Below are 54,794 nucleotides of genomic sequence, written 5' to 3' on the forward strand. Positions count from 1 at the left end.
GCAACCGCTGTACGAGCCTCAAAGCTGATGCGCGGGGCGATGATCACCTCAACAAACTGACGCTCAACGATGGCGGCGGCGGTAGCGCCGTCCAGCTCGCGGTTGAAGGCGATGATGCCGCCAAAGGCGGACTCGCTGTCGGTTGCCCAGGCCAGGTCATAGGCTTTGCGAATACCGCCTTCGTCGTCCGGTACCACGGCGACACCGCAGGGGTTGGCGTGCTTGACGATGACGCAGGCAGGTTTGGTGAAGCTCTTGACGCATTCCAGCGCGGCGTCGGTATCGGCCACGTTGTTGTAGGACAGCTCCTTGCCCTGCAGCTGGATGGCGGTGGCGATGCTGGCCTCGCTCGGCGCGGCTTCCTTGTAGAAGGCGGCTGCCTGGTGCGGGTTCTCGCCGTAGCGCATGTCCTGCACCTTGATGAACTGGCTGTTGAAGGTGCGCGGGAAGGCCGCGCGGTCTTCGGTGCTCAGCGTGTCGCGGGTCTGCTCGATGGTGCCCAGGTAGTTGGCAATCATGCCGTCGTAGGCAGCCGTGTGTTCGAACGCCTTGAGAGCCAGGTCGAAGCGCTGGGCGTAGGTCAGACCGCCGCTCTTGAGGGCTTCGACAATGCTGTCGTAGTCGCTGGCGTTGACCACGATAGCGACGTCCTTGTGGTTTTTGGCGGCACTGCGGACCATGGTCGGGCCGCCGATGTCGATGTTCTCGATGGCATCAGGCAGGGTGCAACCGGGCTTGGCTACGGTGGCGGCGAAGGGGTAGAGGTTGACCACCACCATGTCGATGGGCTGAATGCCATGCTCGGCCATGACGGCGCCGTCGAGGTCACGACGCCCGAGAATGCCACCGTGGATTTTCGGATGCAGTGTTTTCACCCGGCCGTCCATCATTTCCGGGAAGCCGGTGTAATCGGCTACTTCGACAGCCTTGATGCCTTGCTCGCAGAGCAGCTTGTAGGTGCCACCGGTCGAGAGAATTTCAACGCCCTGGGCGCTCAGTTCGCGGGCAAAGTCGACGATACCGGTTTTGTCAGAAACGCTGATCAGCGCACGGCGTACCGGCAGGCGGGTAGTTTGGTCGGTCATCTTGGATCCAGGCTAGGAGGTTGTGGTGTCGAGTCATTCATGATCGGGTTGGGCTGAACGCTTTAGGCTGTAGGCTGGAAGGTCTGGCTCGTTGTGGGAGAAGACGCCGGCTGCCCGGCTCACCTCTGACTGCTTCTAACTTCCAGCTTTCAGCTTCTAGCCTTCAGCCTGCTGTTTCAGAGCAATCCGTACTGTTTGAGCTTTTTGCGCAGGGTGCCGCGGTTCAGTCCAAGCACTTCGGAGGCGCGGGTCTGGTTGCCCTTGACGTAGTTCATCACGCTTTCGAGCAGCGGCGCTTCCACTTCCGACAGCACCATGTTGTAGACGTCGGTCACGTCCTGGCCCTCAAGGTGCTGAAAGTAGTTGTGCAGGGCATCTTCTACGCTGTCACGCAGCGTTCTTTGATCGCGGGTCTCGTTCGTCCCGCTGGCGGGGAGGGTGGATTGACTGCTGTCGCTCACAGTGGGGTTTCCATCAGATAGTGTTGTGTCGAAATTCATGCTGCCAGATCTCCGTCCAACAGTCGGTTGAAATAGCCGGCGACCGCTAGCGTCTGCTGTTCAGCATCGCTGATCCGGTTGAAATCGCGGCGAAATTCGTTGGCGCCGGGTAGCGTTTGCAGATACCAGCCAACGTGCTTGCGGGCGACGCGGGCACCGTGTTCGGCGCCGTAGAACGCGTGCAGCGCCTGCAGGTGCTGCAGCAAGATCTGCTGTTGTTCGGTCAGGGGCGGCTCTGGCAGTTCCTCGCCGGTGCGCAGAAAGTGGTCCACTTCACGGAAGATCCAGGGCCTGCCTTGGGCTGCGCGGCCGATCATCACAGCGTCGGCGCCGGTGTGCCGCAGCACCTGCGCGGCTTTGTGCGGGCTGTCGATGTCGCCGTTGGCAAATACCGGAATCGAGATGCTTTGCTTGACCGCGGCGATGGTGTCGTACTCAGCCTGGCCGGTATACAGCTCCGAGCGGGTGCGGCCGTGGACGGCCAGTGCCTGGATGCCGCTGTCTTCGGCAATACGCGCGACGCGCAGGGCGTTGCGGTTCTCGGGGTCCCAGCCGGTGCGGATCTTCAGGGTTACGGGGATATCAACCGCCTGTACAACGGCTTCGCAAATGGCTGCTACCAGGGGCTCATCGCGCAGCAGGGCAGAGCCAGCGGCCTTGTTGCAGACCTTCTTGGCCGGGCAGCCCATGTTGATGTCGATGATCTGGGCGCCTAGTTGCGCATTCATGCGCGCGGCCTCGGCCATCATCTGCGGGTCGCCACCGGCAATCTGTACCGAGCGGGGCTCCGGCTCGCCGTCGTGTTTGAGGCGCAAGCGGGATTTGCGGCTGTTCCACAGACGGGTATCGCTGGTCACCATCTCGGATACCACCAGTCCGGCACCCAGCCGCCGACATAGTTGTCGGAAGGGTTGATCGGTCACCCCGGCCATGGGGGCCAGGATAAGACGATTGGCTAGCTGGTAAGGTCCGATACTGATCACTGCTGGTCCATCCCTGTAATGCCCGGTTATCAGCGCCGCAACAACGGCACGGCGTCCCGTCCGGATGTGCCCGGTCAGGGTGATGAAGTGCGAAAAGGGCCGCCATGATACCCGCAAAGCATGGCCTGTTAAAGACTGTGCTGGGCGTTTTTTGTACAGCTGATCAGGTAGTGTAGGCCAAGCCTGAGTGAATGTGCTCAGGCTCTCGACGAAAGGATGATTCAAATGTCATGGGGTGATGAAGTCCAGCTGGTAGCTGGTTGCCTGGCTGCCCGGTGCGACCATGCTGAGAGCGATGTGGATTGGCGTCTGCGATGGCATCAAGGTGCTGCCCGCCAGCTCGCCTGCCAGGTACTCTTCGGGGCGAAAGTCCTTGCTGCTGACGGTCTCACCGCGACTGTTGCTGAACAGCATGCGGATGACCGGGAAGGGCTGCGCGTACTCGGCCCGGTTGTAGATGATGACGTTGATATCCAGGCTGTTGGGGAATTCGGGGTGCGGTCTGACCAGCAGGTTGCTGCTGCGGATCTGACTGACGTCCACCCGGGCGGGTAGCTGACAGCCTGCAACCAGGCACAGGTCCTCCATCATCGGACGCAAGCTGGCGTCACGGGCCCAGGCATCGAGGTTGTAATAAAGCGCCTGAGCCGCCAGTGCGAACAGTGCCAGCAGACTCAGGGAGCCCCACAGCAATGTGTGGCGCGCGCGGCGCCGACTTAGCGGCGCGGCCAGCTGTAGCGGCTCGTCTTCGAGTTCTGGCAGCAGTGCCTGACTATCGATGTCGGGCTCGGTGCGGTTCCGCTCGTGCGTCGTGGGCGTTTCCGGCTGCTCGCGTTCTGCCTGCAGCGGTGCTTCTGGTTGGCCGCGGCGGAAGATGGCGCTGTTGTCGGTGTGCTGCAGCGGAACCAGGTGGGCGCGTGGCGGTGCTGCGGGCGCAGGCTCGGGCTCCGCGTCTGGCTGCGCGGGTTCGGCGGTTGTGTCTGGTTGCTCGCTGGTCGGGTCAGGGTCGCTAGCCTGGGGTGTGGCGAGGAAGGCTTCGTTCAGCTCCAGCTCGTCGTGGCTGTCCAGGCTGCTGAAACCGGGCTCGAGGCTGTCCATGTCGCGTCTGGCAGTTTCGGCCAGGGTGAGCGCTGGCTCGTCGTCGTCAAGCAGCTCAAAGCTGGCGCTCGGGTGTCGGGTGTCGGGTTGGCTTGAGGGGGGTGGCTCGGCGCTGTCGCGCGGCGTGATCTCGTCGAGAATTGATTCGTCCAGCCCCAGGGCTTCGAGGTCCAGCTCGTCCAGCTCAAGGTCGTCGTGAATCAGCAGGGTTTGCTGCTTGCCAGGCTCCTTGCGGGCGGCCGGGGCGGCCGGGCTGTCCTGAGCGGCGGGCAGGGCGTTGAACACCTTCAGGCAAGCGCCGCAGCGCACATTGCCGGCAGCGGCCTGCAGCTGCTCCTGTGTGAGGCGAAAATGGGTCTTGCAGAAGGGGCACTGGGTGACCTGCAGTTCGCTCATGTCTGGCCGGCTGTCCTGTTGCGTGGAGTGAGTCGCGAAATCGCTATTCTGCCCGCATTAGCGGGGCGCTGTCATCGCCGCTTGCCGCTCACGCGAATCCAGCCGTCCTGGTCTGCTACCGGGTCCAGCTCGAAGTCATCACGGTAAGCCTGCAGGATCTCCTCGGTCTGCTCCGCCAGGATGCCGGACAGTGCCAGAAGTCCGCCTGGCTTGACCAGGCTGGCGAGCTGCGGCGCAAGGCTGACCAGCGGGCCGGCCAGGATGTTGGCCACCAGCACGTCGGCTTGTGCGGTGGGCATCTGCTCTGGCAGGTACAGATCAAAGCGTTCGTCGGCCAGTTGGTTGCGCCGGGCATTGTCGCGCGAGGCTTCCAGTGCCTGGATGTCGATGTCGGTACCTACCGCATGATCGGCGCCCAGCAGCAGGCCGGCAATGGCGAGAATACCCGAGCCGCAGCCAAAATCGATCAGCGTCTTGCCCTGTAGCTGTTGGGCGTCGAGCCACTGCAGGCACAGGGATGTCGTCGGGTGGGTGCCGGTACCAAACGCCAGGCCCGGGTCCAGCAGCAGGTTGACGGCATCGGGTTCGGGCGCGGCATGCCAGCTGGGTACGATCCACAACCGTTGGCCAAAACGCATGGGATGGAAGTTGTCCATCCAACTGCGCTCCCAGTCCTGATCTTCGATCTGCTCCAGCTCGTGCGCAGGCAGCTCGGCCTGCCAGAGCAGGCGCAGGTGCTGCAATAGCGCCTCGCCGTCGGTGTCGGCCTCGAACAGGGCGAGCAAATGGGTGTTGGACCACAGCGGGGTGGTGCCCAGGTCTGGCTCGAAAATCGGTTGGTCTTCGGCGTCCATAAAGGTAACCGACACAGCGCCCAGCTCCAGCAGCTGGTCTTCCAGTGCGGGGGCCTGTTCGGGGGTGATGGCAAGACGCAGTTGCAGCCAGGACATAGGGGCTCCTTCGGCGCAGCTGCAAGCGACAAGCTTCAAGCTGCAAGATCGGCAGAAAAAGAAAGGGAGCGATAATTCGCTCCCCCGAATGGTGCAGATAATACGCTGTGAGCTGGCAGCTTGCAGCTGGGGCTTACTTCAGCCCCAGCTTGTGCTCCAGATAGTGAATGTTGACGCCACCCTTGCAGAAGCCTGGGTCGCGCACCAGTTCACGGTGCAGCGGGGTGTTGGTCTTGATGCCGTCGACCACCAGCTCGTCGATCGCGTTGCGCATGCGCGCCAGCGCCTCGTCGCGGGTCGCGCCGTAGGTGATCAGCTTGCCGACCAGCGAGTCGTAGTTCGGCGGTACCTTGTAGCCGCTGTACAGATGCGAGTCGACGCGCACACCGTTACCGCCGGGCGCGTGATAGAAGCTCACGGTGCCGGGGCTGGGCATGAAGGTCTTGGGATCTTCGGCGTTGATGCGACACTCGATGGCGTGGCCGCGAATGACGACGTCGTCCTGGCTGATGCTCAGAGGTTGGCCGGAGGCGACCAGCAGTTGTTCCTTGACGATATCGATGCCGGTGACCATTTCGGAGACCGGGTGCTCTACCTGCACGCGGGTGTTCATCTCGATAAAGTAGAACTCGCCGTTTTCGTAGAGAAACTCGAAGGTGCCAGCGCCACGGTAGCCCAGATCGATACAGGCCTGCACGCAGCGGGCCTGAACCTCGGCGCGGGCCTTCTCGTCGATACCGGGAGCGGGTGCTTCTTCGATGATTTTCTGGTGACGGCGCTGCAGCGAGCAGTCGCGATCGCCCAGGTGGATAGCGTTACCCTGGCCGTCAGACAGCACCTGAACTTCAACGTGACGCGGGTTGGTCAGGAACTTCTCCAGATACACCATCGGGTTGCCGAACGCGGCGCCTGCTTCAACCTGGGTCAGCTTGATCGACTTGATCAGCTCGGCCTCTTCATGCACCACGCGCATGCCGCGACCACCGCCGCCGCCTGCCGCCTTGATGATGACCGGATAGCCGACGCGCTGGGCGATTTTCAGGCACTCGGCCTCGTCTTCCGGCAGCGGGCCGTCAGAGCCGGGGACTGTGGGGACGCCGGTTTCCTTCATGGCGGCAATCGCCGAGACCTTGTCACCCATCAGGCGGATAACCGCAGCGCTCGGACCGATAAAGGTGAAGCCGGAGTTTTCGACCTGCTCGGCAAAGTCCGCGTTCTCGGCCAGGAAGCCGTAGCCGGGGTGGATGCCGTCGGCGCCGGTTACTTCGGCCGCGCTGATGATCGCGGGGATGTTCAGGTAGGACTGGGTCGCTGGCGCCGGGCCAATGCAGACGGACTCGTCGGCCATGGCCAGGTGCATGAGTTCACGGTCGGCGGTGGAATGCACCGCCACGGTTTTCAGACCGAGCTCCTTGCACGCGCGGATAACCCGCAGGGCAATTTCACCTCGGTTGGCAATAAGTACTTTTTGCATCGCAGCCTCCAGGTTGGGCTCAGGCGATGCTGAACAGCGGTTGATCGAATTCGACCGGCTGGCCGTTCTCGACCAGAATCGATTGCACTACGCCGCTCTTGTCAGCTTCGATGTGGTTCATCATCTTCATGGCTTCGACGATGCACAGTACGTCGCCGGCCTTGACGGTCTGGCCAACTTCAACGAATACCGCGGCAGTCGGTGAGGGCGAGCGGTAGAAAGTGCCGACCATCGGTGAGCGCACCAGGTGTCCACTTGGCTCGGCCGGTGCAGCCGGTGCGTCGGCGGCTGCCGGGGCTGCTGCTGGTGCGGGAGCGGCGGCAACGGGGGCCGGCGCGACCTGATATTGCGGAGCGGCGACCTGCTTGCTGTGGCGGCTGATGCGCACAGACTCTTCGCCTTCATGAATTTCCAGTTCGTCGATACCGGACTCTTCCAGCAGTTCGATCAGTTTTTTGACTTTACGAATGTCCATTGATGCGTGCACTCCAGATCAGGTTTGCGTAATTCAGTGTTGTTCGATCTTCTCTATGGCTGCCTGCAGGGCCAGCTCGTAGCCCAGGGCGCCCAGACCGCAAATCACCCCTTCGGCAACGTCCGAGAAGTAGGAGTGATGACGGAAAGATTCGCGCTTATACACGTTGGATAAGTGAACTTCGATGAATGGGATGCTCACTGCGAGCAATGCGTCACGTATTGCCACGCTGGTATGGGTAAAAGCAGCGGGATTGATGATGATGAAGTCGATGGCTTCGTCGCCGGCGGCGTGGATGCGTTCAATCAGTTCGTGCTCTGCATTGCTTTGCAGGCTCAGCAGGTGATGGCCGCGCTGGCTGGCCAGCTCACGCAGGTGCTGGTTGATCTGCTCCAGGGTGGTGGCGCCGTAAACGCCGGGCTCGCGGCTACCAAGGCGGTTCAGGTTGGGGCCGTGTAGAACCAGAATGCTGGCCATGTTGCGTCTGTTCCCTTGTGTGACGGGTGACCCGTTGGTCGCGGTTTTTTCGGCAGTTTGCCGCAATCAGTTCGGCCTGTCCAGAAGGGGAATATTGACATCAGATGTCAGCATGATGGCTGCATTATGGCGCAATATTATTTTGGCCGGCGCGTTCTGCAAGTGCGGCGAATTCGTTCTTTGAGACTTCGCCCTGAATGCGCAGGTCACGCAGCTCGGTGCCGTTGGCGGAAAAAAACAGGTAGGCCGGCGGACCAAACAGGTTGTGCTGTGTCAGCCAGGCCCGTTGGGCAGGGGTGTTGTCGGTGACATCCAGTTTGAGGCGCAGGTGGCCGCCCAGCAGTGTCTGAATGTCGGGCTGGTTGAGAATGGTGCGCTCCATGACCTTGCAGCTGATACACCAGTCGGCATAAACGTCGACGATGGCAGGCTGTCCCTGCTCGGCCGCCTGTACCAATGCCTGCTGCAGCTGTGCCGGGTCTTGCAGTGTGGTGAACAAGGACGCTTGGGCGCTGGTGCCCACGCCACCAGTCAGTGGTTGCAGAGGCCGCAGCGGGTCTTCGCCGCCGGCCAGCGCGCCGAACAGCGCCGCTGCGGCGTACAGGCCAAATAGCAGAGCGATGGTCTGGCGCAGATACTGGCCACTTTGCAGGGACGCCAGACGCACAGCCAGGCCGGCGGCCAGCGCCGCCCACAGCGCCAGGCTCAGCGGGCCGGGCAGCACCCGCTCCAGCAGCCAGATGGCGACCGCCAGCAGACCAAAGCCGAACAGATGCTTGACTGTTTCCATCCAGGGGCCGGAGCCGGGCAGCAGGCTTTTGCCAAACAGCGTGACCAGCAGCAGCGGTGTACCCATGCCCAGGCCCAGGGCAAACAGGTTGATGCCGCCGCCGATGGTGTCCCCGGTGCTGCTGATGTAAACCAGTGCGCCGGCCAGCGGCGCGGAAATGCAGGGCGAGACCACCAGTGTGGAGAGAGCGCCCATGGCGGTGGCGCCGGGCAGCGAGCCACCGTGCGCGCGACGATTCAGGCGATCCAGGGGCTCGCGCAGGGCGGCTGGCAGGCGCAGGTCGAACACGCCGAACATGGCCAGAGCAAAAAGCAGGAAGAACAGTGCAAAGGTGCCCAGCACCCAGGGCGACTGCAGGCGTGCCTGCAGGTTGAGAGCCGCGCCGAAGCTGCCAATCAGTGCGCCGACGATGGCCAGGGTAACGGCCATGCCTAGCACGTAGCCCAAGGCCAGGCTCATTGCGCGAGCACGGCCTATCTGACTGCGGCCCAACACCATGCTCGACAAAATCGGCAGCATCGGCAACACGCAGGGGGTAAAGGTCAGACCCAAGCCAGCGGCGAAGAACAGCAGCAGGGTAATCAGCCCGCCGCGCTCGATGGCAGGCGTATTCTGGGCCGCATCAGTAGGGGGGGGAACGGTGGCGGGGGTGGCGCTGCCCAGGGCGGAGGGTAACTCCAGGGCGACGGTTTCGGGTGGGTAGCACAGGCCGGCGTCGGCGCAGCCCTGAAAACCGAGGTTCAGTTGACGTGTGCCGGCTGGCACGGCCGCCGGGTCCAGGGTGATTTGCAGTTGGTTGTAGTACACCTCCACATCGCCGAAGTACTCGTCGGTCTTGTGGATACCGTCCGGCAGCTGCATCTCGAGGGACACTCCCTCGTCGGTGCTGACCTGCAGGCGGTGACGGTAGAGGTAATAGCCCGGCGCAATGTCGACGATCAGGGCCAGTCGTTCGTCGTCGGCGTCCAGTACACCAGGACGGAAAGCCTCATGCACGGGCAGAAAGTCAGCCTGGTTGCTGCTGCCCTGCAGCAAGCTGCCGGCGCTGCGACTATCGGTGAACTGGGCGTGGGCGGCGCTGGCGCAGAGCAGTAGCGCGAGCAGGACGAGACGAAGCGCGGACATGGGATAACCGACCTGAAAAACAGACGGTCATCATACGGTGTGTGCCGTGCCGGCGGAAGGGCGCGGCGGCCCTTGGGTGGTCGCCTAAGTGTTGCCAAATGGGACAAGGAAGCGCTGATTCACTTCGCAGGACGCGGGAAATGGATCACTGCCTGCTCAGATTCGAAACGCCGATACCGCCGACAGCAGCGCTCGGCTGCGCTGGCTGATTTGCTGGGTATGCTGTCGGGTATGGCTGACCATGCCCAGGTTGGCGTCGCTCAACTGGTGAATCTGCTGGCTGTTCTCGCGAATGGTGCGTACCCGCTCAGACTGGGCGTCAGTGTGGGTGGCGATATGTTCGGCCAGCTCGGTAATGCGGTCGATGGCGTTGACGATGCGCCCCAGAGCGGCGTCTGCCAGCTGTCCCTGTTCGGCGGTATGGCGTGCATGCTTGACCTGCTCTTCCATCTGGCCGGCGGATTGGCGGGCCACCTGTTGCAGGCGCTCGATCAACTGGCGAATCTCCTGCGTAGAGCCTGCCGTGCGTTGCGCCAGCCCACGAACTTCATCGGCAACCACGGCAAAACCGCGCCCGGCCTCGCCAGCCCGCGCCGCCTCAATGGCCGCATTCAGGGCCAGCAGGTTGGTCTGTTCAGCAATACCCTGAATGACCTGCAAGACGCCACCGATGGTGTCGGATTCGGCCACCATGCGATCAATGGTGCGGGCACTGCTTTGTACCTCCTGCACCAGCTGTTGCATTTGCGCGATGGTGCCACCGATGACTTTCTGGCCGTCGCGTACTTCGCGGTTGGCGGCGCGCGCCAGTTCTGCGCTTTCGCCGGCGTTGGTGGCGACCAGTCGGATGGCCTCGTCCATGCCGCCGATATCCTGATTGATGGACTGGGTGTCGCGCTGCTGCTGGGCGGCGCGGTCGTGGGTGTCAGCGGACAGTCGCTCCAGGTCGTCACTGGTGCCGCTGAGCGCCTCGGCCTGCTGGTTGATGGTGGTGACCAGTTCAATCAGATACTGGCGCAGCTGATTGGCCGCCAGCTCCAGTTGTTTCAGTTCACTGATGCGCGAGCTGGACTCGAGCGGCTGAGTGAAGTCGCCCTCGGCGTAGGTCGACAGCACCGGAGCGAAGCGGCCGATCGCCTTGGACAAGGCCCGCTGCGAGCGCTCGATCAGGAGCGCGATAAGAATGATCAGACCGATGATGGCCAGCTGTACGTTGCGCACCTGATGGGTGATACCGTCGCGGGCGGCAGTCAGTGCCGGGCGCATCTGCGCGGTGCCCGCTTGCAGGTTGTCGATCCTTTCTCCGGTAATTTGCTGCAGTTGCGCGCGTTCGGCGATCAGCGCGCCGGTGCGCTCAAGCTCGGCAGGATAGCGTTTGAGTAGCGACAGCAGGGTGCGTTTGAAGTCGGCGCCGGGGTCAACGGCGTCAGCGCTGCTGTCGGTATTGATGCCCAGCAAGGATGCGAAGGGGTCGTTGCTGTTTTCTTGCACAGCAATCACCCCCAGCAGCGGCAGCGCATCCAGTGCGGTGGCGCGCTCCTGTGCACCCTGCAGCAGGCGTTGCAGGTTGGTCAGCAATGCCGGGTCGTTCTGGCTGAACAGCTTGGCGCGCGCCAGGCTGATACGCAGCAGGTCTGCCTGCAGCTCGTCGATCAGACGGACATACTCCATCGCCTGGCGGGCGCCCTGTTGCTGACCGTCGCGGGCATAGCCGGCCAGGTGAGCCAGTTCGGCCTGTATTTCCCGTTCAGCCTGGGTCAGCAGCCCCTGCGGGTCGCCGGCGAGCTTGCCTACTGCCAGCAGGTCCGTTTGCATAAAGTCGATAAAGGCCGCCAGTGGCTCAGCTAGTGGCTGGCGGATGTCGTCAGGGAAAGCCTGCAGGTTGTCCTGCAGTGCGCTTGCGGTGTGTTGCGCTTGCTGCAGGCGAACAGCGTCGCCGCTAAGGCGGTAGGCCTCGGTGTCACGCTGCAGGGCCTGGGTTTGGCTGACAATATTCAGGTAGGCGTCCATCAGTGTGTAAGGCACCTTGAGTGCCTGCTGCGCCCACCACAGGCTGGCGGCCAGGGCGATGCCCACTGCAACCAGCAGGCAGGTGTTGAACAGAGTCAGGGTTTTCAGGCGCATGCGCGGGCTCTCGGACAGGGTGAGACGACCGCGATGATAGTGTCAGTTGTGTGACAGCTTGATGAAAGGTGGCGATGTGCCGTTACCCTTTACCCCGACATGATCGACCGCATCGGGCGGGCAGGGGTGACCTCACGGTGATATGCTGGTGCGCATGACAGCGACGGGAGTCTGGATATGGCATTTGGTAAAGGAAAGTCCGCTACACACACCGATGGCGACAAGAGCCGGCTGGGTAAGCTGATACTGGTTCCAGTACTGATCGTGCTGCTGATCCTCGTGTTGGTGGGTTGGTACTGGAGCAGTGAGCCGGGGCTTGAGCCCGTGGCCGGCACACCGAAAACCGAGCAGGTCAGCGGTGAGTACACGGCGATGACCTTGCGCGGGTTGATGTTGACGCTGTTGGACAAGCCCGGTGGTTATGTCAGCAACGACATCATGCCGCCAGGGCTGCTGATGGATAACATGCCCAACTGGGAGTACGGCGTGCTGGTGCAAGTGCGCGACATGACCCGTGCGCTGCGCCGCGACATGGCGCGCTCGCAGTCGCAATCCACCGAGGATCGCGATCTGGTCAAGGCCGAACCGCGGTTCCACTTCGATAACAACAGTTGGGCCATGCCGGCCAGCGAAAGTGAGTATCGTGACGGCGTCAAGGCGCTGGATAGCTACATAGCCCGCCTGCGCCGGGGGGAGGCCAACTTCTATTCCCGCGCCGACAACCTGTCCAGCTGGGTCAGCGACGTAAGCACGCGTCTGGGGTCACTGTCGCAGCGTTTGTCGGCCAGTGTTGGGCGTGCGCCGCTGATTGACGACGGCCAGCTGGGCGAGACTACGCCCTGGCTTGAGGTTGATGACGTGTTCTACGAGTCACGGGGCACGGCCTGGGCGCTGGTGCAGTTGCTGCGCGCTGTTGAGCACGACTTTGGCGATGTGCTGGAAAAGAAAAACGCCCTTGTCAGCCTGCAGCAGATTATTCGTGAGCTGGAGGCTGCCCAGCAGACCCTCTGGAGCCCGATGGTGCTCAACGGGGATGGCTTTGGCATGCTGGCCAATCATTCGCTGGTCATGGCCAATTATCTGTCGCGTGCCAACGCGGGCATGATCGAGCTGCGCCGGTTGCTGGAGCAGGGCTGATACGTGGATCACCAACAGGTAGAGGCGTATCTCAAGCGCTCAGGGGCTGAGCGGGTGGTGTATGTCGATGAGCATGACCAGCCGCTCGGCGAGGTAACTCGTGCTGAAGCGCAGGCGCGGGGGCTGATTACCCGCTGTACCTTTATTTTTGTGTTCAACAGTCGTGGCGAGTTGTGCGTGCATCAGCGCACGGCCCACAAGCGGCTGTATCCCGCGTTCTGGGATGTGGCTGCCGGCGGCGTGGTAGCCGCTGGCGAAAGCTACCTGCAAGGGGCCGAGCGGGAGCTGGCCGAGGAGCTGGGGGTGCAGGGCGTGCCGTTGACAGAGCACTTCCGCTTCTACTTTGACGCGCCTGACAGCCGTCTGTGGGCCGGGGTCTTCAGTTGCCGCTGGGATGGCCCCTTGCGTTTGCAGCCGGAGGAAGTGCAGGCCGCCCGTTGGGTCGATCTACGCGGTGATTGGCGGCGCGCTGGTGAGCAGTACGCACCTGACTCGCAGGAAGCCCTGGCACGGTTGTTGAAACACCCTTCTTTGGATCTTTCTGCATGAAAAAGACCGGTTTGCAGGCCCTGGGTGGCCTGGTCTATTCCACTGACTCTGGGCGCATGTGCCCTGACTGTGAACAGCCTCAGACTCAATGTCGCTGCGCCGAGCAGGCGATGCCCGAGGGTGACGGGGTTGCGCGGGTGCGCCGTGAAACCAAGGGGCGTGGTGGTAAAACGGTTACCACGGTGAGTGGGGTGCTGTTGAAAGCAGATGACCTAAAGGCATTGGCCAAGCGCCTGAAGAATCGCTGTGGTTGTGGCGGTGCCGTCAAGGACGGCGTCATCGAGATTCAGGGGGATAAGGCTGAGCAGGTCTGTGAGCTGCTGAGCGCCGAGGGCTACCAGGTCAAACGCGCCGGAGGCTGATATGCCGCTGCTGGCGTATTGGCGCGATCAGGTCACCCAGCGCAAGGTCTGGGCCATTGCCTTTCCGTTAATTCTCTCCAATATCAGCGTGCCGCTGGTCGGGCTGGTCGACACCGCCGTGATCGGTCACCTGGACGCGGCTTATCATCTCGGCGCGGTTGCGGTCGGCAGCACCCTGTTTACTTTCGTACTCTGGGCAGCCGGCTTTCTGCGTATGGGGACCACCGGGTTTGCTGCGCAGGCGAGCGGCGCCGGCAACGGCAACGAACTTCGTCGGGTGCTGGCCCAGTCGCTGTGGCTGGCGCTGTTGTTGAGCCTGCTGGTGTTGCTGCTGCGCGAGCCGTTGCTGCTTGCCGGATTGCACTATCTCGACAGCAGTCCGGCGCTGCTGGAGCAGGCCGGGCTGTACTTCCATATTCGGCTCTGGAGCTTGCCGGCGGCGCTGGCCAACTTTGTGTTGATCGGCTGGTTTATTGGTGCGCAGAACAGCCGTGCTCCCTTCGCCATGCTGCTGACCGTTAACCTGTGCAACATTGCGCTGGACCTGTTGCTGGTGGTCTGGCTGCAGTGGGGCGTGGCTGGCGCCGCCTGGGCCAGTGTGTGCGGCGATTACCTCGGGCTGATGCTGGGCCTGATGCTGCTGCAACCGATTTTGCGCCGCCATCCTGGGCGTGTGGTCTGGTCTCAGGTGTTGGGCCTGCGTGGTGCGGCGCCTCTGCTGCGGGTCAATCGTGACATTCTCATTCGCACGCTGGCGTTGCAGTCGGTGTTTTATCTGCTGGTGGTGCAGGGTGCGCAGTTGGGAGATGAGGTGGTGGCCGCCAACGCGGTGTTGCTTAACTTCATGCTGCTCACCTCCCATGCCCTGGATGGCCTGGCGCATGCGCTGGAAGCCCTTGGCGGGCATGCCCTGGGTCGCCGTGATCGACGCCAGCTAAGCGCAGTGCTGGTGGTGACCGCGGTGTGGTCGCTGCTGCTCAGCCTGGGCTTTGTGCTGGTGTTCATGCTGGCCGGTGAGGCGATCATCGCACTGCTCACGGACTTGGCGACGGTGCGTACCGTTGCAGGCGAGTATTTGCCCTGGATGGCGCTAATGCCCCTGGTGACGGTGTGGAGTTACCTGCTTGATGGGTTGTTCATCGGCGCATCGCGCGCGTTGGCCATGTGCAACGCCATGCTGCTGGCGCTGGTCTGTTATCTGCCCCTCGTCTGGTATTTGCAGGGGCTGAATAATCATCTGGTGTGGTTCGGTTTCATGGCGTTCATGGCGCTGAGAGCGCTGTTTCTTGGGGGCTGGTTCATCTGGTTGTGGCGTACCGACCGCTGGATGCCGGCGGGTGACAGCAGCTGCCGTAGTGATGAGTTAAGTGCATGATTGGGGGGCGCACTTAACGGCTGGGTTGGGGGCGTAGCCACCAGTGCAGATAACGGCCCAGGTGCTGATAGGCGGGGTGCTGGCTATAGCGCAGCTCAAACTCGATCAGGTCATCGAGGCTGCTGTTGCTGCAAAAGGGTTCGGGCATGTAGTCGTAAAACACCCTGACACCGCTGGTGCCCTCGCACCTAAGGCCGGCAGCCTCAGTCCAGGCTTTCACGTTCTGCGGATCCAGTGGCTGCTGCGGTGTCAGGCCGCTTTTGCCCTGGCCGGACAGTGGTTTCTTGCGCAGCTTCTTGAACTGGCCCTTGACCAGATTTTTGTAGATCAGCGCGTCGCGATTGTAGAACGCCAGTGACAGGGCGCCGCCTGGCAGTAGCAGCGTAGCCAGCTGTGCTAGCGCGTCGGCGGGCTCGGCCAGCCACTCCAGCACCGCATGAAAAACCACCAGATCATACTGCTCACCCTGCGCTGCAAGGGTCTGCAAGGGTGATTGCAGGTAGCGTACTGGCTGCGGGGGATTGCTCACGTCGATGCGCTCGCGGGCGGCTTCAAGCATCACGTCTGAGGGCTCCGCAACCGTCAGCTGATGGCCCAAACCCGCCAGCCAGCAGCTGATTTGCCCCAGCCCGGCACCAATATCGAGGATGCGCAGCGGCCTGTCGGCTTGCATGAGCGCAGGCATCCACTGTTGCATGTCGCGTTGCAACACGGCAAGGCGAATGGCGCCTTTGGGGCTGTCGTAGATGCGTTTGGCAAAGCGCGCACCCAGATGGTCGAAGTAGCGGTCAGTCATGGCCAGACTCTGCCGTGCAGGCATAAAAAAAGCCAGCTTGTGGCCGGCTTTTTAGCGGGGCGAAACGCTTATTTTTGGTAAGCGTTTACAGCCTTGACGATTTCCGCACGGGCTTCTTCAGCGCTGCCCCAGCGGTCGATCTTGACCCACTTGCCAGCTTCAAGATCCTTGTAGTTCTCGAAGAAGTGCTGAATTTGCTGAATCAGCAGCTCGGGCAGGTCGGTGTATTCTTTGATGTCGCGATACAGCACGCTCAGCTTGTCGTGCGGTACGGCGATCAGTTTGGCATCTCCGCCACCGTCGTCGGTCATGTGCAGCACGCCAACCGGGCGCGAGCGGATGACAGAACCCGGCGCAACCGGGTGCGGGGTTACAACCAGCACGTCCAGCGGGTCGCCGTCGTCGGCCAGGGTGTTGGGGATGTAGCCATAGTTGGCCGGGTAGAACATCGGGGTAGCCATGAAGCGGTCAACAAACAGCGCGCTGCTGTCCTTGTCGATCTCGTACTTGATCGGCGCGTGGTTGGCTGGGATTTCGATGGCGACGTAGATGTCGTTGGGAATGTCTTTGCCGGCGGGGATCTTGTCGTAGCTCATGGGTTTCCTGAGGGCCGTAGTGGAAAATTGGCCGGCATTATAGGCGCATCGGGCCAGCTATACCAAGCAAAAAGGGGTGAACCTTGGTCGTAGTGCAGTTGGTCGGGTGCACGGGTACGGCCAGTTGCCGAGCAGCTGTTGGTTGATCGAACGCTGCTGCGACAACAGGTTGTCGCTATAACCGCCTTTGTGGACCGGTTACTTCAGCCTGAGAGCGAAGTACATGAAGTCGTGGTCGTTGCTGAAACCCAGTGAGCGATACAGGCTCTGGGCGACCATGTTGTCTTCGCCGGTCATCACGGTCATGCGTTCGATACCTGCCTCGCGCGCGAGGTTTTTGGCGTGATTGATCAGCTTGTCGGCCACCAGTTGGCGCCGCGCCTCTTCAATCACGTAGATACCCTTGAGCACCCAGCTGGCAGAGAGGGTCAATGCCGAAAAGCTGGGAATAAACTGACAGAAGCCCAGCGCCTTGCCCGAATCCTCGTCTTCGGCGACCAGGATAATTGCTTGCTCGTGTGCCAGGCGCGCTTCAAGAAAGCGGCGGGAGGCTTCTGGCTTGGCCAGTTGCCCGTAGGTTTCGCGGTACTTGATGAACAGTGGGGTTACCTCGTCAAGGTGGTCAACATCAGCCTGTACTATGCGCATACGAATCCCCTGATAATGGTCATTAAGTGTCTATGAGGTTTTTTGTGGTCACTCTCCGCATCCTGCATCAGCCCTGAGCAATCTGCAATCGCGGAGCATAAAAAAACCGCCGGCAGCGCGTTGGCTGCGGGCGGTTTGTTGTTTTGCTTTGCTGCTCAGTATGGACGTCAGACCGAGAAGGGCGGCAGTTTTTTCTCGACCGTCTGTCGCTTCAGGGTAACGTACTGCGGCAGGCCGTTGCTGAAAGGCGGGAAGTCTTCTCCCTGGATCAGGGGAGAGAGATAGCGGCGGCAGGCGTCGGTAATGTGGAAGCCGTCTTCGGTGATGAAATCGCGTGGCATAAACTTCTCGACGTTAGCCACATCCTTGAGCGGTGCTTCAATGATGTCCCACTCGTAGGGCGCGTCATTCAAACGGCGTACCGCCGGCATGATGGCGTTTTTGCCCTGCAGGGCGATTTCCACGGCGGCCTTGCCCAGGGCGTAGGCCTGATCCACATCGACCTTGGCGGCGATGTGGCGCGCTGCGCGCTGCAGGTAGTCGGCAACCGCCCAGTGGTACTTGTAGCCCAGCTCGTCCTTGACCAGCTTGGCAATGGTCGGTGCCACGCCGCCCAGTTGAGCGTGGCCGAAGGCGTCGGTCAGGCCCGACTCGGAGAGGAACTTGCCTTCCTTGTTCTTGATGCCTTCGGATACGCCGATTACGCAGTAGCCGTAGGTTTTGACGCACTCGTCGACGCGAGCCAGGAAGGCCGGCTGGTCGAACTCGACTTCCGGGAACAGCAGAATGTGCGGCGGTTGACCCTCGCCTTCGCTGGCCAGGCCGCAGGCGGCAGTGATCCAGCCGGCGTGGCGGCCCATTACTTCGAGAATGAACACCTTGGTAGAGGTGGCGGCCATGGAGGCAACGTCAAAACCGGCTTCACGGATGGACGTGGCGACGTACTTGGCCACCGAGCCAAAGCCCGGGCAGCAATCGGTGATGGGCAGGTCGTTGTCCACGGTCTTGGGTACATGGATCGCCTGAATCGGGTAGCCCAACGTCTCGGACAGCTGGGAGACCTTCAGGCAGGTGTCGGCTGAGTCGCCGCCGCCGTTATAGAAGAAGTAGCCGATATTGTGGGCCTTGAAGACCTCAATCAGACGCTCATACTCGGCGCGGTTGGCTTCCAGGCTTTTCAGCTTGTAGCGGCAGGAGCCGAATGCGCCGGACGGGGTGTGGCGCAGGCCGGCGATGTCTTCAGCCGACTCAAGGCTGGTGTCGATGAGTTCTTCGGTCAGTGCGCCGATGATGCCGTTGCGACCGGCGTAAACAGTGCCGATCTGATCCGGGTACTGGCGAGCCGTTTCAATAACGCCTGCGGCAGAGGCGTTGATGACGGCGGTGACCCCACCGGATTGGGCATAAAAAGCGTTCTTGACGGTCATGCGAACTCCATGTGTAAGACGTGATCGAAGTCGTCCGGGCAGAGAATAGTGCAACAAAAACGCCCCGGAAGCGGGGCAGGGGCGGACAGATGCGCGCATGATAGCCGAAAAGCTGTTGCGCTTGCATGTCCGTCGGGCGGACGCCGGTGCTTGACATCAGCGTGGCCGTCGCCATCCTGTTTCGCTTTCAGCTTTCAGCTTTCAGCTTTCAGCTTTCAGCTTTCAGCTTTCAGCTTTCAGCTTTCAGCTTTCAGCTTTCAGCTTTCAGCTTTCAGCTTTCAGCTTTCAGCTTTCAGCGTAAGCTGTAGCCCTACGACAGTCACAAGGAATATTCATGCATCTCCACATTCTCGGCATCTGTGGCACCTTTATGGGGTCGCTGGCCTTGCTGGCACGTGAGCTGGGCCATGAGGTCAGCGGCTCGGATGCCAATGTCTATCCGCCCATGAGCACCCAGCTGGCCGAGCAGGGGATCGTGCTGCAGGAAGGTTATGATCCGGCGCATCTTACGCCGGCGCCAGATCTGGTGATTGTCGGTAACGCCATGGCGCGTGGCAATCCGGCGGTGGAGTACATGCTCGATCAGGGCATGCCCTATGTCTCCGGCCCGGAATGGCTGGCGCGGCATGTGTTGCAGGATCGCTGGGTACTGGCGGTAGCTGGCACCCACGGCAAAACGTCAACGTCCAGCCTGCTGGCCTGGCTGCTGGAAGATGCGGGTATGTCGCCGGGCTTTCTGATTGGCGGGGTGCCGCAGAACTTTGGTATCTCCGCTCGCCTTGGCGGTACGCCCTTTTTTGTAGTGGAAGCAGACGAGTACGACAGCGCCTTCTTCGACAAACGCTCGAAATTTGTTCACTACCGTCCGCGTACGGCCGTGCTGAACAACCTGGAATTTGACCACGCGGATATCTTCCCTGATCTGGCTGCCATCGAGCGGCAGTTTCACCATCTGGTGCGCACTGTTCCCGCCTCCGGCCTGATCATCCATCCGGCGCAGGACGAGGCGCTGCAGCGCGTGGTCAAGATGGGCTGCTGGACGCCGTGTCAGACCACCGACGAGGGCGGAACCTGGCAGGCGCGGCTGCTCAGTGATGACGGTTCGCGCTTTGAGGTGTGGCTCGACGGCGAGCTGCAAGGCGTAGCTGAATGGCAGCAGACCGGTCAGCACAATGTGGCAAACGCACTATCGGCCTTGGCGGCTGCGCGCCATGTGGGTGTGACACCAGCGCAGGGGATTGCCTCCTTGGGCGGCTTCCGCAATGCCAAGCGTCGGATGGAAAAGCTGGCCGACATCAACGGCATCAGTGTGTACGACGATTTTGCTCATCACCCGACGGCGATTGCCACCACGCTGGCTGGCTTGCGCGCTCAGATCGGTGATGCGCCGCTGATCGCGGTGATTGAGCCGCGCTCCAACACCATGCGTCTGGGTAGCCACATGGCGGCGTTGCCCGCCAGTGTTGCCGATGCGTCGCAAGTGTTCTGGTATCAGCCGGCAGGTTTGGACTGGTCGCTGGACGGCGTGGTGGCTGGTAGCCCGGTTCCGGCGCAGGTGGCCAGCGATCTGGACGCGATTGTCGAGCAGGTCGTGGCTGTTGCAACGCCGCAGACGCGAGTGGTGGTGATGAGTAACGGTGGCTTTGGCGGCATCCATCAGCGGCTGATTCAGGCGCTGGAGGCGCGTCATGGCTGAGCGGGTTACGCTGGCAGTTACCGGTGCGTCCGGCGCCCAGTACGCGATGCGTCTGCTGGGCTGTCTGGTCGAGGCCGGTGTAGAAGTCTCGTTTCTGATTTCGCAGGCGGCGCAACTGGTCGTGGCGACGGAAACCGAATGGCAGCTGCCGCCCAAACCGCAGGCGCTGGAGCACTACCTGACCGAGCAATTCAAGGCGGCAGAAGGGCAAATCAGGGTCTACGGCAAGCAGGACTGGATGGCGCCGGTGGCTTCAGGCAGTGGTGCACCGGCAGCCATGGTGGTGTGCCCCTGTTCAACCGGCACCTTGTCTGCGATTGCGACCGGGGCCAGTAACAATTTGATCGAGCGGGCCGCCGATGTGGCGCTGAAAGAACGCCGCAAACTGATTCTGGTGCCGCGTGAGACGCCATTTTCCAGTATTCATCTGGAAAACATGCTGAAGCTCAGTCAGATGGGCGCGGTGATCATGCCGGCGAGCCCCGGCTTTTATCACAAGCCGCAGTCGATTGATGATCTGATCGATTTTGTGGTGGCGCGGATTCTGGGGCAATTGGGGATTGAGCAGGCGCTCATGCCGCGTTGGGGCGAGTAGTAGGCTGCGGCTATCGCGCCGCAGCCCGGCAGCAGATCAGACGAAGTACAGCGACAGGCCTTCGGAGATAAACGCGGGCTTGTCCACGCCCTCGATTTCCAGGGTGTTGCGGGCTTTCAGCAGCCACTGCCCCGGATTCTTCTCGGTGACGTCAACGATGGTGCTGTGCAGACGCACGCGCGAGCCAACGCGAACCGGCTGGATGAATCGCAGGCTATCCATGCCGTAGTTGACGGCCATTTTCAGACCTTCCGGACGCGGCAGCAGGCCTTCGGACAAAGTCGGTACCAGCGACAGTGACAGGAAGCCGTGGGCGATGGTGCCGCCGAATGGGGTTTTCTTGGCCTTTTCTTCGTCGATGTGAATGAACTGGTGGTCGCCAGTGCACTCGGCGAATTGGTTGACGCGCTCCTGGTCGACCAGCAGCCAGTCAGAATGCCCCATGTCCTTGCCGATGAGGGAGGTTAGTTCAGATACGGGAATGGCTGTCATATTACTCTCCGTGATTCTTATTGTGTGGGGTGCGCCCGGCAGTGTTACCCTGCGGCGCTAAGGTGTCTACGCCAGCATGTTTGCAAGGGGGCGGGTGGGGGTCAATGCAGGTTTGGCTTTCATTGGTCTGCTGAATGATCCAACCACCTGTAAGCAGGCTATGTCGGGTAGGCAAGATTGACAAGAGGCGCTGAGCAAGGAGGCGGCCTTTCGGGGGGATGCATGAGCGAAGCAGTAGCAGTCTTTCCGCTGAAATCTCTGCTGTTACCCGGATGTCATCTGGATCTGCAGATTTTTGAGGCGCGTTATCTGGATATGGTCAGCCGCTGCTTTCGGCAACAGCAGGGCTTTGTCGTGGTGGGGCTGGAGTCGGGCTCTGAGATGGGTTCGGGCAATCTGCGCTTTGGCGCGATTGGTTGCGAGGCGCGCATCATCGACTGGCAGCAGCGCGATAATGGCTTGTTGGGAATTCGGGTGCTGGGCGACCGGCGTGCGCGGCTGAGCGACGTGCAGGTGGCCGGGGACGGGCTGGTCACTGCGCAGGCGCGCTGGTTACCCGAGCAACTGGATGCCAGCCTGCAGGCCGACCACGACGAGTTGCTCCAGCTGCATCAGGCGCTGTTGCAGCACCCCTTGGTGCAGCGCCTGGATCTGCCGCCGGTTGAGGGCAGTCAGCAGCGCCTGGCCTGGCAGCTAACCAGCTTGCTGCCGCTGCCGTTGGAGCAGAAAAACCAATTGCTGGCCATCGACCGGCCAGAGGAGCGTCTGCAGTGCATTGGTGATTGGTTGCAGCAGGTGCAGGCCTAGGCAAGCGCTTCCTTAAGCCAGCAGCCAGATAGCAACCAGATAGGGCCAGAGCGCGATCAGCCATCGTAGCGTCCGCGGCGGTGTAGGCAGCGGGCCGAAGCGCTCGGTCAGCCAGCACGCCAGCAGCCCGGCGCTGACAGCGCAGAGCAGAGCGCGCAGCAGTTCCAGCGGCCCTAGGGCCTGGTGTTGCAGCAGGTTGCTAAGCAGCAGGCCGAGCAGCGGAAGGGGGTAAAGCAGCCAGCTGGCGCGCCACCAGAAATGCCGCCCCCGGTTGCAGATCACCAGCAGGGCGCAGAGTAGCGAGAGCACCAATGTGCTGGTTGCCGCCAGCGGGCTCAGGCCAATCACCCAGTCCAGCAGCACGGCAAAGCCCAGTGTCAGCAGCAACAGACTCAGAGCGCGCCACTGACGACAGGCCAGCAACAACAGTGCAATCGGCAGGGCGACCAGCAACAGGCTGGGGTGCAACAGGCGCAGTCGCTCGGTGCCGGGCAGTTGCAGGTACTCGCGGCTGCTGATCAAGGTGTCGCTGAAAATCGCCAGCGCACTTTGGTTGCTGGTCAGCACCAGCAACGCCAGCAAGCAGAGTGCCGCCGCTGCCAGCGCGCTCCAGCGCCGCTGCAGGCGCAGCAGATAAAGGCTGCCACCGATCACGATCACTGCCCCGACGGCGACACTCAAGGCCTGATTCCAGAACAGCGGCGGTACCGCCCAGCGCGCCGCGCGGCCAGCGGAGTAGCCGGGAATCAGATAGGCCGGTGCCCAAGCCACGGCAGATAGCAGGTTGATGGTGATAAAACGCCAGGCGGGCATGTCGAACATGCCGGCTACCAGCGGGATGATGGGACGAATGGGGCCGATGAAGCGGCCCAAAACCACGCTGACCCAGCCGTAGCGGCGGAAAAAGCGCTCGCCGCGGTCGATCCATTGCGGGTGGCGGCGAAACAGCGACAGACGGCGAATGTCCTGATGAAACCAGCGCCCGAGAGCAAAGCTGAGCAAATCACCAATGACCGCGCCGCAGAACGCCCAGGCAATGGCCTCCAGTAGCGGCATATCGGCACCGGCGGCCAGCGCGGCAAAGGCAAACAGCAGAAATACCCCGGGTACGACCAATCCGGCGACCGCCAGCGATTCGGTCAGCGACACCAGAAAGATCGCCAGGCCCAGCCACTGAGTATGGGCGCCCAGCCATTGGGTCAGCTCGCTCAGCATGGGTGGCTTTCCTGTCGCACCTGCTGGTGCGCCGCTTCCAGCGCCAGGCGGTGGTAGTGCTCGCCTTCAATCTGGCCACGCCGGGCCGGGTTGCGGGTGCAGTGCCGGCTGTAGGCGGCGTCGACCCAGCGGTAGAGCAGGTGCTCGTCGCGACCGCTGGGGATACCCAGGCGCGGGGCGCGCAGTACCTGGTTGGGCTGGTAGCCGTCGTCTTCGAGCAGCAACTGGTCAGCACTAAAGCGCTGCGCGTTCCAGTCCGGTACGCGGATCTGCAGCGAGCGGCACAGCAGTGTTTGCCCGGCGCACAGCCGCTCGGGTGCGCGAGCCCCGCCGCTGGCGCTGGGGTTGAGCGTTTGCATCCGGACCAGGCTGTCGGCTGGGCTGAGCGCGTCGACCACCGGATAGCCCGATTTGAGCAGCACGCCGCAGCCCTCGCCCAGTGAGCTGCAGTTCATCGAGTCGCCGCCCCGGGCGTAGTACATGTAGATCGTACCGGGCGCCATGAACAGGGCGCGCCGGGCCTCGGTGTAGCCGAGCGAGGCGTGGCTACCGCGCTCCTCCAGCAGGTACGCCTCAGTCTCGATGATGCGCGCCGCCAGCCACTGGCCGTTGAGTCTGCGGCGAATCACCTTGCCCAACAGGGCAACCGCCAGCGTGCGGGCATCTTGCTGAAAGAAATGCTCTGGCAAGGGTATCGGGGAGGGGATGCGGGTGCGGGTATCGGGCATGGGCTCATGGTAGCAGGCGGTGGATGACACATTGAATTGCACAGCGACCGCAGGCGGCGCTGTCAAGCCATTGGTGACCCGGCTATAATGCCGCATTTGGTCAACCGGTGGCAGGAGTTAGCATGAGTGCGGAACAGGTAGCGGTATACATGACGACGCTGGGGCAGCAGGCCCGTACGGCCTCGCGCGTGATTGCCCGTGCCCCAACCGCCGTCAAGAATGCTGCCTTGCTGGCGACTGCTGAAGCCATCGAAGCCGCCACCGAGCAATTGGTTGCAGCCAACCAGCTGGACCTGCAGGCCGGCCGTGACAATGGCCTGGACGACGCCATGCTGGATCGTCTGGCGCTCACGCCGGCTCGCTTGGCAGCCATGGTCGAGGGTTTGCGTCAGGTCGCGGGCCTCGATGATCCGGTCGGTGCGTTGCGTGACATGAAGTTTCTGCCCTCCGGCATTCAGGTTGGCAAGATGCGGGTGCCGCTGGGCGTCATCGGTATCATTTACGAGTCGCGCCCCAACGTGACGGTAGAGGCGGCCAGTCTTTGCCTGAAATCGGGTAATGCCTGCATCCTGCGCGGCGGCTCCGAGTCGATTCACTCCAACCGTGCGATTGCCGAGTGCCTGCGTCAGGGCCTGGCGGCGGCCGGTTTGCCGGATGACGTTGTGCAGGTGGTAGAAACCACTGATCGCGCGGCGGTTGGCGCACTGATCACCATGCCCGATTACGTTGATGTGATCGTGCCGCGCGGCGGCAAGGGCCTGATCGAACGCATCAGCCGTGAGGCACGGGTGCCGGTCATCAAGCATCTGGACGGCATCTGCCATGTGTACGTGGATGACCGTGCTGACTTTGACAAGGCCGAAGCCATTGTCATCAACGCCAAGACCCATCGTTACGGTGTGTGTAATGCAATGGAAACCCTGCTGGTCAACGAGGCCATTGCCGGGCCTTTCCTGCAGCGCGTGGCGCCGCTGTATGCGGCCAAGGGCGTTGAGCTGCGTGGCTGCCCGGCCACCTGCGCATTGCTGCCCGATGCCGTAGCGGCAACCGAGGAAGACTGGTCGAGCGAGTATCTGGCGCCGATCCTGTCGATCCGCGTGGTCGCCGATATGGATGCGGCCATCGAGCACATCAATACCTACAGCTCGCAGCACACCGACGCCATGGTGTCCGAGGATTACACCCGCGCCCGCCGCTTCATTGCCGAGGTGGACTCCAGTTCGGTGATGATCAATGCCTCGACCCGCTTTGCCGATGGTTTCGAGTATGGCCTGGGCGCGGAGATCGGTATCTCCACCGACAAGATCCATGCCCGCGGCCCGGTTGGTCTGGAAGGGCTGACCAGCGAGAAGTACGTGGTCTTCGGCGACGGTCATATTCGTCAGTGAGCCGTCGCTGATGCGCCGCGTTGGTCTGCTGGGCGGCACCTTTGATCCGATTCACTTCGGTCACCTGCGCAGTGCCGTGGAAGTCCGTGAGCAGCTGCAGCTCGATGAGCTACGGCTGATCCCCAGCGCCCGGCCGCCCCATCGCGATCAGCCTGGCGCCAGCGCCAGTGCGCGGTTACGTATGGTGGAGCTGGCGGTAGGGCAGCAGGGCGACTTGCAGGTGGATGATCGGGAGCTGCGGCGCGAGCGTCCGTCCTACACCGTAGAAACCCTGGAAACCCTGCGCGGCGAACTGGGCGCGGAGGTCGCGCTGTTTATGGTGCTGGGCTGGGATGCCTTTTGCGGATTACCGAGCTGGCACCGTTGGGAAGAGCTGCTGCAGTTGGCCAACCTGGTGGTGCTGCAGCGGCCCGATTACGACCTGGAAGTCCCCGAGGTACTGAAAGACCTGCTGGCCGCGCGCAGCGCAAGCCAGCCCGAGCGTAGCCATGGGCAGATCATCTGCCTGTCGCAAACGCCGCTGGCGATTTCTGCCACACATATTCGCGCGCTGGTTGCAGCGGGCGCTTCACCGCGCTTTCTGTTGCCGGACGCGGTGCTTGACTATATTGACAACGAAGGGCTGTACCGGCCCTCAACCGAGGATTGAAACCCCCCATGCAGATTGAAGAACTGGTCCAGCTGGTCGTCGATGCTCTGGAAGAGCTCAAGGCCAAAGACATCGTTAAGATCGATGTACGTGAGCACACCAGCGTGACCGACTACATGATCATCGCCAGCGGTACCTCCAACCGCCAGGTCAAGGCGCTGGCGGACAACGTGGTCGAGAAGGCCAAGGACGCCGGTCGCCAGCCGATGGGTGTCGAGGGCAAGGAGTCCGGCGAGTGGGTGCTGGTCGACCTGACTGATGTGGTGGTGCACATCATGCAGCCGGCTACCCGCGAGTTCTATGACCTGGAACGCCTTTGGCAGAGCGCCGAATCGCGTCGCGCCGCCCAGCAACCGACAGAGTAGGCCGGTTTGCGCATTCGCCTGATCAGCGTGGCCTCGCGCATGCCGCGCTGGGTCGAGCAGGGCTATCAGGAATACGCCAAGCGCCTGCCCCCCGAGCTGCCGCTGGAGCTGGTGGAAATTCCCCTGACCACGCGTGGCAAGAACGCTGACGTCGCGCGCTTGATGCGGCGCGAGGGCGAACAGATGCTGGCGGCTGTACAACCTGGGGAACGTATCGTCACCCTGGAGGTCAATGGTCGCGCCTGGTCTACCGAGACCCTTGCCGAGCAACTGGATAGCTGGCGTCTGGATGCGCGTACCGTCAACCTGATGGTGGGCGGGCCGGAAGGGCTGCCGGACGAGGTGACGGCGCGCAGCGATCAGCGTTGGTCGCTGTCGCCGTTGACCCTGCCGCATCCGCTGGTGCGCATCCTGCTCGCCGAGCAGTTGTACCGGGCCTGGACCATTCTCAATCGTCATCCCTATCACAAGTGATTCATGGCCAAGCCGATTCACCTGAAAGACCACAATATTGATGCCCGCATCGTGCAGCGCCGTTTGGTGCTGGCAGCGGTGGTTGTGGTTGCGCTGGTGGGCGCGCTGGTGGCGCGCATGTACCACCTGCAGGTGACTCAGTACGAGCATCACTCCACCCTGTCGGAAAACAATCGGGTGCACGTCCAGCCGATTCCGCCCACCCGCGGCCGTATCTACGACCGCAACGGTGTGGTACTGGCGGAGAACCGGCCCAGCTACAGTCTGACCATCACCCGTGACCGGGTTGAGGACCTGCCGGCCACCTTTGAGCTGCTGCGCTCGCTGCTGGCGCTCAGTGAAGAGGACCTGGCTCAGGCTGAGCGCCGCCTGTCGCAGGCGCGCCGTCCTTTCGAGTCGGTGCCAGTGATGTTCGAGCTGACCCAGGAGCAGATTGCCCGCATTGCGATCAACCAGTTCCGCCTGCCCGGTGTCGAGGTGCAGGCCAGCTTTGTGCGCTACTACCCCTACGCGGATCACTTTGCCCATGCGCTGGGCTATGTGGGGCGCATTAACGAGCAGGAACTCAAATCCATCGACCCGGTGGCCTATGCCGGCACCCACTACATCGGCAAGACCGGTATCGAGCGCTTTTACGAGCAACTGCTGCACGGCACTGTCGGTTATGAAGAAGTCGAAACCAATGCCCGTGGCCGGGTGCTGCGCGTGCTCAAGCGCACCGAGCCGGTGTCCGGAAGTGACCTGACGCTGGAGCTGGACGCCGAGTTGCAAGCGGTGGCCGAAGAAGCACTGGGTGATCGGCGCGGCGCGGTGGTGGCCATTGATCCGAACACCGGTGGGGTGCTGGCCTTTGTCAGCAAGCCCGGTTTTGACCCCAACCTGTTCGTCACGGGCATCAGTTACGCCGATTACGGCGCGCTGCGTGACTCGCTCGATCAGCCGTTGTTCAACCGGGTGCTGCGCGGCCAGTACCCTCCAGGGTCGACGATCAAGCCCATTGTCGCCCTGGCCGGCCTGGATGCCGGTGTAGTCACGCGCACCAGCCGGGTCTACGATCCGGGTTTCTACCAACTGCCCAATGTCAGTCATAAGTACCGCAACTGGAACCGTGCTGGCGACGGCTGGGTGGACATGTCCTACGCCATCGCCCGTTCCAACGACACCTATTTTTACGATCTTGCCCACAAACTGGGCATCGACCGGCTGCACGACTTCATGAGCCAGTTTGGTATTGGTCAACGCGTCTCCATCGACATGTACGAAGAGGCCGCCGGTCTGATGCCCTCGCGCGACTGGAAGCGTGGTCGGTACCGCCAGCCCTGGTATCCGGGCGAGACGCTGATTGCCGGTATCGGTCAGGGCTACATGCTGGCGACACCGCTGCAGCTGGCGCAATCCACCGCGCTGATCGCCAGCCGCGGTGTCTGGCATCGTCCACGCTTGCTCAAAGAGGCAGAAGGTTTGTTGCCGGACGAGTCTGACACGCCGCCGAACATCCAGATTCGCAATGACAGCGACTGGGACTTCATTACCCAGGCCATGCAGGATGTAATGCAGTCACCGCACGGTACTGCCCGTGCAGCGGCCGCCAACGCGCCCTACAACATGGCCGGTAAAAGTGGCACCGCGCAGGTGGTGGCGATTGCCCAAGGGGAACGCTACGACTCGGCAGCCTTGCGCGAGCGGCACCGGGACCACGCCCTGTTTGTCGGCTTTGCGCCGACAGAGAAGCCGATGATTGCAGTGGCTGCGCTGGTCGAGAACGGCGAGTCCGGTGGCCGCGTGGCAGGCCCGGTGGTTCGCGCGGTGTTTGACGCCTGGGTGCTGCCGCGCCTGCCGCAGGAGCCGGCGCCGGAGTCGGCGGAGCAGGAGACCACACCATGAAGTCGATGCCGGTGTCCGGACAGGGCCTGCGCAGCAGGGAGTCGATCTGGACCCGTATCCATGTTGACCCCTGGCTGTTGCTGTTGATTCTGGCGCTGGCGGCGGTGGACGCTTTTGTACTGTATTCGGCCAGTGGCAAGAACCTCGGCATGGTGTACCGACAGCTTGCCTATTTTGCCGTGGGTATTGCTGCCATGCTGGTGGTGGCGCAGTTTCAGCCGCGCTTTATGCAGCGCTGGGTACCTGTGGCCTATGTTGGCGGCGCCCTGTTGCTGGTGGCGGTGCTGGCGGTCGGCACCGAGGCCAAGGGCGCGCAGCGCTGGCTGACGATCCCGGGTGTGATGCGGTTTCAGCCATCGGAGATCATGAAGCTGGTGATGCCCATGAGCGTGGCCTGGTATCTGGGGCGGCGTACCTTGCCGCCGAGTTTCAAACACGTGGTCGGCTCGCTGGCGATTGTCATGGTGCCCACGGTGCTGATCCTCAAACAGCCGGATCTGGGCACCTCGCTGCTGATTGCTGCTTCGGGCATCTTTGCCTTGCTGCTGGCCGGGCTGCGCTGGCGCTATATCATCGGTGCGCTGCTGGCGCTGGCGCCGGCGGCCGCAGGGATGTGGTTCTTTGTTATGCACGGTTATCAGAAACAGCGCGTGCTGACCTTCCTCAACCCGGAAAGCGACCCGCTCGGTTCGGGCTGGAACATCATCCAGTCCAAGGCCGCTATCGGGTCGGGTGGGGTGTTCGGCAAGGGCTGGCTGCAGGGCACCCAATCGCACCTGGATTTCCTGCCGGAAGGCCATACGGATTTCATCATCGCCGTGCTCGCCGAAGAGTTCGGCATGGTGGGTGTTTGCCTGCTGCTGGGTATGTACCTGCTGGTGATCGCCCGCGGCATGGTGATTACGTTGCAAGCCCAGGATGCATTCTGCAAACTGCTTGCGGGCAGCATTACGCTGACCTTTTTCGTCTACGTATTCGTCAACATCGGCATGGTCAGTGGTCTGCTGCCGGTGGTGGGCGTGCCGCTACCCTTCATCAGCTACGGGGGAACTTCGCTGGTGACCCTGCTGCTGGGCTTCGGCATTCTCATGTCAATCCAGACACACAAGAAATGGATGGCACAAAGTTGATTGCATTTTCACTGTTTCGCCGCCAGTGCGCGGCACTCGTCCTGGGTTCCGCCTGTGTGCTGCCGGCGCAAGCGCAGGATTACGGCCCGGACCACCCCGGCGTGCCGGCCTTTATTGAGCAGATGCAGCGCGAGCACGGTTTCAGCGCCGAGCACGTGCAGGCCTTGCTGGATCAGGCCGAGCATCAGGACAACATTATCAAGGCCATTTCGCGTCCGGCCGAGCGGGTCAAACCCTGGCACGAGTACCGGGCCATCTTCATCACCGATCAGCGTATCGAGCGCGGCCTGGCGTTCTGGGCTGAACACGCCGACACCCTGGCGCGGGCCGAGCAGGAGTACGGCGTTGAGCCTGAAGTAATTCTCGCCATTATCGGCGTCGAGACCTTCTACGGCCGTAACATGGGCTCCTATCGGGTGCTGGACGCGCTGGCAACGCTCGGGTTCGACTATCCGCCGCGCGCCGACTTCTTCCGCAAGCAGCTGATGAGCTACATGGTGCTGACCCGTGAGCAGCAGATTGATCCGCTGACGCTGAAGGGCTCCTACGCCGGCGCCATGGGCTATGGGCAGTTCATCCCCTCCAGCTATCAGGCCTATGCGGTCGACTTTGATGGCGACGGCAAGGTCGATATCTGGAATAACCCGGTCGACGCCATCGGTAGTGTTGCCAATTATTTCCACCAGCACGGCTGGACCCATGGGGCCCAGGTGGCAGTTGCCGCTGAGGTGACGGGTGAGCGCGTGAAGGAGGGCATCACCGAGACCCAGGGTCTGGAGGCGCGGCGTACTGTGGCCGAGCTCAAGGCGCTCGGCTGGACGCCTAAGACTGCACTGCCGGATGAGCAGGAAGTAATGGCATTTGAGTTTGATGCCGGGGAACGAATGCAGTACTGGGTCGGTCTGAACAATCTGTACGTCATTACCCGCTACAACCGCAGCGTCATGTATGCCATGGTAGTGCACCAACTCGCAGACCTGTTACGTGAGGCCAGGCCCGAATGATGCCGACTGCCATGTCCCCGATACGTTGCCTGTTGCTCAGCAGCCTGGCAACGGTGCTGGTGGCCTGTTCTTCTGCGCCGCAAACCGGCAGCAGCACTACCAGCGCGCCGTCGTCCAGCGCCCCCCGGCCGCTGCACGACGGCCCGCCCAGCTATATGCAGGATGTGTCGCAGATCCCCGATGCGGTGCCGACACCGCATACCGGGGCCTACAAGGCCTCGCCGTACACGGTGCTGGGGCAGCGCTATCATCCGATGCAGGACGGGCGCAACTACCGGGAGGAGGGTACTGCCTCGTGGTACGGCACCAAGTTCCACGGCCAGAACACCGCCAACGGCGAGTTGTATGACCTCTACGGCATGACCGCAGCGCACAAGACGCTCCCGCTGCCGAGCTATGTAGAGGTCACCAACCTGGAAAACGGGCGCAAAATCATTGTGCGGGTCAATGACCGTGGTCCGTTCTATTCCGACCGCATCATTGACCTCTCCTTTGCCGCCGCCAAAAAGCTTGGGTATGCCGACCAGGGCACCGCCCGCGTGTTGGTGCAGGGCATTGACCCGGTGGCCTGGCAGCAGCAGAACAACCCCAGCTATCTGGTAACCCGTGAGGCAGTGAGTGCGGCGCCCGTGGCTGCTGCCCTGCCGCCAGAGCCGGTTGAAAACGTGCAGACTGGCCTCTATCTACAGGTCGGTGCCTTTGCTTCAAACCAGGCTGCCGAAGCGCTGCGCCAGCGTGTGCTGGGTGTGGTCGGCAGTAATGTCTGGGTCAGTCCGGTGCAGGTTGATACCCGCACATTGCATCGTGTTCGGGTTGGCCCGCTGTCCAGCCAGGACGAAGCGCGGCGGATGATCGAAACCCTGCGCGTGGCCAATCTGGGTACGCCCACGCTGGTCACCGTGAACTGAACAGCTGTATCCCTAACAACGTCTCTCTCCACCATATTGTGAGCACCATGTTGAAAAAACTGATTTCGACCCTGCTGATTTCCACCGCCGTTGTCGTGACCGGCGCTGCCCATGCGCAGAGCCCGGCCACGCCGACGCTGAACGCGCCTTCTGCGGCAGCACCGATTGTGCCATCGGCGCCGGACCTGGCGGCTACCAGCTACCTGCTGATCGACGCCAACAGTGGTGCGGTACTGGTCGAAAACAACGCCGACAACCCGTTGCCGCCCGCCAGTTTGACCAAGATGATGACCAGCTACATCGTCAGTCAGGAGATCAAGCGCGGCCAGATTGCTGAAAACGACCCCGTGCTGGTGAGTGAGAAGGCCTGGCGCATGGGCGGCTCCAAGATGTTTATCCGCGTGGGTACCGAGGTGTCGGTTATTGACCTGCTGCGTGGGGTCATCATCCAGTCTGGTAATGACGCCAGTATCGCCTTGGCCGAGCACGTTGCCGGCAGTGAAGATGCCTTTGCCGACCTGATGAACGCCCAGGCCCAGCGTCTGGGCATGACCAACAGCCATTTTGTTAATGCCACCGGTTGGCCGGCTGAGAATCACTACGCCTCGGCCCGCGATCTGGCCACCCTGGCGCAGGCGATCATCCGTGATGACCCCAAATCCCATTACGCCATTTACGGCGAGAAGGAATTTGTCTGGAACGAAATCCGCCAGCCCAACCGTAACCTGATGCTCTGGCGTGACAGCACCGTGGACGGCCTGAAAACCGGCCATACCGAAGAGGCCGGCTATTGCCTGGTGGCGTCTGCCAAGCGCGATGACATGCGCTTGATCTCGGTGGTCATGGGCACCACCAGTGAGGCGGCGCGCGCAGCCGAAACCCAGAAGCTGCTGACTTGGGGCTTCCGCTTCTTTGAAACCAAAACCTTCTACCAGCCGGGGCAGGTATTGTCCGAAGAGTCGGTCTGGAAGGGCGCGCAGAATAGCGTTGAGCTGGGCCTGCAGGATGGTCTGATGCTGACGCTGCCCAAGGGGCAGGCGGACAGGCTGGAGGCTGGTCTGACCCTGAACAAGCCTATCGTAGCGCCGATCCAGGTGGGCGATGTACTGGGTGAGGTAGAGGTCAAACTGGGTGATGAGGTGGTGCACAAGGCACCGCTGGTTGCCCTGTCTGCGGTCGAAGAGGCAGGCTTCTTTGGTCGCCTGTGGGATAGCATTCGCCTGTTCTTCTACGGCCTGTTTGACTGAGGAGTACCCCATGGCTGATGTAAACGAGCCCCAGGCTCCGAAAATCGAGTTCCCCTGCCAGTACCCGATCAAAGTGATCGGTACGGCCAGTGACGACTTTGCCGAGGCGATCTGCCAGGTAGTCAAAAAGCACGACCCAGGCGCTGATACCAGCGCCATCGAGCTCAAGGACAGTAAGAACGGTCGCTTTCTGTCGCTGCGCATCGTGATTACCGCGACTGGACAGCAACAACTCGAAGCGCTGCACCGTGATCTCAAGGCGACCGGTCGCGTGCACATGGTGCTGTGATGGGCGCCTCGCCCCTCCTGCAGGTGCGCCATCTGGGGCTGGTTGACTACCAGCCCACGCTCGAGGCCATGCGTCGGCTGACTGAAGAGCGTGGCCCCGATACGCCTGATGAAATCTGGTTGCTGCAGCATCCCCGCGTGTTCACTCAGGGGCAGGCGGGCAAGGCAGAACACGTGCTGGCTCCCGGAGACATACCGGTGGTGCAGGCCGAGCGCGGCGGTCAGGTGACCTACCATGGTCCTGGCCAGCTGGTCGGTTATCTCATGCTGGATTTACGCCGCCTGGGTCTGGGTGTGCGCGACCTGGTCACGGCCATGGAGCAAAGCCTGGTCGATGTGCTCGCATTGCATGGCGTGGTTGCAGCCCCCAGGGCAGATGCGCCTGGCGTCTATGTTGGCGCCGACAAAATAGCCTCGCTGGGGTTGCGTGTGCGCAGGGGCTGCTCGTTCCATGGCCTGGCGCTGAATCTGGATATGGATCTGGAGCCCTTCGGGCGGATCAATCCCTGTGGCTATGCAGGGCTGCGCATGACGCAGCTGAGCGAGCATGTCGCCCAGCCGGTGGATATCGCGGTGATTGAGCAGCAGCTGGCCCAGGCGCTGCGGGCGCGGCTGGGCTACAGCGCCTAGCGGCGCTCTTAGCCGAGATTCAATGCGGGAATCAGGCTGACGTCGCTGGTGTCCTGCGCCTGGCCAGGCACCGGGACGGGGGCTGCCAGGCCCAGGTTGTTCTTCTCGAATACCCGGTCGGCGCGGTAGCTGGAGCGCACCAGCGGGCCCGCTGCCACTTCCATAAAGCCCATTTCCAGCCCTATCTCGCGGTAGCGGTTGAACTCTTCGGGGCTGACCCAACGTTGAACGGCCAGGTGATTGCGGGTTGGCTGCAGGTATTGGCCGAGGGTAACGATGTCGACGCCAATCTCGCGCAGCTCCTTGAAGGTCTGCAGGATCTCGTCGTCGGTTTCGCCCAAGCCAACCATCAAACTGGTTTTGGTCAGTACCTGAGGGCGGTGCTTCTTGGCGTGAGCCAGCACATCCAATGTCTTGCGGTAACCTGCGCGTGGGTCACGTACGTCATGGGTCAGGCGCTCGACGGTTTCGACGTTCTGGGCGAAGACTTCCAGACCAGAGTCGACCACTGCCTCGATGGCGCTCAGCTCGCCGTCGAAATCGGGGGTCAGGGCTTCCACCACCACCTGCGGAGTGCGTTGCTTGATAGCGCGTACGCAGGCGGCGTAATGGGCTGCGCCGCCGTCGTCCAGATCATCCCGATCAACCGAGGTCAGCACGATGTAGCGCAGCGCCATCAGCTCGACCGACTTGGCGGTGTTGTCCGGCTCTTCCTTGTCCAGCCAGCCGTTGGGGTTGCCGGTGTCGACGGCGCAGAAGCGGCAGGCGCGGGTGCAGACCGAGCCCATCAGCATGATGGTGGCCGTACCGTTGGACCAGCATTCACCCATGTTGGGGCAGTGCGATTCCTGACAGACCGTGCTCAGGCGGTGTTCGCTGACGTTGCGTTTGACCGCTTCGAAGCGGTCGCCGCCAGGCGCTTTGACGCGCAGCCACTTTGGCTTGGGGGAAAACACCTGAGGTTCGGCGCTGTTGCGGCGTTTCTGACCGTCCTTGATGGCGGCGATACCTTGGGCGTTGCGAAATTTCTCGCCACTGGCAACAGACTTCTGCGGGCTGTCGGACATGGGGGGCAGGACTCCTGGTAGGGCTCCACGGGGTGCCAGTCGGCACGGGCGGCTTTTGGCCGCCGTGAAGTTTACCACAGCCCGCTGCCCTAGGGGACCAGCACTAGCGTGCGCGCAGCTGCTCCAGCAGGGCTGCGGATGCATAACCGTCGGCCGGAACGCCACGCTGCTGTTGGAAGCGCCGGATAGCGTTGCGCGTATTGGCGCCGATGATGCCGTCGATGCCGCCTGGCTCAAGCCCGCGCTGGGTCAAAAGGCGCTGCAGCTCCAGCCGTTCGCTGCGCGACAGCGGCCGGTCCTCGGTGGGCCACTGGCCTTGGATCTGGCCGTTGCCCTGAAAGCGGTCGGACAGCAGGCCGATTGCCAAGGCGTAGCTGGTGGAGTTGTTGTAGCGCATGATGGTGCTGAAGTTGTGCAGCAGCAGGAAGGCTGGGCCGCGGTAGCCAGCAGGGAGCAGGATGGACGCCTGTTTGTCCGTCAGCTCAGCGGCAAAGCTGTCTGCCACGGCGGGTCTGACCCCGAGTGCCTGCCATTCGCTGACCGACTTTTTCACGCTGGGGTCGGCTAGCGCGTAATCAAAGCTGGCGCCCAGGCGGACTTCCTGCCCCCAGCGCTGGCCGCTCTGCCAGCCGGAAGCTTTCAGATAATGGGCGGCGGACGCCAGGGCGTCAGCTGACGAGTTCCAGATATCCCGGCGTCCGTTCCCGTCAAAGTCCACTGCGTACTGGTTGTAGGTAGTGGGAATGAACTGCGTTTGCCCCATGGCGCCGGCCCAGGAGCCGAGCATGGCTCTGGGCTCAATGTCCCGGTGCTGCAAGATGTCCAGGGCTGCCAGCAACTGGTCATGGGCGAACGCCGGACGGCGCCCCTCGTGGGCGAGGGTGGCGAGGGAGCGAATAACCTCGCGACTGCCCATGTTCTGGCCAAAGTTGCTCTCCAGGCCCCAGATAGCGGTGAGGATATGGCGATCAACGCCATAGCGCTGTTCGATGGCGTCGAAGGTGGTCGCTTCGTCGCGTAGCCGGCGCTTACCACCCGCGACCCGCAAGTTGGACAGTGCGCCGTCCAGATAGGCCCAGACCGGGCGCGAGAACTCGGGCTGGCTGCGGTCGGCCCGGATCACGTCAGGATCGGGGGTGACGCCGCTGAAGGCGCGATCAAACAAGTCTGCATCAATGCCCTTGCTCAACGCTTCGCGGCGAAAGTCGGCCTGCCAGGCGCTGAACGTCTGGGGTTGCTGTGGTGTCTCGACGCTCGCTGTAGCCGGCGCTGTCGGCGCTACCACTGCCGGTGTGAGGTTCTGGGCAACGCTGGGTGTCTCGGCACAAGCGCCGAGGCATAGCAGGCTGAGTGAGGTGAGCAGTTGCAGGCGCGTGCGGCGAGCGGGCATGAAATAGCGTATTCCCTGATAGGTGAGCGGTAGTATCGGCAGGGCAACGCGATGCGTCTGCCTGGGCTTTTGGAGACTACTGCGGTGCAAAAGGTTCCGGCAAGCGGCTGCTCGCAGCATTATCCAGCCTCTGTCGACAATGACAGCTGAGGGCGCATCCGGCAAGGGCGGCAAATGGCCGCCTTGGAGCAAGTATGCTAGAGTTCGCGCCTTTCCCGGTTCGTCATATGGCTCGCCCTGCTGTAGTAGAGGCGCGGCCTGGCTCTGCGCAGCTGTGTCCTGACGCGGCCAGCTGCCAGGTCTGTGCTGGTAACGGCGGAGTTGGCGCGACTGGTGACCCTTCTCACTGGTATTGAACAGGTTTGCAATCTGATGACTCTGACAGACAGGTTACGCCGCGAGTGGCTATCCAATGTGCGCGGCGATCTCTTGTCCGGGCTGGTGGTAGCGCTGGCGCTGATCCCCGAAGCCATCGCTTTTTCCATTATCGCCGGCGTTGATCCCAAGGTCGGGCTGTATGCCTCCTTCTGTATCGCCGTGGTGATTGCCTTTACCGGCGGACGGCCAGGCATGATCTCGGCAGCTACCGGCGCCATGGCGCTGCTGATGGTGACGCTGGTGCGTGAGCATGGGCTGCAATACCTGTTGGCCGCCTCCTTGTTGTGTGGGGTGCTGCAGATTGCCGCTGGCTACCTGAGACTGGGGTCGCTGATGCGCTTTGTCTCGCGCTCGGTGGTGACGGGCTTTGTGAATGCGTTGGCGATTCTGATCTTCATGGCGCAGCTGCCGGAGTTGACCAATGTCACCTGGCACGTCTATGCCATGACCGCGGCAGGTCTGGGGATTATCTACCTGTTCCCGCTGTTGCCGCGCATTGGCAAGGTGATTCCTTCGCCGCTGGTATGCATTCTGCTGCTGACCGCGGTAGCGGTTTACCTGGGTCTGGATATCCGCACTGTCGCGGACATGGGCGAGCTGCCTGATACGCTGCCCGTGTTCCTCTGGCCGGACGTGCCGCTGAATCTGGATACGCTGCTCATCATCCTGCCGTATTCGGCGGCGATGGCGGTGGTGGGGCTGCTGGAGTCGCTGATGACGGCAACCATTGTGGATGATCTGACTGACACCCCGAGCAACAAGAATCGCGAGTGTAAGGGGCAGGGCGTGGCCAATATCGCGTCTGGTCTGTTGGGTGGTATGGCCGGCTGCGCGATGATCGGACAGTCGGTGATCAACGTGAAGTCAGGCGGCCGCACGCGGTTGTCCTGTCTTGTTGCCGGTGTGGTGTTGCTGATCCTGGTGGTCTTTGCCAGTGATTGGGTCGGGCAGATCCCGATGGCGGCACTGGTCGCGGTGATGATCATGGTGTCGATCGGCACCTTCAGCTGGGATTCGATTCGCAATCTGCGTCATCACCCGCTCTCGACCAATGTGGTTATGCTGGCCACGGTTGCGGTCGTCGTGGCTACCCACAACCTGGCTTACGGTGTGTTTGTTGGTGTGCTGCTGGCAGCGCTGTTTTTTGCCAACAAGATCGGTCATTACCTGCATATCGGTAGCGAGTTGAGCGCCGATGGCAATGAGCGCCGCTATCAGGTGGTTGGTCAGGTGTTTTTCAGCTCCTCCGATAAATTCGCCGCAGGCTTTGACTTCAAGGAAGCGCTTGATAGGGTGGTCATTGACCTGCATCGTGCCCATTTCTGGGATATCACTGCGGTGGGCGCGTTGGATAAGGTCGTTATCAAGTTCCGCCGGGAAGGCACTGCGGTAGAAGTGATTGGTTTGAATGAGGCGAGTGCCACCATCGTTGACCGCTTTGGCGTACACGATAAGCCGGAGGCGGTTGACCACCTCGGTGGTCATTGAGGCTAGGGTCTGTTGACGTTTTGTTCATCCGCCTGTTGCTGCCTGTAAAGCCACCAATCAAAGAGCGAGGAACTCAGTTTGGTCAGCACATCCCTGTGCCTCACCCCTTCGGGGCTGGCGCGCAAAAACGCTCCCGGCGTTTTTGTGGTCATTCCAAATAAGCGACGAGCGATATCGAGTGGCGGCTTTACAGGCGCAACCTCGGCGGCCCCACCCGGAGGGACGGGGCCATTTTTCGGCCATGCTGCGTTGTCGGTCGCTTGTGTGGAATGACCACATTGCACTCCCTCCGCCTTGCCTGGCCGAAAAATGACCTCCGGCAGGCGGTTGAACAAAACGTCAACAGACCCTGGAGGGCAGCATGAACGAATCACGGGTATTGGCTTGTATCGACGGCTCGGCTGCCAGCGAGGCGGTCTGCGATTATGCGGCCTGGGCCAGTCTTCGGCTGACGGCCCCTTTGACGCTCTTGCACGTACTTGAGCCAGTGCCGGGTTCAGCACCCGCCGATCTGTCCGGCAGCATTGGTTTGGGCAGTCGTGAGTTGCTGCTCAACGAGCTGGCCGAGCTGGATGAACGGCGCGCCCGGTTGCTGCGTGAGCAGGGCAAGCTGATGCTTGATGCCGCCTGTGAGCGAGCGCGCGCCGACGGCGTTGCCGAACCCTTGCTGCGCCAGCGTCATGGCCGGCTGGTAGATACCCTGCAGGAGCTGGAGTCAGAGGTGCGGCTGCTGGTGATGGGGCGTCAGGGCGAGGCCTGCAGCAAGGCGTCAAGCCAGGTCGGCAGTCAGTTGGAGAGCGTGATTCGCACCTTGCACCGCCCGGTGCTGGTGACCACAGGCACCTATCGGGCCCCGCAGCGCGTGCTGGTCGCCTTCGATAACAGCCCGAGTGTACGCAAGGGGCTAGACCTGCTGTTGCAGAGTCCGCTGCTGCGTGGGTTGTCGATTCATCTGCTGATGGTCGGCGCTGACACGGCTGATTCTCGCGAGGCAATCGAGGCCGCGTGCCGGCAGCTGCATGAGGCTGGGTTCGAAGCCAGTGCTGCGATTCGCGCCGGCGAGGTAGAAGACGTGCTGCTTGGCTATCGCCGCGAACAGCAGATGGATCTGATTGTGATGGGCGCCTACGGTCACTCACGGATTCGGCGGTTTCTCGTGGGCAGTACCACCACGGCCATGTTGCAGCGCACCGACTGTCCGTTGTTGCTGCTGCGCTGATTGGCGAGGGGCGGGCTCTGCTCTTTGCCTGCCTAGGGTCTGTTGACGTTTCGTTCACCCGCCTGCCGGAGGCCATTTTTCGGCCAGGCAAGGCGGAGGGAGCGCAGTGTAGTCGCTCTACATAAGCGACCGACAACGCAGCATGGCCGAAAAATGGCCCCGGCCCTGCGGGTTGCGCCTGTAAAGCCGCCACTCGGCGTCGCTCGTCGCTCACGTGGAATGACCACGCTACGCTTCTCGCTCCTTGATTGGTGGCTTTGCAGGCTGCAACAGGCAGGTGAACGAAACGTCAACAGACCCTAGAGCGGCAGGCGGGCGCCGGCAGCTTCTACCAGAATGCGCGCCAGGCCATCCCAGGGTGAGCCTGGCGCCTGTCCCTTGATTTGCTCATCTACGTTTTGCGCGGCGTTCAGCCAGCGTTCCCATGCGTCGGCCGGATGACGTTGCAGGGCACCGCGCAGCAGCGGTTTGCGCTTATCCCAGACCGGTGGGCGCTGGCTGGAAAACACCTTGTCCAGCGGTATGCCGCGAGCCTGCTGCTGGGCCATGTCCGTGAGCGAGCGCAATTCGCGGCTGACCGCCCAGAGCACTACGGGAGCCTCCACCCCTTCGCCACGCAGGCCGTGCAGCATGCGCAACGCGTGCTGCGGTTGGCCCTGCAGCATGGCATCGCTAAGGTGGAAAATATCGAAGCGGGCACTGTCAGCGACGACTTGCTGTACGGTCTCCAGTTCCAGTTGGCCCTGTGGGCAGTAAAGCTTGAGCTTTTCAATCTCCTGCGCGGCGGCCAACAGGTTGCCCTCGACCCGGGCGCTGAGCAGGTCAACAGCCTCGGGACTGGCTTGCAGGCCGGCCTGCGCCAGGCGGTCGCGAATCCAGGTTGGCAGTTGCTGCGGCTCGATCGGCCAAATTTGCACAAAGCGGCTGTTGGCGTGCTCGATCAGCCCTTTGGCCCATTTGCTGCGCTGGGTACTGCCGTCCAGCTTGGGCAGGCTGATCAGCAGGGTGGTGTCTTCGGCGGGTTGCTCGAGATAGGCGAGCAGCGCCTTGGCGCCAGCGTCACCGGGCTTGCCCGAGGGCAGGCGCAGTTCCAGCAGACGCTTCTGGGCAAATAGCGACAGGCTGTGGCTGGCCTCGTAGAGTTGCGCCCAGTCGAAGCTGCGGTCGACATCAAAGACCTGGCGTTCTTCGCTGCCGGCAGCGCGGCAGGCCTGACGGATCAGATCGCAGGCTTCGCCGCACAGCAGTGGATCGTCACCACTGACCACATAGATCGGCGTCAGCCCGTCCCTGAGCTGTTTGCCCAGCTGGGGCGCATTGAGTTTCATGCGTTGCTCAGTTGCCCTGTTGCTGGTCCAGGCGCGATTCGCGGCTGGACAGCTCGCTCTCGGTCAGGCTGGAGAGACGGAACAGCAGCTGACGGGTCAGGTCCTGACGCATCTCCCGGCGTAGCAGATCTTCTTCTTCAGTGGTGCCGATGATGTTGTCCTTGTCGTTGACATAGGTGCGCTGCGTGTCGATGGTTTCCGGACCAATCAAGGCGCGGTCCTGGCGATCGGCAATCTGGAAGGTCAGGCTGCTGCTCAGCTGGTATTCCGCCGGGGTCGAGCTACTGGTGTAGCTGACCGCTCGACTGCTCTGGTTCTCTGCCAGCAGCTGCAACGTGTAGGGCGCGCTTGGGGTGACCTCAACGCCGTCGATTTCCAGCGCCTGCAGCACTTGCTGGTAGGTTGGCCCATAGCGGTTGTGGGCGGTAACGTTGAGCTGGTTCAGCTCAACGCTATCGACACCGGTGCCGCGCAGGTGAAAACCGCAGCCGGAGGCGAGCAGGGTGGCGCCGAGCACGGCGCAGCTGAGCAGCAGGCGGGGTGTGGACAGTGACATCTTGGCTCTCCGTTGCAAAATCAGTTGGCGACAATGTTGACCAGCTTGCCGGGGACGACGATGACCTTGCGGATCGTCAGTCCTTCGGTAAAGCGCAGCACATTCTCGTTGTCCCGGGCAGTCGCTTCAATCAGCTCGCGGCTGGCATCGGCGGCGACTTCTATATGACCGCGCAGCTTGCCGTTGACCTGAATCACCAGTTGCAGGCTGTCCTGAACCAGGGCGCTTTCGTCGACCTGCGGCCAGCGCGCATCAATGATCGCGTTGCTGTGACCCAGTGACTGCCAGAGGCTATGGCTGATGTGCGGGGCAATCGGCGCCAGCACCAGGGCGACGGTCTCCAGCCCTTCGTGCAGCAGCGCGCGGTCCTGCTCGGCGTCCTGCGGGGCTTTTTCCAGCACATTCATCAGGGTCATGACGGCGGCAATGGCGGTGTTGAACTTGTGGTGTTGGCCGATATCCTGGCTGGCCTGCTTGATGGCCAGGTGAATGGCGCGGCGTACGGCTTTCTGGTCGTCGCTCAGGTTGCTGAGGTCGGCTTTTGCGGTCGGGCCCTTGGCGTGATGCTGCTGGTTCAGGCGCCAGACGCGGCGCAGGAAGCGCTGGGCGCCTTCAACACCGGAGTCGGACCACTCCAGGCTCATGTCCGGCGGTGAGGCAAACATCATGAACAGACGGCAGGTGTCGGCGCCGTACTGGTCGATCATGGCCTGCGGGTCCACGCCGTTGTTCTTGGACTTGGACATCTTCTCGGTGCCGCCAATCTCGACCGGCTGGCCATCGCTGCGCAGGGTGGCGGCGATGATCTTGCCCTTGCCGTCGCGCTCGATATCCACGTCAGCCGGGTTGTACCAGGTCTTGGAGCCATTGGCTTCAAGGCGGAAGTAGGTGTCGGCCAGTACCATGCCCTGGGTCAGCAGGTTCTTGAACGGCTCGTTGCTGTTGACCAGGCCTTCGTCGCGCATCAGCTTGTGGAAGAAGCGGGCGTAGAGCAGGTGCAAAATCGCGTGTTCGATACCACCGATGTACTGATCAACCGGCAGCCAGTGGTTGGCGGCGGCCGGGTCGACCATGCCCTGGTCATACTGCGGGCTGGCGTAGCGCGCGTAGTACCAGGAGCTCTCGACGAAGGTGTCCATGGTGTCGGTTTCACGCTTGGCAGCGGCGCCGCATTTCGGGCAGCTGCATTCGTAGAATTCGGGCATCTTTGCCAGCGGGCTGCCGGCGCCATCGGGGATCACGTCTTCAGGCAATACCACCGGCAGTTGGTCATCCGGCACCGGTACGTCGCCGCAGCTGTCGCAGTGAATGATCGGGATTGGGCAGCCCCAGTAACGTTGGCGGCTGATGCCCCAGTCGCGCAGGCGGAACTGGGTGCGCGGCTCGCCCAGGCCTTTCTGCTTCAGCACTTCGCCAATGGCGGTGAAGGCGCTGTCGTAATCCAGGCCGTCGAACTCTTCGGAGTTGATCAGCTCGCCTTTCTCGCCGTAGGCGTCTTGCCACGGCTCGGGTGTTTCGTCACCGGCGGAGGTGCGGATGACCGGCTTGATCGGCAGGCTGTATTTGCTGGCAAAGGCAAAGTCACGCTCATCATGCGCCGGCACGGCCATCACCGCGCCTTCGCCGTAGCCCATCAGTACATAGTTGGCGACCCACACCGGCAGCTTCTCGCCGGTCAGCGGATGCAGCACATACAGAGGGGTCGGCAGGCCTTTCTTTTCCTGGGTGGCAATATCCGCTTCGGCAACGCCGCCGCGCTTGCACTCATCAATAAAGGCCTGCAGGGCAGGGTTGTTTTCGGCAGCCTGGGTCGCCAGCGGATGCTCGGCGGCGACTGCAACGTAGGTTGCGCCCATCAGTGTGTCAGGACGGGTGGTGAAGACTTTCAGGGTGCCGTCGTGACCGATGCTGGTGGTGTCGTAGGGGAACTGGACTTCCATGCCGACCGACTTGCCGATCCAGTTGCGCTGCATGGTCTTGACCTGTTCAGGCCAGCCGGTCAGCTCATCCAGCGAGCTCAGCAGCTCGTCGGCGTAGTTGGTGATCGCGAAGTAGTACATCGGGATTTCGCGCTTCTCGATGACTGCGCCACTGCGCCAGCCCTTGCCGTCGATTACCTGCTCGTTGGCCAGTACGGTCTGATCGACCGGGTCCCAGTTCACGGTACCGTTTTTGCGGTAGATGATGCCTTTCTCGAACAGGCGGGTGAACAGCCACTGCTCCCAGCGGTAGTAGTCGGGTTTGCAGGTGGCGATTTCTCGCGTCCAGTCGATGGCCAGCCCCAGGCTTTTCAGCTGGGTGCGCATGTAATCGATGTTGGAGTAGGTCCAGGCGGCCGGAGCGACCTTATTGTTCATCGCGGCGTTTTCCGCCGGCATGCCGAAGGCGTCCCAGCCCATGGGCTGCAGTACGTTCTTGCCCTGCATCCGCTGGTAGCGAGCGATCACGTCACCGATGGTGTAGTTGCGCACATGTCCCATGTGTAGCTTGCCGCTGGGGTACGGAAACATCGACAGGCAGTAGTAGGTGTCCTGACCAGGGGTTTCGCTGACCTTGAAGGCCTCGGCGTTATCCCAGTCAGCCTGGGCGGCGGCTTCTATCTCACTCGGTGAATACTGTTCTTGCATGGCGTGGGTCTGGTGACTCGTACAGAGGAAAAAGGAATGGGGCAGGATACACCACCCGGCGCCCCTCAGGTAGTCGCTGTGCCATTCGTCGTCGGGCGGTTAGCAAGCGTGTTGGGGCGTCTATTCTCTAGGAAAGCCCGCGCCCTACTGGTACGGGCAAATCCGCTCGGGAGGTGACAGCATGTGTGCAGGAATATCAGAGACGCTGGTCAGTCATTCTGCCGACAGTGGCTATAGCCGCTTGCTGCGACGCTTGGATCAGGCTCTGGATATGGCGCACACGCGGCAGTGGATGGGCGGTAACGCAGAGTTGCCGCCGGAGCTGGAGCTCAAGGGTCTGAGTGAGGCCGACCTGGCGCTACTGCAACAGATACTCTGTGCGCTGGCAGAGCGCACACCTTTACCGGGTCTGGCGCCGCCGCAGGACACACGGCACTAGCACCAGCAGCGCCAGGGCAATCAGCGGCCAGCTGCGCCAGCGCAGGTAGGGCGTCAGGCCGGTCATGGGTTGCACTTCACCGATCAGCACATCTTGCTGGAATTGCGGAATGCGCTGGCGAATGCTACCGCGCGGATCAATCAGCGCGGTGACGCCGTTGTTGGTCGCGCGAATCATCCAGCGCTGGGCTTCCAGGGCGCGCATCTGCGCCATTTGCAGGTGCTGCAGCGGGCCAATCGAGGAACCAAACCAGCTGTCGTTGCTGATGGTGATCAGCAGCTCGCTCTGGGCGGCCAGCCTGGCGGCAAAGTCAGGGTAGACGGCCTCATAGCAGATCAGCGGTGCCAGAGCATAACCTGCTGCCTGCAGTGGCAGCTGATCGGCCGGGCCGCGGCTGAAGCTGGACATGGGCAGGTCAAAAAAGTCGATCAGCCCGCGCAGTAGCTCTTCCAATGGCACGTACTCGCCGAAGGGGACCAGCTTCTGTTTCATGTACTGGCTGCGTGGCTCGCTGCCACCAACCATGATGCCGTTGTAGATGCGCAGGCCATCGGCATCCTGGGTGTCGATCGGGATGCCGGTTATCAGGGTGCGTCCTTCCTCGGCCAGATTGGCGGCGATGCCATCGACAAAATACGCTCCCTGGCTTTGCAGGACAGGTATGGCGGTTTCCGGCCACACCACCAGGTCGGTCGCTGGCTGAGCGTAGGTCAGGTCGCGATACAGCTCCAGCGTGCGGGTAATGTAGGCCGGGTCCCACTTGTTGGACTGGGCGATATTGGCCTGCACCAGGTTGACGCTCAGGCGCTTGCCGGTTGGCTGCGTCCAGTCGATGTAGGACAGCAACAGGCCGCCGCCCCAGATAGCGCCAAATAGCAGCGCCGCGCCGAGCAGCTGCAGCGGCTTGCGCGCCAGGCGCCACTCGCTCAGCAGGCAAGCCATGAACACCGATAGCACGCCCAGCAGCCAAACGCCGCCGATCGGCGCCCAGCCGGCCAGCCAGGTCTGGCTGTGGGCGTAACCGTGATACAGCCAGGGGAAGCCGGTCAGGAACCAGGCGCGGAACATTTCCTGAGCAAACCACAGTAATGCAAAGCTCAGGCTGCCGCTCCAGGCGCCCTGTGGGCGAATAAAGCGTGCCCAGACCCAGGTCATCAGAGCAAAGAAGCAGGCCAGGCCCAGCTCCAGGCCGCCAGTCAGGAAGGCAGCCAGCGGCGGGGAGGCATTGCCGTGCAGGTGAATGCTGATATAGATCCAGGACACGCCAGAGACAAAGAGCCCCAGCCCCCAGGCGCCGCCGCGTAACGCTGCCTGCCCGGGCGTAACCTCCTTTAACCCCTGATAGAGCAGGGCCACCGAGAGCATGCCCAGCGGCCAAAGGTTATAGGGCGCGAAGGACAGGGTGCTGAGCGCGCCCGCGACCAGGGCGATCAGGTGGCCGATAAGGCCGGGGCCGCGCAGGCGGCTCAGCAGGGCGTGCATGGGGTGTTCCTTATCGCGATGGACTCAGCGGTTGACCAGGGTAACGCGCAGCAAGTGGACGCGCCGGCTGTCAGCATTCAACACGCGCACGCGGAAGCCGTCCAGCTCGACGACCTCGTTGCGCTTGGGCAGGTGGCCGAACGCATTCATCACCAGGCCGCCAACCGTATCAAACTCTTCGTCGGGGAAGCTGGTGTCAAAGTGCTCGTTGAATTCATCGATCGGGGTCAGGCCCTTGACCAGATAGTCGCCGCTGGGCAGCGGTTTGATCTGGCTGTCTTCATCGACATCGTGCTCGTCTTCGATGTCACCGACGATCTGCTCCAGCACGTCTTCGATGGTCACCAGGCCGGCAACGCCGCCGTATTCGTCGATGACTACGGCCATGTGGTTGCGGGTGGCGCGAAACTCTTTCAGCAGTACATTCAGGCGCTTGGATTCGGGCACAAAGGTGGCCGGGCGCAGAATGTCCTTGATGTTGAAGCGTTCGGTGTTTTCTTCCAGCAGCAGCGGCAGCAGGTCTTTGGCCAGCAGTATGCCGAGCACGTCGTCGATGCTCTCGCCGATGACCGGAAAGCGCGAGTGCGCTGCCTCGATCACCGCCGGCAGGAATTCACGCGGGCTTTGGGTTGCCTTGATGGTGGTCATCTGCGAGCGCGGCACCATAATGTCACGGACCTGCATGTCCGAGACCTGCAGTGCACCCTCGATGATCGACAGGGCCTCAATGTCCAGGACCTCGTTGCTGTGCGCCTCGCGCAGCAGCTCGAGCAGTTCCTGGCGGTTTTTGGGTTCATGGACAAAAGCCTGGACTAGCTTATCCAGCCACGACTTATGCCCGTTGGTCGATCGATCTTCGCTCATTGATCCTTACTCATCATCGTCAAGATAGGGGTCGGCTATGCCGAGTTCTGCCAGCAATTCCCGTTCCAGGCTTTCCATTTCTTCGGCGTCATCGTCGTCGATGTGATCATAGCCGAGCAAGTGCAGGCAGCCGTGGATAACCATGTGCGCCCAGTGGGCGAGCAGGGGTTTGTTCTGTTCGGCGGCCTCGCGGGCCACCACGGGGACGCAGATAACCAGATCGCCCAGTAGTGGCAAATCCAGTTCGGCAGGCAGGTCAGCGGGAAAGGACAACACGTTGGTCGCGTAATCCTTGCCGCGGTAGGTGTGATTCAGCTGGCGGCCCTCATCGGCGTCCACCAGACGGATGGTCAGCTCTCGGTCGGTACCGGCACCCAATGCCAGCCCGACCCAGCGTATGAAGCTGTCGTCGTCAGGCTGATCAGCGGCGCCGGAGGCGCGCTGGATATCCAGCTCAATGCTCATCGCGGCGTTCTCGGCGGGCGCTTTCCTGCAACGCATCAAAGCGGTCATAGGCTTCGACAATGCGCTGTACCAGGGGATGACGCACCACGTCTTTGGACTGGAAGTGGGTAAAGCCGATGCCTTTGACGTCCTTGAGCACCTCGGTGACATGCGCCAGGCCAGAACGCGTGCCGCGCGGTAGATCGACCTGGGTGATGTCGCCAGTGATCACGGCGGTGGAGCCAAACCCGATGCGCGTGAGGAACATCTTCATCTGTTCCAGCGTGGTGTTCTGCGACTCGTCCAGAATGATAAAGCTGTTGTTCAGCGTGCGGCCACGCATGTACGCCAGCGGCGCGATCTCGATCACCTGCTTCTCGATCAGCTTGGTGACTTGCTCAAAGCCGAGCATCTCATACAGCGCGTCATACAGCGGGCGCAGATAGGGGTCGATCTTCTGGGCCAGATCGCCCGGCAAAAAGCCCAGCTTCTCGCCAGCTTCCACTGCCGGACGCACCAGCAGGATGCGGCGAATCTGTTCGCGCTCCAGCGCGTCGACCGCGCAGGCCACCGCCAGATAGGTTTTACCGGTGCCGGCCGGGCCGATACCAAAATTGATGTCGTGCTCCTGAATGGAGCGCACGTAACTTTGCTGGTTGGGGCCGCGTGGCTGGATGGTCATCTTGCGGGTGCGCAGAATCACCGGTTTCTGGTTGCTGCCGCTGTCGTCCAGGGTTTCACTCAGGCTCTGCAGCCCTGATTCCTGCAGATACAGATGTACGGTGTCCGGGCTCAAGGCGTCATTGTCGCGGGTTTCACGATACAGCTGACGCAATACCGCCTCGGCGGCGCGGGTCAGGGACTCGTCGCCAATCAGCTCGAAGTGGTTGCCGCGGTTGCGCACCTCGATGCCGAGACGTTGCTCGATTAGGCGGAGATTTTCATCGAACTGGCCGCAAAGGCTGGCGAAACGACGAGGATCGATAGGTTCGATGCTGAAACGATGGATGTGTGCGGATGCGTTCAAAATGGTCCAGATGGCGCCGTGTGGCTAAAGGGCGTACAGCATAACGCCCGTTGGGCGGGAGGAAAAGCGTAAACAGCGTCGGCTGAAAGCTGGAGGCTTGAGGCTGGAAGGTAAAGGTAGGTCCAGTGGGTCAAGATATGCGGCCGGTGTCAGCCGCATATAACCAGCCGCTTGCTCAGGTTCAAACTTTCCAGCCTTCAGCCGGCGGGGATCACCCCGCCAACTCCCCTCTGAGCGAGTGCGGCAGCGCTTCGATGATGTTGACGTCGACAAACTGCCCGATCAGGCCGGGATTGCTGCAGCGGAAGTTGACGACGCGGTTGTGCTCGGTGCGGCCCTGCAGCATGCCCGGGTCCTTCTTGGAGAAGTCGCTGACCAGGATGCGCTGGGTGGTGCCGACCATGCGGCGGCTGTTCTCGAAGCCCTGCTGATTCAGGCGGGCCTGGAGGATTTGCAGGCGCTGCTTTTTCACGTTCATCGGCGTGTCGTCGTTTAGGTCGGCCGCCGGGGTGCCGGGGCGCGAGCTGTAGACGAAGGAATAGGAGAAGTCGAAGCCCACATCCTCAACCAGCTTCATGGTCTGCTCGAAATCACGGTCGGTTTCGCCGGGGAAACCGATGATGAAGTCGGAGCTGAGGATGATGTCCGGCACGGCTGCTTTCAGCTTGCGGATGCGCGACTTGTACTCTAGTGCGGTGTGGTTGCGCTTCATCGCCGCGAGTACCCGGTCGGAGCCGGACTGTACGGGCAGGTGCAGGTATTTCACCAGCTTCGGAATCTCGGCGTGGGCCTGGATAATGGCGTCCGAGAACTCCAGTGGGTGGCTGGTGGTGTAGCGAATGCGTTCGATACCGTCGATGGCTGCTACTGCGTGCAGCAGGTCGGCAAAGTCGGTGCCGTCAAAGCGATAGCCGTTGACGTTTTGACCCAGCAGGGTGACTTCCTTCACGCCGTTTTCGGCCAGGTGAACGATTTCGCTCAGCACATCGGCCAGCGGGCGGCTGACTTCTTCGCCGCGGGTGTAGGGCACCACGCAGAAACTGCAGTACTTGCTGCAGCCTTCCATGATCGAGACAAAGGCTGTGGGCCCATCCACGCGCGGCTCGGGCAGGGCGTCGAATTTTTCGATCTCGGGGAAGCTGACGTCTACCTGCGGCTGATGGGTGGTGCGCGCAGCGTCGATCATCTCGGGCAGGCGGTGCAGGGTCTGCGGGCCGAATACCACGTCTACGTAGGAAGCGCGGTCGCGGATGGCGGTGCCTTCCTGGCTGGCGACGCAGCCGCCAACGCCGATAATCAGCTCGGGATTCTTCTCTTTCAGCGGGCGCCAGCGTCCCAGTTCGGAAAAGACTTTTTCCTGCGCCTTCTCGCGGATCGAGCAGGTGTTGAGCAGAATGACATCCGCCTCGTCGGGGTTGTCGGTCAGCTCCATTGCCTGGTGGTCGCCGAGCAGGTCTGCCATGCGCGAGCTGTCATACTCGTTCATTTGGCAGCCGTGGGTCTGGATAAAGAGTTTCTTGGCCATGGGAGTGTGCTGAGGGTGCTGGAAAAAGGGGCGATTATACACACAAGCGCCTGCCTTTGTTATGCCGGCCCCTGTGCTATGATGCGCGCCCGCCGAGCGGTCCTGCTCTGGCGTTCCTTCATGCATGTCAAGGTGTTGATCAAGCGGCCATGAGTAAAGAACAGCAACCGGTCTTCCGAGTCATTTTTCAGAACCAGGGACAGGTTTTCGAGCTTTACGCCCAGCAGATCTTTCAGAGCGAGCTGTGGGGCTTCATGGAGATAGAAGAGCTGGTGTTTGGCGAACGCTCGCAGATGCTGGTCGATCCGGCAGAAGAGAAGCTCAAGAGTCAGTTCGAGGGCGTCAAGCGCAGCTTTATCCCGGTGCACTCGATTATTCGCATTGACGAAGTAGAGCGTGTCGGCACGGCCAAGATCAGCGAGGCCAAGGGCGACGGCAATATCATGCACTTCCCGATGCCGCCGCGCAGCGATAGCTGAGCCTTGTCAGGGCGCCGAGTCTTGCTCGTCGTTCTGCTCTTCTTGCGGTGGCATCGCGCCACTGAGCTGCTCTTCGCGAATCTGCGCCAGGTAGTCACGGAACAGGGTGCCAAGCACGTGGTTGGCTACCTGCATTTCCTGCTCGTTCATCTGCAGGGCCACCAGATCGGCCGCGTCCATGGCGTCGTTACTGCCGTTGACCGCCGACATCTTCAGAATGATGTAGGCCTGCGGCAGGTTGCGGGTTACCCCCTCGCCCTGAAAATGCATCATGCCCAGGCGGTATTGCGCTTGCGGCTGGCCCTGAATAGAGGCTTTCTCTAGCCAGTTCAGCGCATTGGCGTAGTTGCGCTCCACGCGCTCGCCACGGTAATACAGCTGCCCCAGCTCAAACTGTGCCCGCAGGTCTCCGTTGTTGGCAGCCTCTTCGCAAACCTCGATAGCCAAGGCGAGGCTGTCATCGTCCACCCGCTGAAAGGCGCAGCGGTCCTGCGCACTGATCAACAATGGGTTGCCAGTCTGGGCCAGCAGAGGCGCGGCTGGCATAGCCAGCAGGCCGAACAGGGCTAGTTGCTTGAGCGGGCGGTGCATGGGCGAATCAAAGTCTCGGCTTGGGATCTTCACTCGACGCCGCAGCGTCGGACGTGGGTCTATTGTGCGCCTGTTCGCCCAGCAGGCCAACCGCCAAAGCCGCGCCCAGTAACGCCGGATAAAGCGACAGCAGGGTGCCGTTGACAGCAAAGAGGTCGGCCAAGGGCGTCGCGCCAGGTAACAGCAGCGGCGCCAGGGTGCCCGCTGCGCAGACCAGCGCCAGCGGCAGCGGACGGCGGTCATTGCCCAGCACCCGCAGGCAAGCCAGCAGCATGACCCCAAGCGCGGCGCAGTTGATCAGCCACTGATAGCCGTGTAGTGCGTCCATGCGGCGTGACAGTTCAAATGCAGCCATTAGCCCCAGCAGGATGCGACCCCAAGTCGCTGGCTGCCAGCGCAGGCCAAACCCGAGGTACAGCGCGGCGAGACCAAGCAGTGGCAAGCTCAGGTTTTGCGCAGCCAACCCGAGAATGCGCTGGGTGTGCGCCAGCTTGCTGGTGCCGGGTAGCGCGCCAAGGCTTAGCAAGAGGCTGGCGCTGGCGGCCAAACCCAAGCCGAGCAGGGCGGCGGTGATGGCGCCGCGTGCGGGGACATCCAGCGGCGCGCGCTGACGCCAGAGCCAGACGCCAACGGCAATCAGCAACAGCGTCAGCAGTACATGACCCAATGCGATCATAGGGCGGCGAAGGCCTTTTCAGCTGCGTCCAGGGTCAGTTTCAGCTCGGCATCGCCATGGGCGATGGAGGTGAAGCCGGCCTCGAAGGCGCTGGGCGCCAGATAAACGCCGCCGTCCAGCATCAGGTGGAAGAAACGCTTGAAACGCTCGGCATCGCTGGCCATGACGTCCTCAAAGGTGATGATGTCGTCGGCGCCGGAGAAGTACAGACCGAACATCGCGCCAGCCTGGGTGGTGACGAACGGCACGCCAGCAGCATCGGCACGTTCCTGCAGGCCGGCGAGCATGCGGCTGGTGTAATCGGTCAGTTCGCTGTGAAAACCCGGGCGGCTGATCAGGCGCAGGGTGGTCAGGCCGGCGGCCATGGCCAGCGGGTTACCCGACAGGGTGCCAGCCTGATAGACCGGGCCGAGCGGAGCGATGCATTCCATCACCGCGCGCTTGCCGCCAAAACAGCCGACCGGCATGCCGCCGCCGATGATCTTGCCGAAGGTGGTCAGGTCCGGGGTCACGCCGTAGTGGGCCTGGGCGCCGCCGAGGGCCACGCGGAAACCGGTCATCACCTCGTCGAAAATCAGCACCACGCCGTGCTCGTCGCAGGCCTCGCGCAGGCCCTGCAAAAAACCAGGGGCCGGCGGCACGCAGTTCATGTTGCCGGCAACCGGTTCAACGATAATGCAGGCAACCTGCTGGCCGACGTCGGCCAGGGTGCTGCGCACCGCTTCGATGTCGTTGAAGGGCAGCGTCAGGGTGTGCTTGGCAAAGTCGGCCGGCACGCCCGCAGAGCTGGGTACGCCCTGGGTCAGCAGGCCGGAACCGGCCTTGACCAGCAGGCTGTCGGAATGGCCGTGGTAGCAACCTTCGAACTTGATGATGCTGTCGCGGCCGGTGTAGCCACGGGCCAGGCGAATGGCGCTCATGGTGGCTTCGGTGCCGGAGCTGACCATGCGCACCATGTCCATTGACGGCACCAGCGAGCAAACCAGTTCTGCCATCTCGGTTTCCAGCGCAGTCGGTGCGCCGTAGGACAGGCCGTGCTGCAGCTGATCGCGCACCGCATCCAGTACGTCCGGGTGGCTGTGGCCGAGGATCATCGGGCCCCAGGAGCCAACGTAGTCAACGTAGCGCTTGTCGTCTTCGTCAATGACGTAGGCACCTTCGGCGTGCTTGAAGAACAGTGGCGTGCCGCCGACGCTCTTGAACGCGCGGACGGGTGAGTTGACGCCGCCGGGGATGTGTTTCTGGGCGCTGGCAAACAGGGATTCGGAACGGGACATGGCAGGTCTCTCAGGATGCGTGAATGAGTTGGCTGAACTGGCGGGCGCGTTGTTGCACCGCCGCAGCGTCGGGGGCGCCGAACAGGCCGTTGATCACGGCCAGATAGTCGACGCCGGCGTCGAGCAGGGTCGACGCGTTGTCCAGGGTGATGCCGCCGATGGCGACGATGGGGGCGGCAAACTGCTGGCGCGCTTCGCGCAGCAAGGCCGGCGTTGCTGCAGGTGCTCCTGGCTTGGTGACGGAGTTGAAGAAGCGGCCAAAGGCGATATAGCTGGCGCCGTCAATCAGGGCGCGCTCGGCCAGCTGCAGGCTGGCGTGGCAGGTGGCGCCGAGCAGTGCGTCAGGGCCCAGTTGCTGGCGGGCCTCACGCAGTGAGCCATCTTCCTGGCCCAGATGCAGGCCGACGCCGAGTTCAGCGGCCAGCGCCAGGTCATCATTGATGATCAGCTCGCAGCCATGCTGGCGGCACAGGGCAGCCAGCTGGCCGGCTTCTTCCAGCCGTTTGCCGGCGTCAGCGGATTTGTCGCGGTACTGCAGCCAGCGGGCGCCGCCGATGAGTGCGGCTTCGACGTAGGGCAGCAGCTTGCCATCAGCGAGCAGCCTGCTGTCGGTGATGGCGTACAGGCCGCGCTGGCTCATGAGCAGAAGTCCAGCGGCAGGCGGCGCGGTACGTACTGGCCGTGACCGGGTTGTTCGGCGTCACGCAGGGTGCGCCAGGTGTAATCCAGAGCCGAGCGCACCGCGCTGACCAGCTCTTCACCCAGTGCCAGACGGCCGGCCAAGGTGCTGGCCAGGGTGCAGCCGGAGCCGTGATAGCTGCCGGGCAGGCGTGGGCAGGTGAAGTCGTGCTGGCTGCCGTCGGCGCAGTACAGGCGGTTGTGGATTTCCGCCTCGTCACCGTGGCCGCCGGTGATCAGCAGGTGGCGAATGTGCGGCAGCAATTTTTCCGCACACTCATCGGCGCTGCCGTCGGGCAGTTCGGCCAGAATACGCGCCTCCGGCAGGTTGGGTGTGGCGATGGCCGCCGCCGGAAACAGGCGCTCGCGAATGGCAAAGCCGACGTCGTCCTTGCCCAGCGAGCCGCCGCCGCCAGCGCGCAGCACCGGGTCGCAGACCAGGGGGGTGTCGGGTAGGCGCTGCATCAATTCCAGCACGGTGTCGACCATCTCGACCGAGCCCAGCATGCCCAGCTTGACCGCTGAAATCGGCATGTCGCTGATCACCTTGTTGGCCTGGGCCAGCACCCACTCGCGGTCGAGTACGCGGAAGTCGCTGACGTCGACGGTGTCCTGCACGGTCAGCGCGGTGACCGTAGGGGCCGCGTGGCAGCCCTGGGCGATCAGCGCCTCGATGTCGGCCTGCAGGCCGGCACCACCACTGGGATCGTGGCCGGAGAGGCAGAGGACGACGGGCTTGAACGGGTTGGGTTGGGTCATGGCGAGTGGTTCCGCGAGCTGACGGGCGTTTAACCAGCTCCGGCGCGCGCTCGGAGCTGGCATGACAGCCCGTTAGCATACCATCTTGCCTGTGCGGCGGGGTGCTCAGGCGTGCTGCAGATGCAGCCTCTGTTGTCCCGGGTCGTACCGCCAGTGCGGTTGTCCGGGTGTCAGTGCAACACCACCGACCCAGTATCCTGTTGGCCGGCAACTAAAACCGTCGGCTTTTCCTTGCAGCACCGCTTGGCCCTGCGAGCTAAGTTGGATGACGCGCTGGGGCCAGTCGGCTTCGCTGCTATCAACGTGCAGCAGCGGCGTGGGGCCGTTGAGCAGCGGTTGCAGCAGCCACCAGAACATCAGGTCGCCCAAATAGGGTAGCGGCTCAACCTGCCTCATTAGCTGAGCAAAGACCTTGCCGGTCGGCATTGGGCCTTCACGCTGCAGAATCTGCAGGGTGAGACGCTCCGTCAGCCCGAGCCCATGCGTCAAGTCCGGTAGTTGTTGCAGATGGCGGTGGAGCGCAAGGCCGAGCATCGGCAGGGCGGGTGTGCCGGTCTTGATCAGGGCCAGCAGGGCGGTGGGGTCGGCCGCCGTCAGCGCGTGCCAGGCGTCGCTGCCAAGGCGCAGCAAGTC

Annotated in this window: 55 protein-coding genes (2 of these 55 running past the window's edge); 22 read left to right on the forward strand and 33 right to left on the reverse strand. The window is 62.4% G+C overall.

The genetic code is table 11. The features are described 5' to 3' along the window. From purH to HV822_RS14110, 10 genes are all read right to left on the reverse strand, one after another. Nucleotides 1-1,085: the 5' portion of a bifunctional phosphoribosylaminoimidazolecarboxamide formyltransferase/IMP cyclohydrolase gene (gene purH, locus HV822_RS14065; RefSeq protein ID WP_238870783.1), read on the reverse strand. It extends 523 nt beyond the left edge of the window; only the first 1,085 of its 1,608 coding nucleotides appear in the window; it begins with the start codon at nt 1,083-1,085; its stop codon lies beyond the left edge, outside the window. A 176-nt stretch (nt 1,086-1,261) separates the two neighbouring features. Further along, on the reverse strand, nt 1,262-1,585 hold the full coding sequence (gene fis / locus HV822_RS14070; protein ID WP_238870784.1) for a DNA-binding transcriptional regulator Fis: 324 nt from the start codon (nt 1,583-1,585) through the stop codon (nt 1,262-1,264). Continuing rightward, the gene (gene dusB, locus HV822_RS14075) at nt 1,582-2,517 is read right to left on the reverse strand and encodes a tRNA dihydrouridine synthase DusB (protein ID WP_238873615.1); all 936 of its coding nucleotides are present in this window, start codon (nt 2,515-2,517) and stop codon (nt 1,582-1,584) included. The genes fis and dusB overlap by 4 nt, the downstream gene beginning before the upstream one ends. A 279-nt stretch (nt 2,518-2,796) precedes the next feature. Next, complete coding sequence (locus HV822_RS14080) at nt 2,797-4,062, reverse strand: zinc-ribbon and DUF3426 domain-containing protein (RefSeq protein ID WP_238870785.1); 1,266 nt, start codon at nt 4,060-4,062, stop codon at nt 2,797-2,799. A gap of 71 nt (nt 4,063-4,133) precedes the next feature. After that, nucleotides 4,134-5,012 (reverse strand): 50S ribosomal protein L11 methyltransferase, encoded by an 879-nt coding sequence (gene prmA, locus HV822_RS14085; protein ID WP_238870786.1) that lies wholly within the window; start codon nt 5,010-5,012, stop codon nt 4,134-4,136. A gap of 133 nt (nt 5,013-5,145) precedes the next feature. Further along, nucleotides 5,146-6,486: an acetyl-CoA carboxylase biotin carboxylase subunit gene (gene accC / locus HV822_RS14090; protein ID WP_238870787.1), complete on the reverse strand. Its 1,341-nt coding sequence runs from the start codon at nt 6,484-6,486 to the stop codon at nt 5,146-5,148. A gap of 19 nt (nt 6,487-6,505) precedes the next feature. Next, the gene (gene accB / locus HV822_RS14095) at nt 6,506-6,961 is read right to left on the reverse strand and encodes an acetyl-CoA carboxylase biotin carboxyl carrier protein (RefSeq protein ID WP_238870788.1); all 456 of its coding nucleotides are present in this window, start codon (nt 6,959-6,961) and stop codon (nt 6,506-6,508) included. Between the two features lie 33 nt (nt 6,962-6,994). Further along, a complete protein-coding gene (gene aroQ / locus HV822_RS14100) occupies nt 6,995-7,438 on the reverse strand; it encodes a type II 3-dehydroquinate dehydratase (protein WP_238870789.1) in 444 nt (147 codons plus the stop codon). Nucleotides 7,439-7,562: 124 nt separating this feature from the next. Further along, the gene (dsbD, locus tag HV822_RS14105) at nt 7,563-9,353 is read right to left on the reverse strand and encodes a protein-disulfide reductase DsbD (protein ID WP_238870790.1); all 1,791 of its coding nucleotides are present in this window, start codon (nt 9,351-9,353) and stop codon (nt 7,563-7,565) included. A gap of 156 nt (nt 9,354-9,509) precedes the next feature. Next, nucleotides 9,510-11,477: a methyl-accepting chemotaxis protein gene (locus HV822_RS14110; protein ID WP_238870791.1), complete on the reverse strand. Its 1,968-nt coding sequence runs from the start codon at nt 11,475-11,477 to the stop codon at nt 9,510-9,512. 177 nt (nt 11,478-11,654) lie between these two features. Here HV822_RS14110 and HV822_RS14115 point away from each other — a divergent pair, with 177 nt between their 5' ends. Genes HV822_RS14115 through HV822_RS14130 form a run of 4 tightly spaced genes read left to right on the forward strand, consistent with a single transcriptional unit; the run spans nt 11,655 to nt 14,900 of the window. After that, nucleotides 11,655-12,614: a DUF2333 family protein gene (locus HV822_RS14115; RefSeq protein WP_238870792.1), complete on the forward strand. Its 960-nt coding sequence runs from the start codon at nt 11,655-11,657 to the stop codon at nt 12,612-12,614. A 3-nt stretch (nt 12,615-12,617) separates the two neighbouring features. Next, the gene (locus HV822_RS14120; RefSeq protein ID WP_238870793.1) at nt 12,618-13,163 is read left to right on the forward strand and encodes an NUDIX hydrolase; all 546 of its coding nucleotides are present in this window, start codon (nt 12,618-12,620) and stop codon (nt 13,161-13,163) included. Continuing rightward, nucleotides 13,160-13,525 (forward strand): translation initiation factor Sui1, encoded by a 366-nt coding sequence (locus HV822_RS14125; protein ID WP_238870794.1) that lies wholly within the window; start codon nt 13,160-13,162, stop codon nt 13,523-13,525. Before HV822_RS14120 ends, HV822_RS14125 begins: the two co-directional genes overlap by 4 nt. Nucleotide 13,526: 1 nt before the next feature. Beyond that, a complete protein-coding gene (locus HV822_RS14130; RefSeq protein ID WP_238870795.1) occupies nt 13,527-14,900 on the forward strand; it encodes an MATE family efflux transporter in 1,374 nt (457 codons plus the stop codon). Nucleotides 14,901-14,913: 13 nt separating this feature from the next. Here the strand turns inward: HV822_RS14130 and HV822_RS14135 are convergent, their stop codons facing one another. The 4 genes from HV822_RS14135 to HV822_RS14150 all read right to left on the reverse strand — a co-directional run bounded on the left by HV822_RS14135 (nt 14,914) and on the right by HV822_RS14150 (nt 18,367). After that, nucleotides 14,914-15,696, reverse strand: a complete 783-nt coding sequence (locus tag HV822_RS14135; protein WP_238870796.1) for a methyltransferase domain-containing protein — start codon at nt 15,694-15,696, stop codon at nt 14,914-14,916. Nucleotides 15,697-15,764: 68 nt separating this feature from the next. Next, a complete protein-coding gene (gene ppa / locus HV822_RS14140; protein WP_238870797.1) occupies nt 15,765-16,292 on the reverse strand; it encodes an inorganic diphosphatase in 528 nt (175 codons plus the stop codon). 198 nt (nt 16,293-16,490) lie between these two features. Beyond that, the gene (locus tag HV822_RS14145) at nt 16,491-16,940 is read right to left on the reverse strand and encodes a GNAT family N-acetyltransferase (RefSeq protein WP_238870798.1); all 450 of its coding nucleotides are present in this window, start codon (nt 16,938-16,940) and stop codon (nt 16,491-16,493) included. A gap of 167 nt (nt 16,941-17,107) precedes the next feature. After that, nucleotides 17,108-18,367 (reverse strand): 6-phosphofructokinase, encoded by a 1,260-nt coding sequence (locus HV822_RS14150; protein ID WP_238870799.1) that lies wholly within the window; start codon nt 18,365-18,367, stop codon nt 17,108-17,110. A 334-nt stretch (nt 18,368-18,701) separates the two neighbouring features. Between HV822_RS14150 and mpl the strand changes: the two genes are divergently transcribed. Together mpl and HV822_RS14160 are read left to right on the forward strand one after the other, a co-directional pair. Next, nucleotides 18,702-20,063 carry a UDP-N-acetylmuramate:L-alanyl-gamma-D-glutamyl-meso-diaminopimelate ligase gene (gene mpl / locus HV822_RS14155; protein ID WP_238870800.1) on the forward strand — a complete coding sequence of 454 codons (1,362 nt, stop codon included), beginning with the start codon at nt 18,702-18,704 and terminating at the stop codon, nt 20,061-20,063. Beyond that, the gene (locus tag HV822_RS14160) at nt 20,056-20,658 is read left to right on the forward strand and encodes a flavin prenyltransferase UbiX (RefSeq protein ID WP_238870801.1); all 603 of its coding nucleotides are present in this window, start codon (nt 20,056-20,058) and stop codon (nt 20,656-20,658) included. Before mpl ends, HV822_RS14160 begins: the two co-directional genes overlap by 8 nt. A gap of 36 nt (nt 20,659-20,694) precedes the next feature. Here HV822_RS14160 and HV822_RS14165 read toward each other — a convergent pair whose 3' ends face one another. After that, complete coding sequence (locus HV822_RS14165) at nt 20,695-21,150, reverse strand: MaoC family dehydratase (protein WP_238870802.1); 456 nt, start codon at nt 21,148-21,150, stop codon at nt 20,695-20,697. A gap of 222 nt (nt 21,151-21,372) precedes the next feature. Here HV822_RS14165 and HV822_RS14170 point away from each other — a divergent pair, with 222 nt between their 5' ends. Next, the gene (locus HV822_RS14170; RefSeq protein WP_238870803.1) at nt 21,373-21,957 is read left to right on the forward strand and encodes an LON peptidase substrate-binding domain-containing protein; all 585 of its coding nucleotides are present in this window, start codon (nt 21,373-21,375) and stop codon (nt 21,955-21,957) included. 12 nt (nt 21,958-21,969) lie between these two features. Here HV822_RS14170 and HV822_RS14175 read toward each other — a convergent pair whose 3' ends face one another. Both HV822_RS14175 and HV822_RS14180 read right to left on the reverse strand, forming a co-directional pair. Then, nucleotides 21,970-23,172 (reverse strand): DedA family protein, encoded by a 1,203-nt coding sequence (locus tag HV822_RS14175; RefSeq protein WP_238870804.1) that lies wholly within the window; start codon nt 23,170-23,172, stop codon nt 21,970-21,972. Continuing rightward, on the reverse strand, nt 23,166-23,900 hold the full coding sequence (locus tag HV822_RS14180; protein ID WP_238870805.1) for a DNA-3-methyladenine glycosylase: 735 nt from the start codon (nt 23,898-23,900) through the stop codon (nt 23,166-23,168). The genes HV822_RS14175 and HV822_RS14180 overlap by 7 nt, the downstream gene beginning before the upstream one ends. 122 nt (nt 23,901-24,022) lie before the next feature. Here HV822_RS14180 and HV822_RS14185 point away from each other — a divergent pair, with 122 nt between their 5' ends. The 11 genes from HV822_RS14185 to lipB are packed head-to-tail and all read left to right on the forward strand — an operon-like array spanning nt 24,023 to nt 33,867. Beyond that, a complete protein-coding gene (locus tag HV822_RS14185; RefSeq protein ID WP_238870806.1) occupies nt 24,023-25,288 on the forward strand; it encodes a glutamate-5-semialdehyde dehydrogenase in 1,266 nt (421 codons plus the stop codon). 10 nt (nt 25,289-25,298) lie between these two features. Continuing rightward, complete coding sequence (gene nadD, locus HV822_RS14190) at nt 25,299-25,937, forward strand: nicotinate-nucleotide adenylyltransferase (RefSeq protein ID WP_396264894.1); 639 nt, start codon at nt 25,299-25,301, stop codon at nt 25,935-25,937. An 8-nt stretch (nt 25,938-25,945) separates the two neighbouring features. Further along, nucleotides 25,946-26,302, forward strand: coding sequence for a ribosome silencing factor (rsfS, locus tag HV822_RS14195; protein WP_238870807.1), 357 nt, complete (start codon nt 25,946-25,948; stop codon nt 26,300-26,302). A gap of 6 nt (nt 26,303-26,308) precedes the next feature. Beyond that, nucleotides 26,309-26,776 (forward strand): 23S rRNA (pseudouridine(1915)-N(3))-methyltransferase RlmH, encoded by a 468-nt coding sequence (rlmH, locus tag HV822_RS14200; protein WP_238870808.1) that lies wholly within the window; start codon nt 26,309-26,311, stop codon nt 26,774-26,776. A gap of 3 nt (nt 26,777-26,779) precedes the next feature. Further along, the gene (mrdA, locus tag HV822_RS14205) at nt 26,780-28,660 is read left to right on the forward strand and encodes a penicillin-binding protein 2 (protein ID WP_238870809.1); all 1,881 of its coding nucleotides are present in this window, start codon (nt 26,780-26,782) and stop codon (nt 28,658-28,660) included. Continuing rightward, the gene (rodA, locus tag HV822_RS14210) at nt 28,657-29,790 is read left to right on the forward strand and encodes a rod shape-determining protein RodA (protein WP_238870810.1); all 1,134 of its coding nucleotides are present in this window, start codon (nt 28,657-28,659) and stop codon (nt 29,788-29,790) included. The genes mrdA and rodA overlap by 4 nt, the downstream gene beginning before the upstream one ends. An 11-nt stretch (nt 29,791-29,801) precedes the next feature. After that, a complete protein-coding gene (mltB, locus tag HV822_RS14215) occupies nt 29,802-30,794 on the forward strand; it encodes a lytic murein transglycosylase B (RefSeq protein ID WP_396265167.1) in 993 nt (330 codons plus the stop codon). Between the two features lie 11 nt (nt 30,795-30,805). Next, nucleotides 30,806-31,702, forward strand: a complete 897-nt coding sequence (locus tag HV822_RS14220) for a septal ring lytic transglycosylase RlpA family protein (protein ID WP_238870811.1) — start codon at nt 30,806-30,808, stop codon at nt 31,700-31,702. 47 nt (nt 31,703-31,749) lie between these two features. Then, entirely contained in the window at nt 31,750-32,949 is a 1,200-nt protein-coding gene (locus HV822_RS14225) for a D-alanyl-D-alanine carboxypeptidase family protein (RefSeq protein ID WP_238870812.1), read from the forward strand. A 10-nt stretch (nt 32,950-32,959) separates the two neighbouring features. Then, nucleotides 32,960-33,238: an HP0495 family protein gene (locus HV822_RS14230; protein ID WP_238870813.1), complete on the forward strand. Its 279-nt coding sequence runs from the start codon at nt 32,960-32,962 to the stop codon at nt 33,236-33,238. Further along, the gene (lipB, locus tag HV822_RS14235) at nt 33,238-33,867 is read left to right on the forward strand and encodes a lipoyl(octanoyl) transferase LipB (protein WP_238870814.1); all 630 of its coding nucleotides are present in this window, start codon (nt 33,238-33,240) and stop codon (nt 33,865-33,867) included. Before HV822_RS14230 ends, lipB begins: the two co-directional genes overlap by 1 nt. 8 nt (nt 33,868-33,875) lie before the next feature. On the opposite strand, the gene lipA is transcribed toward lipB, so the two are convergent. Together lipA and HV822_RS14245 are read right to left on the reverse strand one after the other, a co-directional pair. Continuing rightward, the gene (lipA, locus tag HV822_RS14240; protein WP_238870815.1) at nt 33,876-34,934 is read right to left on the reverse strand and encodes a lipoyl synthase; all 1,059 of its coding nucleotides are present in this window, start codon (nt 34,932-34,934) and stop codon (nt 33,876-33,878) included. A 103-nt stretch (nt 34,935-35,037) separates the two neighbouring features. Beyond that, nucleotides 35,038-36,324, reverse strand: coding sequence for a lytic murein transglycosylase (locus HV822_RS14245; RefSeq protein ID WP_238870816.1), 1,287 nt, complete (start codon nt 36,322-36,324; stop codon nt 35,038-35,040). A 372-nt stretch (nt 36,325-36,696) separates the two neighbouring features. Here HV822_RS14245 and HV822_RS14250 point away from each other — a divergent pair, with 372 nt between their 5' ends. After that, on the forward strand, nt 36,697-38,190 hold the full coding sequence (locus HV822_RS14250) for a SulP family inorganic anion transporter (protein ID WP_396264895.1): 1,494 nt from the start codon (nt 36,697-36,699) through the stop codon (nt 38,188-38,190). 361 nt (nt 38,191-38,551) lie between these two features. Then, a complete protein-coding gene (locus HV822_RS14255) occupies nt 38,552-39,409 on the forward strand; it encodes a universal stress protein (protein WP_238870817.1) in 858 nt (285 codons plus the stop codon). A 299-nt stretch (nt 39,410-39,708) separates the two neighbouring features. Here the strand turns inward: HV822_RS14255 and holA are convergent, their stop codons facing one another. From holA to leuS, 3 genes are read right to left on the reverse strand one after another with little or no spacing between them, the layout of a single operon-like run. Further along, complete coding sequence (gene holA / locus HV822_RS14260) at nt 39,709-40,737, reverse strand: DNA polymerase III subunit delta (RefSeq protein WP_238870818.1); 1,029 nt, start codon at nt 40,735-40,737, stop codon at nt 39,709-39,711. A 7-nt stretch (nt 40,738-40,744) separates the two neighbouring features. Beyond that, complete coding sequence (locus HV822_RS14265; protein WP_238870819.1) at nt 40,745-41,293, reverse strand: LPS-assembly lipoprotein LptE; 549 nt, start codon at nt 41,291-41,293, stop codon at nt 40,745-40,747. Nucleotides 41,294-41,313: 20 nt separating this feature from the next. Next, nucleotides 41,314-43,920, reverse strand: a complete 2,607-nt coding sequence (leuS, locus tag HV822_RS14270; RefSeq protein WP_238870820.1) for a leucine--tRNA ligase — start codon at nt 43,918-43,920, stop codon at nt 41,314-41,316. Between the two features lie 181 nt (nt 43,921-44,101). Here leuS and HV822_RS14275 point away from each other — a divergent pair, with 181 nt between their 5' ends. Continuing rightward, entirely contained in the window at nt 44,102-44,359 is a 258-nt protein-coding gene (locus HV822_RS14275) for a hypothetical protein (RefSeq protein ID WP_238870821.1), read from the forward strand. On the opposite strand, the gene lnt is transcribed toward HV822_RS14275, so the two are convergent. The 5 genes from lnt to miaB all read right to left on the reverse strand — a co-directional run bounded on the left by lnt (nt 44,321) and on the right by miaB (nt 49,701). Next, nucleotides 44,321-45,841 carry an apolipoprotein N-acyltransferase gene (gene lnt, locus HV822_RS14280; RefSeq protein WP_238870822.1) on the reverse strand — a complete coding sequence of 507 codons (1,521 nt, stop codon included), beginning with the start codon at nt 45,839-45,841 and terminating at the stop codon, nt 44,321-44,323. The genes HV822_RS14275 and lnt overlap by 39 nt on opposite strands. A gap of 24 nt (nt 45,842-45,865) precedes the next feature. Continuing rightward, nucleotides 45,866-46,705 carry an HlyC/CorC family transporter gene (locus HV822_RS14285; protein WP_238870823.1) on the reverse strand — a complete coding sequence of 280 codons (840 nt, stop codon included), beginning with the start codon at nt 46,703-46,705 and terminating at the stop codon, nt 45,866-45,868. 6 nt (nt 46,706-46,711) lie between these two features. Continuing rightward, nucleotides 46,712-47,170: an rRNA maturation RNase YbeY gene (gene ybeY / locus HV822_RS14290; protein ID WP_238870824.1), complete on the reverse strand. Its 459-nt coding sequence runs from the start codon at nt 47,168-47,170 to the stop codon at nt 46,712-46,714. Then, the gene (locus tag HV822_RS14295) at nt 47,160-48,176 is read right to left on the reverse strand and encodes a PhoH family protein (RefSeq protein WP_238870825.1); all 1,017 of its coding nucleotides are present in this window, start codon (nt 48,174-48,176) and stop codon (nt 47,160-47,162) included. Before HV822_RS14295 ends, ybeY begins: the two co-directional genes overlap by 11 nt. Nucleotides 48,177-48,387: 211 nt before the next feature. Next, nucleotides 48,388-49,701, reverse strand: a complete 1,314-nt coding sequence (gene miaB, locus HV822_RS14300) for a tRNA (N6-isopentenyl adenosine(37)-C2)-methylthiotransferase MiaB (RefSeq protein WP_238870826.1) — start codon at nt 49,699-49,701, stop codon at nt 48,388-48,390. A 149-nt stretch (nt 49,702-49,850) separates the two neighbouring features. Here miaB and HV822_RS14305 point away from each other — a divergent pair, with 149 nt between their 5' ends. Next, nucleotides 49,851-50,180 (forward strand): DUF1820 family protein, encoded by a 330-nt coding sequence (locus HV822_RS14305; protein ID WP_238870827.1) that lies wholly within the window; start codon nt 49,851-49,853, stop codon nt 50,178-50,180. Between the two features lie 6 nt (nt 50,181-50,186). Here HV822_RS14305 and HV822_RS14310 read toward each other — a convergent pair whose 3' ends face one another. The 6 genes from HV822_RS14310 to HV822_RS14335 form a co-directional block, all read right to left on the reverse strand. Further along, on the reverse strand, nt 50,187-50,771 hold the full coding sequence (locus HV822_RS14310) for a tetratricopeptide repeat protein (protein ID WP_238870828.1): 585 nt from the start codon (nt 50,769-50,771) through the stop codon (nt 50,187-50,189). Nucleotides 50,772-50,778: 7 nt separating this feature from the next. Further along, nucleotides 50,779-51,447, reverse strand: a complete 669-nt coding sequence (locus tag HV822_RS14315; RefSeq protein ID WP_238870829.1) for a hypothetical protein — start codon at nt 51,445-51,447, stop codon at nt 50,779-50,781. Beyond that, nucleotides 51,444-52,724, reverse strand: a complete 1,281-nt coding sequence (gene hemL / locus HV822_RS14320; protein WP_238870830.1) for a glutamate-1-semialdehyde 2,1-aminomutase — start codon at nt 52,722-52,724, stop codon at nt 51,444-51,446. Before hemL ends, HV822_RS14315 begins: the two co-directional genes overlap by 4 nt. A 10-nt stretch (nt 52,725-52,734) precedes the next feature. Then, entirely contained in the window at nt 52,735-53,364 is a 630-nt protein-coding gene (gene thiE / locus HV822_RS14325; protein WP_238870831.1) for a thiamine phosphate synthase, read from the reverse strand. Next, nucleotides 53,361-54,161, reverse strand: a complete 801-nt coding sequence (locus tag HV822_RS14330; RefSeq protein ID WP_238870832.1) for a hydroxymethylpyrimidine/phosphomethylpyrimidine kinase — start codon at nt 54,159-54,161, stop codon at nt 53,361-53,363. Before HV822_RS14330 ends, thiE begins: the two co-directional genes overlap by 4 nt. A 105-nt stretch (nt 54,162-54,266) precedes the next feature. Continuing rightward, nucleotides 54,267-54,794, reverse strand: partial view of a DUF1835 domain-containing protein gene (locus HV822_RS14335; protein ID WP_238870833.1) — the final stretch only. 753 nt of this gene lie beyond the right edge of the window; only the last 528 of its 1,281 coding nucleotides appear in the window; its start codon lies beyond the right edge, outside the window; the stop codon is at nt 54,267-54,269.

Origin of the sequence: Halopseudomonas maritima (genome assembly GCF_021545785.1) — a bacterium.
GTDB lineage: Bacteria > Pseudomonadota > Gammaproteobacteria > Pseudomonadales > Pseudomonadaceae > Halopseudomonas > Halopseudomonas maritima.

What these genes read in the sequence shown, in the direction of transcription:
- fis (WP_238870784.1), bottom strand. Translation starts at nt 1,585, where the DNA reads ATGAATTTCGACACAACACTATCTGATGGAAACCCCACTGTGAGCGAC.
- dusB (WP_238873615.1), bottom strand. Translation starts at nt 2,517, where the DNA reads ATGGCCGGGGTGACCGATCAACCCTTCCGACAACTATGTCGGCGGCTG.
- HV822_RS14080 (WP_238870785.1), bottom strand. Translation starts at nt 4,062, where the DNA reads ATGAGCGAACTGCAGGTCACCCAGTGCCCCTTCTGCAAGACCCATTTT.
- prmA (WP_238870786.1), bottom strand. Translation starts at nt 5,012, where the DNA reads ATGTCCTGGCTGCAACTGCGTCTTGCCATCACCCCCGAACAGGCCCCC.
- accC (WP_238870787.1), bottom strand. Translation starts at nt 6,486, where the DNA reads ATGCAAAAAGTACTTATTGCCAACCGAGGTGAAATTGCCCTGCGGGTT.
- accB (WP_238870788.1), bottom strand. Translation starts at nt 6,961, where the DNA reads ATGGACATTCGTAAAGTCAAAAAACTGATCGAACTGCTGGAAGAGTCC.
- aroQ (WP_238870789.1), bottom strand. Translation starts at nt 7,438, where the DNA reads ATGGCCAGCATTCTGGTTCTACACGGCCCCAACCTGAACCGCCTTGGT.
- dsbD (WP_238870790.1), bottom strand. Translation starts at nt 9,353, where the DNA reads ATGTCCGCGCTTCGTCTCGTCCTGCTCGCGCTACTGCTCTGCGCCAGC.
- HV822_RS14110 (WP_238870791.1), bottom strand. Translation starts at nt 11,477, where the DNA reads ATGCGCCTGAAAACCCTGACTCTGTTCAACACCTGCCTGCTGGTTGCA.
- HV822_RS14115 (WP_238870792.1), top strand. Translation starts at nt 11,655, where the DNA reads ATGGCATTTGGTAAAGGAAAGTCCGCTACACACACCGATGGCGACAAG.
- HV822_RS14125 (WP_238870794.1), top strand. Translation starts at nt 13,160, where the DNA reads ATGAAAAAGACCGGTTTGCAGGCCCTGGGTGGCCTGGTCTATTCCACT.
- HV822_RS14130 (WP_238870795.1), top strand. Translation starts at nt 13,527, where the DNA reads ATGCCGCTGCTGGCGTATTGGCGCGATCAGGTCACCCAGCGCAAGGTC.
- HV822_RS14135 (WP_238870796.1), bottom strand. Translation starts at nt 15,696, where the DNA reads ATGACTGACCGCTACTTCGACCATCTGGGTGCGCGCTTTGCCAAACGC.
- ppa (WP_238870797.1), bottom strand. Translation starts at nt 16,292, where the DNA reads ATGAGCTACGACAAGATCCCCGCCGGCAAAGACATTCCCAACGACATC.
- HV822_RS14145 (WP_238870798.1), bottom strand. Translation starts at nt 16,940, where the DNA reads ATGCGCATAGTACAGGCTGATGTTGACCACCTTGACGAGGTAACCCCA.
- HV822_RS14150 (WP_238870799.1), bottom strand. Translation starts at nt 18,367, where the DNA reads ATGACCGTCAAGAACGCTTTTTATGCCCAATCCGGTGGGGTCACCGCC.
- mpl (WP_238870800.1), top strand. Translation starts at nt 18,702, where the DNA reads ATGCATCTCCACATTCTCGGCATCTGTGGCACCTTTATGGGGTCGCTG.
- HV822_RS14160 (WP_238870801.1), top strand. Translation starts at nt 20,056, where the DNA reads ATGGCTGAGCGGGTTACGCTGGCAGTTACCGGTGCGTCCGGCGCCCAG.
- HV822_RS14165 (WP_238870802.1), bottom strand. Translation starts at nt 21,150, where the DNA reads ATGACAGCCATTCCCGTATCTGAACTAACCTCCCTCATCGGCAAGGAC.
- HV822_RS14170 (WP_238870803.1), top strand. Translation starts at nt 21,373, where the DNA reads ATGAGCGAAGCAGTAGCAGTCTTTCCGCTGAAATCTCTGCTGTTACCC.
- HV822_RS14175 (WP_238870804.1), bottom strand. Translation starts at nt 23,172, where the DNA reads ATGCTGAGCGAGCTGACCCAATGGCTGGGCGCCCATACTCAGTGGCTG.
- HV822_RS14180 (WP_238870805.1), bottom strand. Translation starts at nt 23,900, where the DNA reads ATGCCCGATACCCGCACCCGCATCCCCTCCCCGATACCCTTGCCAGAG.
- HV822_RS14185 (WP_238870806.1), top strand. Translation starts at nt 24,023, where the DNA reads ATGAGTGCGGAACAGGTAGCGGTATACATGACGACGCTGGGGCAGCAG.
- nadD (WP_396264894.1), top strand. Translation starts at nt 25,299, where the DNA reads ATGCGCCGCGTTGGTCTGCTGGGCGGCACCTTTGATCCGATTCACTTC.
- rsfS (WP_238870807.1), top strand. Translation starts at nt 25,946, where the DNA reads ATGCAGATTGAAGAACTGGTCCAGCTGGTCGTCGATGCTCTGGAAGAG.
- mrdA (WP_238870809.1), top strand. Translation starts at nt 26,780, where the DNA reads ATGGCCAAGCCGATTCACCTGAAAGACCACAATATTGATGCCCGCATC.
- rodA (WP_238870810.1), top strand. Translation starts at nt 28,657, where the DNA reads ATGAAGTCGATGCCGGTGTCCGGACAGGGCCTGCGCAGCAGGGAGTCG.
- HV822_RS14220 (WP_238870811.1), top strand. Translation starts at nt 30,806, where the DNA reads ATGTCCCCGATACGTTGCCTGTTGCTCAGCAGCCTGGCAACGGTGCTG.
- HV822_RS14225 (WP_238870812.1), top strand. Translation starts at nt 31,750, where the DNA reads ATGTTGAAAAAACTGATTTCGACCCTGCTGATTTCCACCGCCGTTGTC.
- HV822_RS14230 (WP_238870813.1), top strand. Translation starts at nt 32,960, where the DNA reads ATGGCTGATGTAAACGAGCCCCAGGCTCCGAAAATCGAGTTCCCCTGC.
- lipB (WP_238870814.1), top strand. Translation starts at nt 33,238, where the DNA reads ATGGGCGCCTCGCCCCTCCTGCAGGTGCGCCATCTGGGGCTGGTTGAC.
- lipA (WP_238870815.1), bottom strand. Translation starts at nt 34,934, where the DNA reads ATGTCCGACAGCCCGCAGAAGTCTGTTGCCAGTGGCGAGAAATTTCGC.
- HV822_RS14245 (WP_238870816.1), bottom strand. Translation starts at nt 36,324, where the DNA reads ATGCCCGCTCGCCGCACGCGCCTGCAACTGCTCACCTCACTCAGCCTG.
- HV822_RS14250 (WP_396264895.1), top strand. Translation starts at nt 36,697, where the DNA reads ATGACTCTGACAGACAGGTTACGCCGCGAGTGGCTATCCAATGTGCGC.
- HV822_RS14255 (WP_238870817.1), top strand. Translation starts at nt 38,552, where the DNA reads ATGAACGAATCACGGGTATTGGCTTGTATCGACGGCTCGGCTGCCAGC.
- holA (WP_238870818.1), bottom strand. Translation starts at nt 40,737, where the DNA reads ATGAAACTCAATGCGCCCCAGCTGGGCAAACAGCTCAGGGACGGGCTG.
- HV822_RS14265 (WP_238870819.1), bottom strand. Translation starts at nt 41,293, where the DNA reads ATGTCACTGTCCACACCCCGCCTGCTGCTCAGCTGCGCCGTGCTCGGC.
- leuS (WP_238870820.1), bottom strand. Translation starts at nt 43,920, where the DNA reads ATGCAAGAACAGTATTCACCGAGTGAGATAGAAGCCGCCGCCCAGGCT.
- HV822_RS14275 (WP_238870821.1), top strand. Translation starts at nt 44,102, where the DNA reads ATGTGTGCAGGAATATCAGAGACGCTGGTCAGTCATTCTGCCGACAGT.
- lnt (WP_238870822.1), bottom strand. Translation starts at nt 45,841, where the DNA reads ATGCACGCCCTGCTGAGCCGCCTGCGCGGCCCCGGCCTTATCGGCCAC.
- HV822_RS14285 (WP_238870823.1), bottom strand. Translation starts at nt 46,705, where the DNA reads ATGAGCGAAGATCGATCGACCAACGGGCATAAGTCGTGGCTGGATAAG.
- ybeY (WP_238870824.1), bottom strand. Translation starts at nt 47,170, where the DNA reads ATGAGCATTGAGCTGGATATCCAGCGCGCCTCCGGCGCCGCTGATCAG.
- miaB (WP_238870826.1), bottom strand. Translation starts at nt 49,701, where the DNA reads ATGGCCAAGAAACTCTTTATCCAGACCCACGGCTGCCAAATGAACGAG.
- HV822_RS14305 (WP_238870827.1), top strand. Translation starts at nt 49,851, where the DNA reads ATGAGTAAAGAACAGCAACCGGTCTTCCGAGTCATTTTTCAGAACCAG.
- HV822_RS14310 (WP_238870828.1), bottom strand. Translation starts at nt 50,771, where the DNA reads ATGCACCGCCCGCTCAAGCAACTAGCCCTGTTCGGCCTGCTGGCTATG.
- HV822_RS14315 (WP_238870829.1), bottom strand. Translation starts at nt 51,447, where the DNA reads ATGATCGCATTGGGTCATGTACTGCTGACGCTGTTGCTGATTGCCGTT.
- hemL (WP_238870830.1), bottom strand. Translation starts at nt 52,724, where the DNA reads ATGTCCCGTTCCGAATCCCTGTTTGCCAGCGCCCAGAAACACATCCCC.
- thiE (WP_238870831.1), bottom strand. Translation starts at nt 53,364, where the DNA reads ATGAGCCAGCGCGGCCTGTACGCCATCACCGACAGCAGGCTGCTCGCT.
- HV822_RS14330 (WP_238870832.1), bottom strand. Translation starts at nt 54,161, where the DNA reads ATGACCCAACCCAACCCGTTCAAGCCCGTCGTCCTCTGCCTCTCCGGC.